Source organism: Stenotrophomonas sp. 05L413, assembly GCF_056397945.1.
Genome location: NZ_JBFTOL010000001.1, coordinates 568,433 through 624,133 on the forward strand (window position 1 = coordinate 568,433; position 55,701 = coordinate 624,133).

51 protein-coding genes and 1 tRNA gene (1 of these 52 running past the window's edge) are annotated in these 55,701 nt (G+C 68.3%); 27 read left to right on the forward strand and 25 right to left on the reverse strand.

All coding sequences use genetic code 11. From position 1 onward, the window contains the following. Window positions 1-45: 45 nt before the first annotated feature. Window positions 46-1,374, reverse strand: coding sequence for a dicarboxylate/amino acid:cation symporter (locus AC1DIQ_RS02575; RefSeq protein WP_152154182.1), 1,329 nt, complete (start codon window positions 1,372-1,374; stop codon window positions 46-48). Between the two features lie 149 nt (window positions 1,375-1,523). Here AC1DIQ_RS02575 and AC1DIQ_RS02580 point away from each other — a divergent pair, with 149 nt between their 5' ends. The 5 genes from AC1DIQ_RS02580 to AC1DIQ_RS02600 all read left to right on the forward strand — a co-directional run bounded on the left by AC1DIQ_RS02580 (window position 1,524) and on the right by AC1DIQ_RS02600 (window position 6,316). Then, window positions 1,524-3,236: an alkaline phosphatase gene (locus AC1DIQ_RS02580; protein WP_282264165.1), complete on the forward strand. Its 1,713-nt coding sequence runs from the start codon at window positions 1,524-1,526 to the stop codon at window positions 3,234-3,236. Next, window positions 3,236-3,796: a WG repeat-containing protein gene (locus AC1DIQ_RS02585; RefSeq protein WP_282264163.1), complete on the forward strand. Its 561-nt coding sequence runs from the start codon at window positions 3,236-3,238 to the stop codon at window positions 3,794-3,796. The genes AC1DIQ_RS02580 and AC1DIQ_RS02585 overlap by 1 nt, the downstream gene beginning before the upstream one ends. Window positions 3,797-3,861: 65 nt before the next feature. Next, the gene (gene tilS, locus AC1DIQ_RS02590) at window positions 3,862-5,151 is read left to right on the forward strand and encodes a tRNA lysidine(34) synthetase TilS (protein WP_461770145.1); all 1,290 of its coding nucleotides are present in this window, start codon (window positions 3,862-3,864) and stop codon (window positions 5,149-5,151) included. A gap of 36 nt (window positions 5,152-5,187) precedes the next feature. Beyond that, window positions 5,188-5,448, forward strand: coding sequence for an exodeoxyribonuclease VII small subunit (locus AC1DIQ_RS02595; protein ID WP_019182618.1), 261 nt, complete (start codon window positions 5,188-5,190; stop codon window positions 5,446-5,448). Then, window positions 5,438-6,316: a polyprenyl synthetase family protein gene (locus AC1DIQ_RS02600; RefSeq protein WP_461770146.1), complete on the forward strand. Its 879-nt coding sequence runs from the start codon at window positions 5,438-5,440 to the stop codon at window positions 6,314-6,316. Before AC1DIQ_RS02595 ends, AC1DIQ_RS02600 begins: the two co-directional genes overlap by 11 nt. Before the next feature lie 102 nt (window positions 6,317-6,418). Here AC1DIQ_RS02600 and AC1DIQ_RS02605 read toward each other — a convergent pair whose 3' ends face one another. Beyond that, a complete protein-coding gene (locus tag AC1DIQ_RS02605) occupies window positions 6,419-6,796 on the reverse strand; it encodes a DUF4870 domain-containing protein (RefSeq protein WP_121038561.1) in 378 nt (125 codons plus the stop codon). Between the two features lie 78 nt (window positions 6,797-6,874). Beyond that, window positions 6,875-8,242 (reverse strand): metalloprotease PmbA, encoded by a 1,368-nt coding sequence (pmbA, locus tag AC1DIQ_RS02610; protein ID WP_478049400.1) that lies wholly within the window; start codon window positions 8,240-8,242, stop codon window positions 6,875-6,877. 68 nt (window positions 8,243-8,310) lie between these two features. Between pmbA and yjgA the strand changes: the two genes are divergently transcribed. Further along, on the forward strand, window positions 8,311-8,919 hold the full coding sequence (gene yjgA / locus AC1DIQ_RS02615; protein ID WP_121038567.1) for a ribosome biogenesis factor YjgA: 609 nt from the start codon (window positions 8,311-8,313) through the stop codon (window positions 8,917-8,919). Window positions 8,920-8,997: 78 nt separating this feature from the next. Here yjgA and tldD read toward each other — a convergent pair whose 3' ends face one another. From tldD to AC1DIQ_RS02635, 4 genes are read right to left on the reverse strand one after another with little or no spacing between them, the layout of a single operon-like run. After that, complete coding sequence (gene tldD, locus AC1DIQ_RS02620; RefSeq protein ID WP_121038570.1) at window positions 8,998-10,443, reverse strand: metalloprotease TldD; 1,446 nt, start codon at window positions 10,441-10,443, stop codon at window positions 8,998-9,000. A 54-nt stretch (window positions 10,444-10,497) separates the two neighbouring features. After that, window positions 10,498-14,358: a YhdP family protein gene (locus AC1DIQ_RS02625; RefSeq protein ID WP_478049401.1), complete on the reverse strand. Its 3,861-nt coding sequence runs from the start codon at window positions 14,356-14,358 to the stop codon at window positions 10,498-10,500. A gap of 30 nt (window positions 14,359-14,388) precedes the next feature. Further along, window positions 14,389-15,876, reverse strand: a complete 1,488-nt coding sequence (gene rng, locus AC1DIQ_RS02630; protein WP_259259588.1) for a ribonuclease G — start codon at window positions 15,874-15,876, stop codon at window positions 14,389-14,391. Beyond that, the gene (locus tag AC1DIQ_RS02635) at window positions 15,869-16,450 is read right to left on the reverse strand and encodes a Maf-like protein (RefSeq protein WP_461770333.1); all 582 of its coding nucleotides are present in this window, start codon (window positions 16,448-16,450) and stop codon (window positions 15,869-15,871) included. Before AC1DIQ_RS02635 ends, rng begins: the two co-directional genes overlap by 8 nt. 130 nt (window positions 16,451-16,580) lie before the next feature. Here AC1DIQ_RS02635 and AC1DIQ_RS02640 point away from each other — a divergent pair, with 130 nt between their 5' ends. The 3 genes from AC1DIQ_RS02640 (at window position 16,581) to AC1DIQ_RS02650 (ending at window position 21,221) form a co-directional block, all read left to right on the forward strand. After that, on the forward strand, window positions 16,581-17,315 hold the full coding sequence (locus tag AC1DIQ_RS02640; protein WP_088434541.1) for an SIMPL domain-containing protein: 735 nt from the start codon (window positions 16,581-16,583) through the stop codon (window positions 17,313-17,315). Window positions 17,316-17,546: 231 nt separating this feature from the next. Continuing rightward, window positions 17,547-18,206 (forward strand): energy transducer TonB, encoded by a 660-nt coding sequence (locus AC1DIQ_RS02645; RefSeq protein ID WP_478049402.1) that lies wholly within the window; start codon window positions 17,547-17,549, stop codon window positions 18,204-18,206. A gap of 180 nt (window positions 18,207-18,386) precedes the next feature. After that, on the forward strand, window positions 18,387-21,221 hold the full coding sequence (locus AC1DIQ_RS02650; RefSeq protein WP_121038585.1) for a TonB-dependent receptor: 2,835 nt from the start codon (window positions 18,387-18,389) through the stop codon (window positions 21,219-21,221). A 124-nt stretch (window positions 21,222-21,345) separates the two neighbouring features. On the opposite strand, the gene AC1DIQ_RS02655 is transcribed toward AC1DIQ_RS02650, so the two are convergent. The 8 genes from AC1DIQ_RS02655 to AC1DIQ_RS02690 form a co-directional block, all read right to left on the reverse strand. Further along, window positions 21,346-21,422, reverse strand: a tRNA-Asn gene (locus AC1DIQ_RS02655). A gap of 57 nt (window positions 21,423-21,479) precedes the next feature. Further along, window positions 21,480-21,950 (reverse strand): 23S rRNA (pseudouridine(1915)-N(3))-methyltransferase RlmH, encoded by a 471-nt coding sequence (gene rlmH, locus AC1DIQ_RS02660; protein ID WP_088434465.1) that lies wholly within the window; start codon window positions 21,948-21,950, stop codon window positions 21,480-21,482. 84 nt (window positions 21,951-22,034) lie between these two features. Beyond that, on the reverse strand, window positions 22,035-22,466 hold the full coding sequence (gene rsfS / locus AC1DIQ_RS02665; protein ID WP_121038588.1) for a ribosome silencing factor: 432 nt from the start codon (window positions 22,464-22,466) through the stop codon (window positions 22,035-22,037). A 58-nt stretch (window positions 22,467-22,524) separates the two neighbouring features. After that, complete coding sequence (nadD, locus tag AC1DIQ_RS02670; RefSeq protein WP_152154202.1) at window positions 22,525-23,190, reverse strand: nicotinate-nucleotide adenylyltransferase; 666 nt, start codon at window positions 23,188-23,190, stop codon at window positions 22,525-22,527. 4 nt (window positions 23,191-23,194) lie between these two features. Next, entirely contained in the window at window positions 23,195-24,232 is a 1,038-nt protein-coding gene (gene holA / locus AC1DIQ_RS02675) for a DNA polymerase III subunit delta (protein WP_259259582.1), read from the reverse strand. 31 nt (window positions 24,233-24,263) lie between these two features. Next, window positions 24,264-24,869, reverse strand: a complete 606-nt coding sequence (locus tag AC1DIQ_RS02680; protein ID WP_478049403.1) for an LPS-assembly lipoprotein LptE — start codon at window positions 24,867-24,869, stop codon at window positions 24,264-24,266. 162 nt (window positions 24,870-25,031) lie between these two features. Further along, window positions 25,032-27,680: a leucine--tRNA ligase gene (gene leuS / locus AC1DIQ_RS02685; protein ID WP_478049404.1), complete on the reverse strand. Its 2,649-nt coding sequence runs from the start codon at window positions 27,678-27,680 to the stop codon at window positions 25,032-25,034. A 186-nt stretch (window positions 27,681-27,866) separates the two neighbouring features. After that, window positions 27,867-28,478 carry a DUF998 domain-containing protein gene (locus AC1DIQ_RS02690; protein ID WP_152154207.1) on the reverse strand — a complete coding sequence of 204 codons (612 nt, stop codon included), beginning with the start codon at window positions 28,476-28,478 and terminating at the stop codon, window positions 27,867-27,869. Window positions 28,479-28,606: 128 nt separating this feature from the next. Between AC1DIQ_RS02690 and trxA the strand changes: the two genes are divergently transcribed. The 5 genes from trxA to AC1DIQ_RS02715 all read left to right on the forward strand — a co-directional run bounded on the left by trxA (window position 28,607) and on the right by AC1DIQ_RS02715 (window position 34,287). Then, window positions 28,607-29,470, forward strand: coding sequence for a thioredoxin (gene trxA / locus AC1DIQ_RS02695; RefSeq protein ID WP_121038603.1), 864 nt, complete (start codon window positions 28,607-28,609; stop codon window positions 29,468-29,470). A 252-nt stretch (window positions 29,471-29,722) separates the two neighbouring features. Then, window positions 29,723-31,345, forward strand: coding sequence for a FecR family protein (locus AC1DIQ_RS02700; protein ID WP_152154221.1), 1,623 nt, complete (start codon window positions 29,723-29,725; stop codon window positions 31,343-31,345). Further along, the gene (locus tag AC1DIQ_RS02705) at window positions 31,342-32,973 is read left to right on the forward strand and encodes a CHASE2 domain-containing protein (RefSeq protein WP_478049405.1); all 1,632 of its coding nucleotides are present in this window, start codon (window positions 31,342-31,344) and stop codon (window positions 32,971-32,973) included. Before AC1DIQ_RS02700 ends, AC1DIQ_RS02705 begins: the two co-directional genes overlap by 4 nt. Window positions 32,974-33,042: 69 nt before the next feature. Then, the gene (locus AC1DIQ_RS02710; protein WP_121038612.1) at window positions 33,043-33,507 is read left to right on the forward strand and encodes a DUF4442 domain-containing protein; all 465 of its coding nucleotides are present in this window, start codon (window positions 33,043-33,045) and stop codon (window positions 33,505-33,507) included. A 51-nt stretch (window positions 33,508-33,558) separates the two neighbouring features. Next, on the forward strand, window positions 33,559-34,287 hold the full coding sequence (locus AC1DIQ_RS02715; protein ID WP_121038615.1) for a hypothetical protein: 729 nt from the start codon (window positions 33,559-33,561) through the stop codon (window positions 34,285-34,287). Between the two features lie 22 nt (window positions 34,288-34,309). Here AC1DIQ_RS02715 and AC1DIQ_RS02720 read toward each other — a convergent pair whose 3' ends face one another. Next, a complete protein-coding gene (locus tag AC1DIQ_RS02720; RefSeq protein WP_282261811.1) occupies window positions 34,310-35,581 on the reverse strand; it encodes a hypothetical protein in 1,272 nt (423 codons plus the stop codon). A gap of 99 nt (window positions 35,582-35,680) precedes the next feature. Between AC1DIQ_RS02720 and AC1DIQ_RS02725 the strand changes: the two genes are divergently transcribed. From AC1DIQ_RS02725 to rnfB, 8 genes are all read left to right on the forward strand, one after another. After that, the gene (locus AC1DIQ_RS02725; RefSeq protein WP_070425632.1) at window positions 35,681-36,358 is read left to right on the forward strand and encodes a DUF502 domain-containing protein; all 678 of its coding nucleotides are present in this window, start codon (window positions 35,681-35,683) and stop codon (window positions 36,356-36,358) included. A gap of 131 nt (window positions 36,359-36,489) precedes the next feature. Continuing rightward, window positions 36,490-38,406 (forward strand): DUF885 domain-containing protein, encoded by a 1,917-nt coding sequence (locus AC1DIQ_RS02730; RefSeq protein ID WP_152154213.1) that lies wholly within the window; start codon window positions 36,490-36,492, stop codon window positions 38,404-38,406. Between the two features lie 58 nt (window positions 38,407-38,464). Next, window positions 38,465-39,505, forward strand: a complete 1,041-nt coding sequence (locus tag AC1DIQ_RS02735; protein WP_428999848.1) for a serine hydrolase domain-containing protein — start codon at window positions 38,465-38,467, stop codon at window positions 39,503-39,505. Then, window positions 39,502-39,921, forward strand: a complete 420-nt coding sequence (gene gloA2, locus AC1DIQ_RS02740) for an SMU1112c/YaeR family gloxylase I-like metalloprotein (protein ID WP_121038627.1) — start codon at window positions 39,502-39,504, stop codon at window positions 39,919-39,921. The genes AC1DIQ_RS02735 and gloA2 overlap by 4 nt, the downstream gene beginning before the upstream one ends. A 101-nt stretch (window positions 39,922-40,022) precedes the next feature. Then, entirely contained in the window at window positions 40,023-40,466 is a 444-nt protein-coding gene (locus AC1DIQ_RS02745) for a DUF2147 domain-containing protein (RefSeq protein WP_121038630.1), read from the forward strand. A gap of 98 nt (window positions 40,467-40,564) precedes the next feature. Further along, on the forward strand, window positions 40,565-42,643 hold the full coding sequence (gene metG, locus AC1DIQ_RS02750; protein ID WP_121038634.1) for a methionine--tRNA ligase: 2,079 nt from the start codon (window positions 40,565-40,567) through the stop codon (window positions 42,641-42,643). 60 nt (window positions 42,644-42,703) lie between these two features. Beyond that, window positions 42,704-43,345, forward strand: a complete 642-nt coding sequence (locus AC1DIQ_RS02755) for an HAD family hydrolase (RefSeq protein WP_282263567.1) — start codon at window positions 42,704-42,706, stop codon at window positions 43,343-43,345. A 28-nt stretch (window positions 43,346-43,373) separates the two neighbouring features. After that, a complete protein-coding gene (gene rnfB / locus AC1DIQ_RS02760) occupies window positions 43,374-43,793 on the forward strand; it encodes an Rnf electron transport complex subunit RnfB (protein WP_121038641.1) in 420 nt (139 codons plus the stop codon). A gap of 97 nt (window positions 43,794-43,890) precedes the next feature. Here rnfB and AC1DIQ_RS02765 read toward each other — a convergent pair whose 3' ends face one another. After that, complete coding sequence (locus tag AC1DIQ_RS02765) at window positions 43,891-44,238, reverse strand: RidA family protein (RefSeq protein WP_121038644.1); 348 nt, start codon at window positions 44,236-44,238, stop codon at window positions 43,891-43,893. Between the two features lie 193 nt (window positions 44,239-44,431). On the opposite strand from AC1DIQ_RS02765, the gene mprF reads away from it, so the two are divergent. Beyond that, a complete protein-coding gene (gene mprF / locus AC1DIQ_RS02770; RefSeq protein WP_282263569.1) occupies window positions 44,432-46,996 on the forward strand; it encodes a bifunctional lysylphosphatidylglycerol flippase/synthetase MprF in 2,565 nt (854 codons plus the stop codon). Window positions 46,997-47,023: 27 nt separating this feature from the next. Here the strand turns inward: mprF and AC1DIQ_RS02775 are convergent, their stop codons facing one another. From AC1DIQ_RS02775 to AC1DIQ_RS02790, 4 genes are all read right to left on the reverse strand, one after another. Further along, a complete protein-coding gene (locus tag AC1DIQ_RS02775; RefSeq protein ID WP_478049406.1) occupies window positions 47,024-48,370 on the reverse strand; it encodes a virulence factor family protein in 1,347 nt (448 codons plus the stop codon). 78 nt (window positions 48,371-48,448) lie between these two features. Beyond that, on the reverse strand, window positions 48,449-49,096 hold the full coding sequence (locus tag AC1DIQ_RS02780) for a DUF998 domain-containing protein (protein ID WP_478049407.1): 648 nt from the start codon (window positions 49,094-49,096) through the stop codon (window positions 48,449-48,451). Between the two features lie 15 nt (window positions 49,097-49,111). After that, a complete protein-coding gene (locus tag AC1DIQ_RS02785; RefSeq protein WP_121038654.1) occupies window positions 49,112-49,291 on the reverse strand; it encodes an oxidoreductase-like domain-containing protein in 180 nt (59 codons plus the stop codon). Window positions 49,292-49,338: 47 nt separating this feature from the next. After that, window positions 49,339-49,944: an HD domain-containing protein gene (locus tag AC1DIQ_RS02790; RefSeq protein ID WP_121038657.1), complete on the reverse strand. Its 606-nt coding sequence runs from the start codon at window positions 49,942-49,944 to the stop codon at window positions 49,339-49,341. Between the two features lie 230 nt (window positions 49,945-50,174). Here AC1DIQ_RS02790 and AC1DIQ_RS02795 point away from each other — a divergent pair, with 230 nt between their 5' ends. Beyond that, window positions 50,175-51,311 (forward strand): tetratricopeptide repeat protein, encoded by a 1,137-nt coding sequence (locus tag AC1DIQ_RS02795; protein WP_152154458.1) that lies wholly within the window; start codon window positions 50,175-50,177, stop codon window positions 51,309-51,311. A 6-nt stretch (window positions 51,312-51,317) separates the two neighbouring features. Here the strand turns inward: AC1DIQ_RS02795 and AC1DIQ_RS02800 are convergent, their stop codons facing one another. After that, entirely contained in the window at window positions 51,318-51,653 is a 336-nt protein-coding gene (locus AC1DIQ_RS02800; protein ID WP_019183411.1) for a zinc ribbon domain-containing protein YjdM, read from the reverse strand. Between the two features lie 118 nt (window positions 51,654-51,771). Here AC1DIQ_RS02800 and AC1DIQ_RS02805 point away from each other — a divergent pair, with 118 nt between their 5' ends. From AC1DIQ_RS02805 to AC1DIQ_RS02815, 3 genes are all read left to right on the forward strand, one after another. Then, window positions 51,772-53,127 (forward strand): Hsp70 family protein, encoded by a 1,356-nt coding sequence (locus tag AC1DIQ_RS02805; protein WP_478049408.1) that lies wholly within the window; start codon window positions 51,772-51,774, stop codon window positions 53,125-53,127. Window positions 53,128-53,444: 317 nt separating this feature from the next. Continuing rightward, entirely contained in the window at window positions 53,445-53,744 is a 300-nt protein-coding gene (locus AC1DIQ_RS02810; protein ID WP_478049508.1) for a YkgJ family cysteine cluster protein, read from the forward strand. Window positions 53,745-53,755: 11 nt separating this feature from the next. Further along, a complete protein-coding gene (locus AC1DIQ_RS02815; RefSeq protein ID WP_019183415.1) occupies window positions 53,756-53,935 on the forward strand; it encodes a hypothetical protein in 180 nt (59 codons plus the stop codon). Window positions 53,936-53,980: 45 nt separating this feature from the next. On the opposite strand, the gene AC1DIQ_RS02820 is transcribed toward AC1DIQ_RS02815, so the two are convergent. The 3 genes in view from AC1DIQ_RS02820 to AC1DIQ_RS02830 are tightly spaced (at most 11 nt apart) and all read right to left on the reverse strand, a layout consistent with a single transcriptional unit that may run on beyond the window. Continuing rightward, window positions 53,981-54,862, reverse strand: coding sequence for a DUF4097 family beta strand repeat-containing protein (locus AC1DIQ_RS02820; RefSeq protein WP_121038667.1), 882 nt, complete (start codon window positions 54,860-54,862; stop codon window positions 53,981-53,983). A gap of 11 nt (window positions 54,863-54,873) precedes the next feature. Continuing rightward, on the reverse strand, window positions 54,874-55,422 hold the full coding sequence (locus AC1DIQ_RS02825) for a hypothetical protein (protein ID WP_152154460.1): 549 nt from the start codon (window positions 55,420-55,422) through the stop codon (window positions 54,874-54,876). Continuing rightward, window positions 55,419-55,701 carry the final stretch of an RNA polymerase sigma factor gene (locus AC1DIQ_RS02830; protein ID WP_121038673.1) on the reverse strand. It continues 302 nt past the right edge of the window, so 283 of the gene's 585 nt are visible here — the last part of the coding sequence; its start codon lies off the right edge, out of view; its stop codon occupies window positions 55,419-55,421. Before AC1DIQ_RS02830 ends, AC1DIQ_RS02825 begins: the two co-directional genes overlap by 4 nt.

Sequence of the window (55,701 nt, forward strand, 5' to 3'; positions counted from 1 at the left end):
AAGACCGGCTCTCGCCGGTCTGTGGGTGGTGCGTTGGTGCCTGCATCAGGACGTTCGTTCTTCGCCTTCATCCACGCCGAGGTTGGTGGATGGGTTGTCGTAGATCTCACGGTCGAGCAGACCGGTTTCCTTGGCGACGATCACCGGGACCAGCATCTGGCCGGTGACGTTGGTCATGGTGCGCATCATGTCCAGGATGCGGTCGATGGCGTAAAGGTAGCCGATGGTTTCCAGCGGAAGGTTGGCGGCGCTGAGGACGACGGTGGCCATGACCACGGCGGTGCCGGGGACGCCCGCGGTGCCGAAGCTGCCCAGGACCGAGGCGATCAGGACGACGATGTACTGCTCGGGGGTGAGCGGCACGCCGGTGTACTGGGCGATGAAGACGGCGCACAGGGCCGGATAGATCGCGCCGCAGCCGTCCATCTTGATGCTGGCGCCGAGGGGGACGGCGAAGGAAGCGTAGTCCTTGTTGACGCCGAGGTTGTGGGTGATCGAGCGCATCGCGGCGGGCATGGCGGCGAAGCTGGAGGAGCTGACGAAGGCGACCTGCATGCCGGGGGCGGCGCCGCGGAAGAACTTGAGCGGGTTCAGGCCGTGCATGAGCAGCAGGCTGCCGTAGACCACCACGATGTGCAGGGCGCAGGCGATGTACAGGGCGAGCACGAAGTTGCCGAGCGGCAGCAGTTTTTCGAAGCCGTAGCTGCCGACCAGGCCGGCGATCAGGCCGAAGGTGCCCAGCGGGGTGATCTCCAGCACGAAGCGGGTCACCTGGATCATGATCTCGCTCATCTGCCCGGTCAGCTTGCGTGCCTCGCTGACCTTGTCGCCGAGCTTGACCATGGCAAAACCGAGCAGGCCGGCGAAGAAGATCACCGGCAGGATCGAGCCGCGCCCGGCGGCCAGGACGGTTTCACCGGCGCTGTTGATGCGGGTGCCGATGCCGGTCAGCGCGTAGAACACGTTGGAGGGCACGACATCCATCAGCACCTTGATCACGCTGGGTACTTCGCGCGGGGTGTAGCCGTGGTCCATGCTCAGGCTGAGCGCGCCGCTGCCGGGCTGCATGACGGTGCCGACGCCAAGGCCCACGCACACCGCCAGGGCGGCGGTGATGATGAACCACAGGAAAGTGCGCCCGCCCAGCGCCGCCACGGACTTCTGACCGTGCAACGAGGAGATGGCGTTGATCACGGCGAAGAACACCAGCGGCACCGCGATCATCTTGATCAGGGTGACGTAGAGATCGCCCAGCGGGCCGAACCAGGTTTCGGCCGCCGGCCCGAGCAGCCAGCCGGCCAGTGCGCCGAGGACGAAGCCGCCGAGGACCCGTTGCCAGAAGGGGATCCGCAACCAGGCAGAGACCAGCTTCATGCGCGTTCCAGAGGTAATTTGACAGCTAGGCACCTTAGCCCAAGCGGGGCCGTGGAACGAGGCGTACACGGAAAATCAGCGTGTCATCGGCGTGCCTTGCGGCGTTCTGCATAATGAACGCCCGTTTCACATGTGAGATGCATTCATCCATGTCCCGTTTCACGCCTCTGGTGGCCGCCGTCACCACCCTGCTGCTCGGCGCCTGCGCCACTACCGCTCCCTCCTCCAGCGCTACTGCCGGCGCGGTCCAGGTCGATGTGCCGGCCATTGCCCACCCCGCCGGGGAGACCCCGCAGTGGTGGTACCGCAGCGGTGCGGCGCGCGCGGCCAGCACCGGTGCGATGGACGGCAAGGCCAAAAACGTCATCCTGTTCCTGGGTGACGGCATGAGCCTGACCACGGTGGCCGCGGCGCGCATCTTCGAGGGGCAGCGCAACGGGCATCCAGGCGAGGAGAACCTGCTGTCCTGGGAGCGCTTCCCGGCCACGGCGTTCAGCAAGACCTACAACACCGATTCGCAGACGCCGGATTCGGCCGGCACGATGACGGCAATCACCACCGGCGTGAAGACCCACATGGGCGCAATCGGGGTCAGCGCGGGCACCCGCAATGACTGCGCCGACAGCCTGAACAAGGGGCTGCTGACCTGGCTGCAACTGGCTGACAGCGCCGGCATGGCGACCGGCGTGGTCTCCACCGCGCGCCTGACCCATGCCACCCCGGCGGCGACCTACGCGCACTCGCCGGAGCGCAACTGGGAAAACGACACCGACGTGCCGGACGAGGCCAAGGCCGCCGGCTGCCGCGATATCGCCCAGCAGCTGTTGTCGACCTCGCGCTTCGGGCGCGGCCCGCTGGTCGCCCTCGGCGGTGGCCGTGGTGAATTCACCACCGTTGAAGAACGCGATCCGGAATACGACGACAAGGTCGGCCAGCGCCTGGACGGGCGCAGCCTGGTGACCGAGTGGCAGCACGCGCACCCGCAGGGTGCCTATGTGTGGAACGCCAAGCAGCTGCAGGCTGCCGCGAACGCACCGGCGATCCTGGGCCTGTTCGAGCCGGACCACATGCGCTACGAAGCCGAGCGCAAGGAGGATCCGGCCGGTGAGCCGAGCCTTGCCGAACTGACCCAGGCGGCGATCGCCAACCTGTCGCGCCACCAGGAAGGCTATGTGCTGATGGTGGAAGGCGCGCGCATCGATCACGCCAACCACAGCGGCAATGCCTACCGGGCACTGACCGATACCGTGGCACTGTCCGATGCGGTGCGCGCCGCCGTCGAGGCGACCTCGGATCAGGACACCCTGATCATCGTCACCGCCGACCATTCGCATACGCTGAACTTCGTCGGCTACCCGGCACGGGGCAACCCGATCCTGGGCAAGGTCAAGGACAAGGGTGGCGAAGACGGCGCCGGCAAGCTGGACCTGGCCCGCGATGGCCTGGGCCTGCCCTACACCACGCTGACCTACGCCAACGGCCCGGGCTACACCGGTGCCACCAACCAGCAGCCGGTCGGCCCGAAGCGCTACCCGCACAACCCGAGCAGCTTCGATCCGAGCACCGGCCGGCCGGACCTGACCGCGGTGGATACCGAGCATCCCGATTACATGCAGGAAGCGCTGGTGCCCGCCAAGAGCGAATCGCATGGCGGTGAAGACGTCGGCATCTGGGCACGTGGCCCGGGCAGCAAGGCGGTGCGCGGCACGATGGAGCAGAACGCGATCTACCACATGATCGTGCAGGCCACGCCGCGCCTGCGCCTGCGCCTGTGCGAGGCCGGCACCTGCGACGCCAAGGGCGTGCCGGTCGAGCTGCCCAAGCCGACCGCGTTCGAGCGCCAGGCCGGCGATAGCAAGTAATGCGTGGGCTTCGTCACAGCGCAACGAACAGGGGCCGCCTCGCGCGGCCCCTGCTGCTGGCAGCCAGCCTGCTCGCCTCCGGCATGGCCTGGGGCGCCGGCACCGGGTGCACCGCCTTCACCGAGGAAGACGGCCTGCAGCCTTTGGCCGGGTGCCAGTGGCTCAACGGCCGTCTTGCGCTTGAGACCAACGCGTTGGCGTCGTTGTCCTACGATCAGGACGGGCTGGCCGCGGTCCACGCCGGCGGCGGATTCCACTATGTCCGTGCCGATGGCCGGCAGTTGCCGGTGATCACCTTCGACAACGGCCCGGACTACGTCGTGGACGGGTTGGTGCGCGGCCGCGTCGGCGCGCGCATCGGCTACTTCGATACCCAGCTGCGCCAGGCGTTCCCGGCCACCTTCGATTTCGGCTGGGCGTTCGATGACGGGGTGGCCCGCGTCTGCCAAGGCTGCCGACCCGGCACGCCGGACGATCATGGCCACATCGCGATGGTCGGTGGCACCTGGTATCGCATCGATCGGCAGGGGCGTCCTGCGATGGATGCCGGCACGCCATGACGGCCCTGCGTGGCAACGTCGCTGCGCAGCGCCGATACTGCCGGTCTGCCTGAGATCGCGCCCCCATGACAGCCCCGCTTCCCCATCCCCCGTCCGTCGCCCATCCCGTGCTGGTGGGCTTCAGCGGTGGGCTGGATTCCACCGTCCTGCTGCACTGGCTGGCCACCTCGCCGGCGCAGCGCACCGCGGGCCTGCGCGCCGTACATATCCATCATGGCCTGCAGGAGCAGGCCGATGCCTGGACCGTGCACTGCACGCAGGTGTGCGCGCGCTGGAATATCCCGCTGCGGCTGCTCCGTGTCCAGGTGCAACGCAACCAGGGGCAAGGGCCGGAAGCTGCCGCGCGGCATGCACGCCGTGAGGCGTTCGCCTCGCAGCTGCTGCCCGGCGAACAGTTGGCGCTTGCCCACCATCGCGACGACCAGGCCGAAACCTTCCTGCTGCGGGCGCTGCGTGGCTCCGGGGTGGATGGATTGGCGTCCATGCAGGTCACCAGCGCATTTGGCGCCGGCACCGTGTGGCGGCCGTTGCTGGAGGTTCCGCGCAGCACCCTGCGTGCGCATGCCCAGGCCGAGGGCCTGGACTGGATCGAAGACCCCAGCAACGCCAGTGACGATGCCGACCGCAATTTCCTGCGCCTGCAGGTACTGCCGCAGCTTCGTCAGCGCTGGGCGCAGGCCGATGCCGCCTTCGCGCGCAGCGCGGCGTTGTGCGCGCAGTCCCAGCATCTGCTCGACAATGCCGACCGCGACGCACTGGAACGCTGCAGCGTCGGCCCCGGTGTGATCGACTGCGCGCGGCTGATGCGCCAGCCGGTGGAACGACGTGCACGCCTGCTGCGGCATTGGGTACGTGGCAGTGGCCTGCCACCGCTGCCTGCCGCCGGGGTCGAGGCGGTCGAACGCGAGCTGCTCCCGGCCGCGCACCATGCCGATGCGCAGTTTGCCTGGCAGGGTGCGCGCATCCGCCGTTGGCGCGGGCAGTTGCACTTGCTGTCGGCCAGCCTCGCACTGCCGGCCGACTGGAGCGTGCACTGGGATGGCCGCGCGCCGCTGGCCCTGCCCGATGGGGGCGCGCTGCGGCTGCTCGGCACGGACGCCGGGTTCGACAGCCCCGTGCAGATCCGCGCGCGCCGCGGCGGCGAGCGCATCCAGCTGCCCGGGCGCACACATTCCCATGCGCTCAAGGATCTGCTGCAACAGCAGGGCCTGCCGCCGTGGCAGCGCCGTCAGCTGCCGCTGCTGTTTGATGAAGACACGCTGCTGGCCGCGGGCGACCGCGTGATCGGTGCGGCCCTGCAGCCGTGGTTGCAGGCCCATCATGCGCAGTTGCAGTGGACCCCGGGCGCGGCGTGAATTGACCCCGCCGGGCCAGCAGCCCACACTTGGCGCATGGCAAAGAAGTCCCCCAATGAAACCTCCCCGGTCGCCCACTTCGAGCAGTCGCTGGAAGAACTGGAGCAACTGGTGGAGAAGATGGAAACCGGCGAAATGAGCCTGGAACAATCGCTCAGCGCCTACGAACGTGGCGTCGGGCTGTACCGCCAGTGCCAGCAGGCGCTGGAACAGGCCGAACTGCGCGTGCGCCTGCTCAGCGATCCGGCCCAACCCGACACCGCCGTGCCGTTCGACCCGCCCAGCCATGACGGTTGAGGCCACGTTCGCGCGGTGGCGCGACCGTATCGAAAGCCAGCTCGACGCCAGCCTGCCTTCCCCGTCCGATGCCCCCCGAGGGCTGCATCAGGCGATGCGTTATGCGGTGCTCGGGGGTGGCAAGCGCATGCGGCCGTTGCTGGTCTATGCCGGCGGCCGGGTCTTCAGCGCCGACGAAAACGCACTGGATGCGCCTGCGATGGCGGTGGAGCTGATCCATGCGTATTCGCTGGTGCACGACGATCTGCCGGCGATGGACGATGACGCCCTGCGGCGCGGCCGCCCGACCACGCATATCGCCTTCGATGAAGCCACCGCGATCCTCGCCGGCGATGCCCTGCAGACACGCGCGTTCAGCCTGATCGCCGACGCGGCGTTGCCAGCGCAGCTGCGCGTGGAGTGCCTGCAGACCCTGGCGCACGCCTCCGGCGCGGCCGGCATGTGCGGCGGCCAGGCCTTGGATATCGACGCTACTGGCCATCAGCAGCCGTTGCAGGCTCTGGAACGCATGCATGCGCTCAAGACCGGTGCGCTGATCCGGGCCGCGGTGCGCATGGGCGCGCTGTGTGGGCAGGCGCCCGCGGCTGATCTGGCGACGCTGGATACGGTGGCCTCCGCGCTGGGCCTGGCCTTCCAGGTACGCGATGACATCCTCGATGTCGAAGCCAGTTCCGAACAGCTCGGCAAGACCGCCGGCAAGGACGAAGCGCAGGCCAAATCGACCTTCCCGGCGCTGCTGGGCATGGACGGTGCCAAGGCGCATCTGCGCACGTTGAGCGAGCAGATGTTCGACGGTCTGGCCGGCTATGGTGAGTCGGCCGATGCACTGCGTGCGCTGGCCAAGCTGGCGGTTGAGCGGGATCACTGAGCGATCGCGCAGGCCGCCACGCATGGCGTGGCCCTACAACGCCAGGACACAAAAAAACGCCCGGGATTCCCGGGCGTTTTTCGTTCCAGCGCTGCGGATCGATTACTTGATCAGGCGCAGCGTGAACGGATAACGGTAGGCTTCACCGTTGTTGGCCTTGACCGCCGCCAGGATGCACAGCACCAGGTTGGCGATCCATACCAGGGTCAGCAGCAGGCCGCCGATCAACACGACCAGCAGGATGGTGGAGATGACGTAGGCGATCAAGACGGTGATCTGGAAGTTCAGCGCTTCCTTGGCCTGGTCGGTCACGAAGCCCTTCTGCGGGTCATCCTTGTTCACCAGCCAGATGATCAGCGCACCGATGAAGCCGGTGAAAATACCCAGCAGGTGGGCTACCAGCGACAGCGTACGCTGGTCGGCCGGTGCAGCGCCGGCCGGCGGCGGCGGCGGGGTGGTGACGTTATCGAAATCGCTCACGTGAAACTCCTTGTTCGAGGTAATGGGTAGTGCACGCGGCAGGCTCCCCGCCTGCCAGGGCAGCCTCCATAGAATACGTCAATCGTTACCAGCAACGGTCATTCGTCCTACAAGGATCGACCCGGTGTGCACGTGCGAGCGCGGGTCGATGTCGGTGCCCACCGCTTCGATGCTGGCGAACATGTTCTTGAGGTTGCCGGCGATGGTGATGCCGTCCACCGGGTAGCTGATCTCGCCGTTCTCCACGCGGAAGCCGCCGGCACCACGCGAGTAGTCGCCGGTGATGCTGTTGACGCCCTGTCCCATCAGTTCGGTGACCAGCAGGCCATTGCCCATCTGCCGGGCAATGGAGACCAGATCACCCGCGTTGGCGGTGACCTTGAGGTTATGTACGCCACCGGCGTTGGCGGTGGTCGGCAGGCCGAGCTTGCGTGCCGAATAGCTGCCCAGGATGTAGCGCTCCAGCACGCCATCGCGGATCAGCGCTGAATTGCGGGTGGCCACGCCATCGCCATCGAAGGCGGCCGAGCGCAGCCCACGGCGCAGCAGCGGCAGCTCTTCGATGCCGAACCAGTCCGGGAACAGGCGCGTGCCGACGCTGTCGAGCAGGAAGCTGGCACGGCGGTACAGCGCGCCACCGGAGACGGCACCGAGCAGATGGCCGATCAGCGAGCGGGCCACCTCCGGCGAATAGAGCACCGGCATCTGCGCCGTGGTCATCGAGCGCGGCTCCAGCCGGGCCACGGTACGCGCGGCGGCTCGGCGGCCGATCGACGCCGCATCGTCCAGGTCTTCGCGGGCCAGCGCGCTGCTGTACCAACCGTCGCGCTGCATGCCATCGCCCTGCCCGGCGATCAGCGCGCAGCCGATCGAATGGTGGCTGCTGCGCTCGCGGCCGATGAAACCATGCGAGTTGGCGTACACCGACAGGCTCTGCGCGGTCGCCGCCGAGGCACCATCGGAATTGCTGATGCGGGTATCGGCCTCACGGCCGGCCGCTTCGCAGGCCAGGGCCAGATCCAGCGCCGCATCGGCGCTGAGTTCCCAGGGGTGCCAGCCGTCCAGGTCCGGGAATTCACGGGCCATCAGCGCCGCCTCGGCCAGGCCGGCGGCCTCGTCGTCCTCGGTGTGGCGGGCGATCGCGCAGGCCTGGGCCACGGTCGACTCCAGGCTGCTCTCACGCAGGTCGGCGGTGCTGGCGCTGCCCTTGCGCTGGCCGACGTAGACGGTCACGGCGATGCCGCGGTCACGGGTGGACTCGACCGTTTCGACCTCGCCCAGGCGCACGTTCACATCCAGGCCGCGCTCATCGCTGCAGCTGACCTCGGCCTGGGTGGCGCCCAGGGCCTTGGCCCGCTCCAGCAGGCGCTGGGAGATGTCGGCCAGCTGCTCCAGGCGCTGCAGGCTGTCGTCGGCCGGGGAGACTTCAGGGGAGATCACGTTCAATGCTTTATCCTGTACAGGTGAGTGCCCGGCGCGACGCCGGCACAGTTTACGGATGTGGAAATAAGACGATGCGCGGACGCGACGAAGAAACCGGTGAATTCCTTGATATCAGCCGCAGCCAGAACCGCCGGGCTGCGCTGGACGTGCTGGCCCTGGGCGAAAAGCTGGTCTCGCTGACCCCGGCCCAGCTGGCGCGCCTGCCGGTGCCCGAAGATCTGCTGCCGCACATCGCCGAGGCCAAGCGCATCACCGCGCATATCGCCCACAAGCGCCAGCTGGCGTTCCTGGCCAAGCACATGCGCCGCGAAGACGACGCCGTGCTGGATGCGATCCGCGATGCGCTGGATGCCAACAGCGAGACCTCGCGCCGTGAAGTGGCGACCATGCACCGCGTGGAAGACTGGCGCGAACGCCTGCTCAAGGACGGCGACAAGGCGCTGGGCGCGTTGCTGGACGAATACCCGCATGCCGACCGCCAGCAGCTGCGTACGCTGGTCCGCAACGCCCAGGCCGAAAAGGCCAAGAACAAGCCGCCGCGCGCCTACCGCGAGATCTTCCAGCTGCTGCGTGCGCTGCTGCTGCCGGCCGCGCTCGGCCTGGAAGGCGTGAACGCTGGCTCCGAAGACGCGCTGGACGACGCGGTCGACACCGACAGCGACGAGAACGCCGAGGACTGAGTCCCGGCGCTCACGCGGCGGCGCCAGCACCCCGCTGGCGGCCGCGTGATCAGGCAGCGCAGGCGAATGCATCCCGGCTCAGGCCTGGGTGCCGCCCACGGTGATGCCATCGATCAGCAGGGACGGCTGGCCCACGCCGACCGGCACACTCTGGCCATCCTTGCCGCAGATGCCCACGCCCTCGTCCAGGGCCAGATCGTTGCCGATCATGCGCACTTTCTGCATGGTTTCCGGCCCGTTGCCGATCAGGGTGGCGCCCTTCACCGGCGCGGTGATTTTTCCGTCTTCGATCAGGTAGGCCTCGGTGGCCGAGAACACGTACTTGCCACTGGTGATGTCGACCTGGCCACCACCGAAGTTGACGGCGTACAGGCCACGCTTGACCGAGCGGATCATTTCTTCCGGATCGTGCTGGCCGGCGCGCATGTAGGTGTTGGTCATGCGCGGCATGGTCATGTGCGCGAATGATTCACGGCGGCCGTTGCCGGTCGGGGCCACGCCCATCAGGCGCGCATTGAGCGAATCCTGCATGTAGCCGACCAGGATGCCGTCCTCGATCAGCGTGGTGCATTGGGTCGGGTGGCCCTCGTCATCGATGTTCAGCGAGCCGCGGCGCCCGTCCAGGGTGCCGTCGTCAACGATGGTCACGCCCGGCGCGGCCACGCGCTCGCCGATCCGGCCGGCGTAGACGCTGGTGCCCTTGCGGTTGAAGTCGCCTTCCAGGCCGTGGCCGACCGCTTCGTGCAGCAGCACGCCGGGCCAGCCCGGGCCCAGCACCACGGTCATTACCCCGGCCGGGGCCGGAACCGCCTCCAGGTTCACCAGCGCCTGGCGCAGCGCCTCGCGGGCAAAACCTTCCGGGCGCCCATCGGCGAACAGGTCTTCATAGCTGTAACGGCCGCCGCCACCGGAGTAGCCCGACTCGCGACGCCCATGCTGCTCGACGATGACCTGTACGTTCAAGCGCACCAGCGGGCGGATATCCGCGGCGAGCACGCCATCGCTGCGCGCGATCAGGACCGTATCCACGCCGCCGGAAAGGCTGACCATCACCTGCTGCACGCGCGGGTCGGCGGCGCGCAGATAGCGGTCCAGCCGCTTGAGCATCTCCACCTTGGCCTCGTTGCCCATGCCGTCGATGGGGTCCAGCGCCGGGTACAGCGCGCGGCCACTGCCACGCACCAGCGAGCGGGCCGACTGTGCCCCGCCCTCGCGGGAGATGGCGCGGGCCGAGTTGGCCGCGGCCAGCAGCGCGTCGCTGTGAATGTCATCGGAGTAGGCGAAGCCGGTCTTCTCGCCGGCGATGGCGCGTACGCCCACGCCCTGCTCGATCGAATGCGCCCCGTCCTTGACGATGCCGTCCTCCACGCTCCAGCTCTCGCGGCGCGCGTGCTGGAAATAGAGATCCCCGAAATCGATGCCCGGGCCCAACAGGGTGCCGAACGTGCGTTCCAGACCGTTCGCATCCAGCCCGGCGGGCAGCAGCAGACGGTCGGTGGCCAGCGAAAGTGCGTTGTTGTTCATGCTCTTTGATCTGTGGGCGCCGGGCGCAATCGCAACCCGGGCGCGGGAAAGGGGTCAGCGCGCCGGCGGTACGGCCGGGGCCGGCTTGGGCGCTGCGTCGCGGTCGATCACATCGACCTTGGGTTCGGCCCAGGGGCCGGTCACGCGGTACGTCTTGGCGCCGATCTCGCCCAGCGGCTTGGACAGCACCGCGTTGGCCGCTGCACCGACCGCCGCCCCCACCGGCCCGCCGGCGACCGCGCCGACCACGGTCAGCAGGTTGCCGGCGCGCGGGTTGACGTCGATGGTCTGATCGAAGCGTTGCTGGCGCAGGTCGGTCTGGCCGCGGATGGTGATGTTCGCCGCCGGGCCTTCGATCAGCACCTTGTCGGTCGTGGCCATGCCATCGGCGAACGCCACGCGGCCTTCGACCTGGTTGAAGGCGAAGCCCTTGGAGAAGAAATCGCGGAAATCGAACATCAACCGGCGCGGCAGCTGGGTCACGCTGAGCAGGCCGAGCACGCGCCCGGCACCGGGTTCGAGTTCCAGCAACTGGCCGTTGCGGGCCTGCACGTCGAGCTGGCCCTGCAGCGCGCCGAGCTGGAAGTCGGACGGGCCGCCCTGCCAGCCGGCGCTCATGCTCAGCTGGCCCTGGCCGCCACGCAGCTGGCCGCCGTAATCCAGGTTCTGCATCAGTCCCCCCAGGTCCTCGCTCTTGACCTGCACGTTGAACTGGCTGCGTGCGGCCTCGCCCATGCCCATCCAGCGGCCATTGACGTCGATCTCCTGCTTGGGTGCGCGGAACTGCAGCTGGTCCACGCTCAGGCCGTTGGCCATCGGCCGCGTGCGCAATACCGCCTGGCCGAGCTTGGCCTTGCCGAACTGGAGGTCATCGATATCCAGCGACAGCGGCGGGATTTTGGCCGGATTGGTGTCATTGGCACTGGCCTGGACCCGCGCCGGCAGGGCCACGTCCGGTGGCAGCAGGATCGGAGCGCCATCGCTGGGCGCCTTGACCGGCGTCGGCAGCGATTGCCAGTGCACCCGGCTGAGCTTGCCGACGATGGTGCCGCCCTCGGCATTGGGCACGCTCAGGCCGCCCGCCAGCGAGGGACCGTCCAGGCGCACGTCCACGCTGCTGCTGGTCGGCCGCAGTTGCAGCCGGGTCTGTGGGAACACGCCACCGGCAAGCAGCAGCTGGCCGACCTGCACGTCCACCTGCCGCAGCGGCATCGGGTCCTTGCCGTCGCCGCCATCCGGCGAGCGGGCCAAGGCGATCCACTCCAGCGCATCCAGCGAGCCGCTGCGCCCGTTCACCACCAGCCCACTGGCCGGCGGATCACGATCCACGCGGTCGCTGCCGAGGGTGACCTGCACGCCGGTCTGGTTGTCATGCGTGCGCGCGGCCAAGGCCAGGCGCTGGCCGAAGGCGACATCCACACGGCCGCTGCCCATCGGCAGCTGTGCGGTGACGTCCGTCGCCAACGGCGTGGCGGCAGGCTTGTCCAGCGGCGCGGGCAGTTCCAGCGTGGTGCCGACCAGATCCGAATGCAGCTTGAGCACCGTCGGCGGCTCGACCTTGCTGCCGGCCGCGACCTTGGGCAGGGTCACCCCGATGGTCCAGCGTGAGGTGCCCTGGATGTAAGGTTTGAGCCAGTTCAATTCCGGCGCGCGGTCCAGCAGCGCGCTGGCCGCCAGCGAGGCGGTCAGTTCGGACTCGAAGGCCTGCTGCGGGTCACGCACGAACTCACCGGCGCGCAGGCTGAGCAGCCCGTCCTGGCCCTGGTGGCGCACGGCCAGGTGCTCTGCATCGAAGCCGCCATGGCCATAGCGGGCCGTGCCGCGCATGTTCTCGAAGACCAGGTCGAAACGCTTCTCGGTGAGGGTCGCGCCATTGAGATCGACCGTGCCCTGCAGGTGACCGCCGCCGTCGTCGTGATGCAGTGGCTGCAGCAGGTCGAAGGTGACCGCGGCCGGCCCCTTCGCAGTGAGATTGTCCAGCGTCTCGCCATAGGTGGCCTGCAACGGACTCTGCTTGAGCATGGCCAGCAGTGCACCGGCATCGCTGCGGCTGGTGGCCTTGACGTACAGATCGGTCTCGCCGAAATCGGGAATGCCGGCATCGAAGTGGTCCACCGCCACCCCGGCCAGGTCGCCCTTGCCATGCAGTTCGAAGCCCGGGCCGATGAAGGCGATATCGGCATCGACCTTGTTCATCGCCGGCCAGTCGTGCTGGAAGCGGATGCTGCCGGCGTCGATGTGGCCGGTCGCCTCGAAGCGGCCGTTGTTCTTGTCGAACGGCCAGTCTTCCAGATCGCCGGTCACCAGGCCCACGCCGCCACGCACCTGGCCGGAGACCAGGGCGGCATCCAGCCAATCGGTGGCGGTCTTGCTCATCTTGGAATGGATCCAGAAACGCTTGGCCGCCGTCATCGGCACATCGTCGATCCTGGCCGCCAGTTCCAGCCAGGGGCGCGTGCCGTTGTTCTGGAACCAGATGCCGCCGCGCACATCGGCGGCGTAATCGGTGCCCTGCACGCGCAGCGCCGGGGTGCCGATCCGCCAGCCGCCGGCCTCGTCGCGCCAGCCCACCAACCGGCCGGCCAGGCGCACGTCGTGGCGCTCGCCAAAGCCGCTGGGCCAATCGAAATGCATCACCTGCTGCGGCTGCAGATCCAGGGTGAAGCCATCGGCATCGCCGTTGAAGCGCCCGCCCACACCGCTGAGCCCGGGCGAATGCCCGACCGCCGCGAAGCGGATGTCTTCCAGATCCCCGTCGACCGAGAGCGGGCCGCCCTGCTCGCCTGCCACCCGTACGCGGGTCATGCGCACCTGCGGTGCGGCCTCGTGCAGCCACTCGCGCAGGCCGGGATCGATCCGGTCGGTCAGCGCCAGCCCCCGCAACAGCGCGGTGGCATCGATGTTGTCGCCGGCCAGCGCGAAGTGCTGCCCGCCGGCCAGCAGCAGCCCATCCAGTTGCTGGGTGCTGCCTTCCATGCCGATCCGCAACCGCGGCGCATCGGCGCGCCAGCCACCCTGCACCCAGCGCCAGCGTGCGCGCAGTTCCAGCGTGTCCAACGCGAGCTGCGGGTGGGTGCCGTCCGCCAGCTTCACGCCGCGCACCTGTACGTTCTGAAGGTCCGCATCGGTGGTGACCATCACCACCCGGTGATCGCGCAGGTCCACCCACGCATTGAACTCACCGGTACCCTGCTGCAGGCCGATGCCGCCGAACTGCAGCAGCGAGGACCACGCGCGGAAGTCGGCCGGGTCGGCCGAGAACCAGGCCTGACCATCGCCGCGCTTGCGCTCGAATTCCAGCACCGCCGTCAGCGGCTGTGCGGACGGGTCGGCCCACGCACGCGCCCCAACCCGCAGGCGCTGGCCATTGACGCGCAGGCGCAGGTCGATCCGCGGCAGATCGGCCTTCACGCCCAAGGACGGTGCATCGACGCTCAAGCTCCCACCGATCACCTGCAGCTCGCCCAAGCGGCGCAGTGTTTCCAGCGGGTCGCCCGCACTGGACTGCGGCAGGCCCTGGACAGACCAGCGGCCATCGTCCGCACGCTGCAGTACCAGCGCCACGCCACGCAGCCTCAGTTCGGTCAGCGAGTGGCCCGGCAACAGACCGGCATACATGGACACCAGCACTTCAGCCTCGCCGATGCGCAGGCCCTGCCCTTCACCGATGCGCAGCCCTTTGAGCTGCAGCAGCGGGCCGCGCCGGGTCCAGGCGGTCTCCAGCGCATCGAAGCGCACCGGCTGGCCCGCGCGCGCGCTCAACCAGGCCGCCACCCTGTCCGGATGACGCTCAGCCAGCGGCAGCAGCTGGCTGGCAGTGCCGACCAGCAGGGCCACGCCCACGAGCAGGATCGCCACCGCATACACAGCATGGCGGCGGATCCGGCGCAGGCGCAGGCGCAGCGGTGTGCTCATCGGAACGTGGGACTGCCGGACCGGCCGCGATCAGAGCAGCACGACATCGAACTGCTCCTGCAGGTACTGCTCATCCGCCTGGAAGCGGATGCTCTTGCCGAGGAACTCCTCCAGTTCGGCCACCGCCGTGGATTCCTCGTCGGTGATGCGCGCGACCACCTTGGAGGAGGCGATCACCAGCAGGCGCGCCGCATCGAACTGACGCACCGCGCGGGTGATCTCGCGGAAGATCTCGTAGGTGACGGTTTCGGCGGTCTTGATCGAGCCACGGCCACTGCACTCCGGGCACGGCTCGGAGAGCTGGCGCTCCAGGCTTTCCACGGTGCGCTTGCGGGTCATCTCGACCAGGCCCAGCGGCGAGAAATCGTAGACGGTGGTCTTGGCGTGGTCGCGGGCCAGCGCCTTCTCCAACGTGCGCAGTACCTGGCGGCGGTGCTCGGCATCGTCCATGTCGATGAAGTCGATGATGATGATGCCGCCCAGGTTGCGCAGCCGCAGCTGGCGCGCCACCGCCTGCGCGGCCTCCAGATTGGTGCGGAACACGGTCTCTTCGAGGTTGCGCTGGCCCAGGAACGAACCGGTGTTCACATCGATCGTGGTCATCGCCTCGGTCTGGTCGATCACCAGATAGCCGCCCGACTTCAGCGGGACCTGCTTGTCCAGCGCGCGGCCGATCTCGTCCTCGACCCCGAACATGTCGAAGATCGGGCGATCACCGCTGTACAGCTCCAGCTTCTCGGCCAGCACCGGCATGTACTTGGCCACGAACGCCTGCAACTGGTTGAAGGTCTCCTTGGAATCGACCTTGACCTTGTCCACGTCCTTGCGGATCAGATCGCGCACCGAGCGCAGCGGCAGGCTCAGGTCTTCATAGATCACGCTGAGCGGGGCCGCATCGCGGCCACGGCGCTCCACCACGTTCCAGACCCGCGACAGGTAGGCCACGTCTTCGGCGATCGCCTCGGCCGGCTGGCCTTCGGCATTGGTGCGCACGATGTAGCCGTAGCCCCCGTGCTGGGCCGACAGTTCGGTCACCAGGGTCTTCAGGCGGGCGCGCTCGGCCTCGTCCTCGATCCGGGCCGACACGCCCACCACCTTGGACTGCGGCAGCAGCACCATGTAACGCGAGGGAATGCTGATCTGGGTGGTCAGGCGGGCGCCCTTGGTCCCGATCGGGTCCTTGACCACCTGCACCACGATGTCCTGGCCGTCGCGCAGCAGCTCGACGATCGGCACCGAGGACGGCGGCGGCAACGTGGTGCCTTCGGTATCCGGGCTGGCCACCGGGGCCGGGCGGATCACATCGTTGGCGTGCAGGAACGCGGCGCGCTCCAGCCCGACCTCGACGAAGGCCGCCTGCATGCCCGGCATCACCCGCTGCACCTTGCCCTTGTAGATGTTGCCGACCACGCCGCGGCGCCAGCCACGTTCAATGTGCAGTTCCTGCAGCATGCCGTTTTCGATGACGGCGACGCGGGTTTCCCGCGGGGTGACATTGACCAGGATTTCTTCAGACATGGGCGACTCCCTTCAGTTCGAACGTCTGCAGCAACTGCTCGGTCTGTTGCAGGGGCAAACCCATCACACCCGAATAGCTTCCCGCCAGATGGCGGATATATCGTTCAGCGCCCCCCTGGATCGCATAGGCACCGGCTTTGTCCATCGGCTCGCCGCTGGCCACGTAGGCCGCGATCCGATCTTCATCGATCGCCGCGAACGTCACCTCCGAGACCACCAGCACGCCCTGTTCCCGGCCGGCAGCGACCAGTGCCACGGCGGTCATCACCTGGTGGGTGCGCCCGGCCAACGCGCGCAGCATCGCGCAGGCGTCAGCAGCATCCACCGGTTTACCGAACACGCGCCCGTCGAGCACGACCTCGGTGTCCGAGCCCAGCACCACCGCCTCGGGGTCATGCGCGACAAGCGCCAACCCGGCGCGCGCCTTGTCGGCGGCGACCCGCTGCACGTAATCGGCGGCGGACTCGTCGGGCGCGCGGACTTCGGGCACGTGAAGCTCAAGCGCCTGGAACGGTCGTTCCAGGCGCGCAAGCAGTTCGTTTCGTCGGGGGGATCGAGAGGCAAGATAAAGCATCGAGGAAGCATAACCTGAGCCTACTGTCTGAATCGCGAGCAACACGCTTGAATCGTGATCAACCCCCTCAAACCTCACGACGCGTTCATCGCCCCGACACCAACCTCAACGTCTTCACAAGGAGATGTACATGCGCCGCCCGTCCCTGTCCCCGTTGCTGCTCGCCCTGTCCCTTGCCCTGGGAGCTTCGATGACCGCCCACGCCCAGTCCCAGCCCACCATCGCCGTGCCGGCCGACGGCACCCTGCTCAACATCTCGGCCAATGCCGAGGCCAGGCGCGTGCCGGACGTGGCCACGCTCTCGGCCGGCGTGGTGACCCAGGCCGTGGACGGCAACACCGCCATGCGCCAGAACGCCGAGCAGATGACCAAGGTGCTCGCCGCGATCAAGGCCGCCGGCATCGCCGAGCGTGATGTGCAGACCAGCGGCGTCAACCTGAGCCCGCAGTATCGCTATGCCGACAACGAGGCACCGAAGATCACCGGGTACCAGGCCAGCAACACGGTCAGCCTGAAAGTGCGCGACATCGCCAAGCTCGGCAAAGTACTCGACGCACTGGCCGCCCAGGGCGCCAACCAGATCAACGGCCCGCAGTTCGAGATCGACCAGCCCGAACCGGTCTATGACGAGGCCCGCCTGGCCGCGCTGAAGAAAGCCCAGGCCCGTGCGGAGACCTACGCCAAGTCGCTGGGCCTGCGCGTGCGCCGGATCGTGAGCATCTCCGAGAGCGGCGGCGGCAACTTCCGCCCGGTGATGATGCGTGCGGCGGCGGCGCCGATGGCAGCCGACGTGTCCACCCCGGTCTCGCCGGGCGAATCGACCGTGTCGGTCAACCTGGACGTGGTGTTCGACTTGGGCCGGTAACACGTCAGAAGAGAGCGGACCAGCGGCCCGCTCCTGCCTGGCATGACGGCGCCTGCGGGCGCCGTCATGCTGTCTGCGGCTGGATCCTGACTGCCAGCCAACTCGCCACCCTGCCCCTGACTTCCGGCCCGTGCCGGGCTCGGGTATTGCTGTCAGTGCGCGGCCCCGCCTGACCCCACGCGCCGCGCAGGCACGTTGATGTTCCCGCACATCTGGCAAGGAGAGTGGAGCATGGTCCGTACCCCGTCCCCGGTTGTCCCGCTGCCCATCGAAGCGTCCCGCGTGCTCGGGTGGAGCACCGCCATCGCGGTCCATGCGCTGGCCATGATGCTGTTGTTGATTCCTGCCGCACAGCCGCTGATCACGGCCCCGCGCGAGCGCATGCGGGTGAGCTGGGTGCTGCCTCCGCCGCCGCAGCCGGAGATCATCCGTCACCCTCCAGCGGACCCGCAGCGGCTCCCCCCGACCGTGCCCGTGACCACGCAACGCGCGCCGGCACCGCTGCCGACACCCACCGCCACCCTCGACGAGGCGCCCGCGGTGGCACCGATGCCCGCCAGCGAGACCGCCGCACCGGCGCTGGAACCGGCCCCCGCCGCGCCCTCGCCCGCCGCCGGAGCCCAACTGCAGTACCGCAGCGCGCCACCCCCGCCCTATCCCGTCGCGGCGATCCGCCTTGGCCAGGAGGGGACGGTCCTGCTGCGCATCCGGGTGGGCACCGATGGCAACCCCGTCGCGGTCAGCATCGAAAAGAGCAGCGGCTCTCGTGCTCTGGACCAGGCAGCGCGTCAGCAGGTAATGCGTCATTGGCGCTTCGTGCCCGCGACCGTCAATGGGCAGGTGGTCCAAGCCGATGGCCTGGTGCCGGTGGAGTTTTCGTTGCCGCACTGATGGGCTGGGGAGCGCCCCGTCGGGGCTCTCCCCATTCACACAAGGCCCTCACACGATCTTTCGCGAATTAAGCAATTTTTCACACTTGCGTCACCTGCCGGAAACCTAGATTGGCGCCGTCGCCAGTGATTTCGATGACGACCCTCACACATGTAGGTTTTCCCAGTCAGGAGAGAAGCTGTGAAACACCCGATCCAACGCCGCGACGACAGCCGCCGCAATACCCTGGCCCATTCCATTTCCACGATCCTGACCAGCGGCGCGCTGCTGCTGGTGGGCGCCATGGCGTCGTCCTCCGCGTTCGCGCAGGAGCAGGCGACCAACCTTGACCGGATCACGGTGACCGGCTCGAACATCCCCCGCACCAATACCGAGACTCCCTCCCCCGTCCAGGTGGTCACCCGCCAGGAGATTGACCGCACCGGCAAGACCACGGTCGCCGAGTACCTGCAGACCCTGACCGCGGATGGGTCCGGCTCCATTCCCAAGACCTTCGGCAACGGCTTTGCCGGCGGTGGCGCGGGCATCTCGCTGCGCGGCCTGGGCGCCGGCTCCACGCTGGTGCTGTTGAACGGCCGCCGCATGGCGACCTACGGCCTGGCCGATGACGGCCAGAAAGTCTTCACCGATCTGAGCACGATTCCGCTGGATGCGGTCGAGCGCATCGAAGTCCTCAAGGACGGCGCTTCTGCGATCTACGGTTCCGATGCCATCGCCGGCGTGGTCAACATCATCCTGCGCAGCGACTTCAACGGCGCCATCCTGCGCGCCTCCTACGGCCTGTCCGGTGACAGCGACGGCGATGCCAAGAAGGCCACCCTGACCGCCGGTACCGGCGACCTGGCCACCGATGGCTGGAATGCGTTCTTCAGTCTGGACGTGGGCAAGACCGACGCGATCAAGATCAGCGACCGCAAGAACCGCAAGTGGATCGGCACCGGCGATATCCGCCCGTGGGGCTACGGCAACAACGCCCAGTTCCTGGGTGGCGCCGCGCTGTCCGGCGGTACCCGTGGCGGTGTGGGTCCGACCGGTTCGGTCTTCGACGATCGCGCCGTGACCGCTGACAATCCGGCCTTCCTCGTTGCGCTCCCAGGCTGTGCGGGCCTTACCACCATTCCTGGCCAGAACGACGTCACCGCACAGCAGCAGGGCTGCCTGTGGGATCCGAACCAGCTGTACCGTGACCTGACCCCGGAAGAGAAGTACGTCAACGTGTTCGGTCGGGCCAGCTTCGCCTTCGGCGAGGGCGGTGAGATCTACACCGAAATCGGATACTCCAAGAAGGAAACCACCTTCAGCAACACGCCCTCCGGCGTGTCCGGCGGCTGGGGCTATCCCGGCGGCCCGGTCAACGCCAACAGCGGCGATGGCGCCACCGTGCTCGGCCCTACCCATCCGGACAATCCCATCCCCGGCCAGGCCTCGCGCCTGCGCTACTCGGCCTGGGATGTCGGCCCGCGCGTGACGGAGAACACCAACGAGTTCAACCGCTTCCTGGTGGGCGTGAAGGGCAACTGGGGTGAGTGGAGCTACGACACCGCCTACCTGCATTCGGGGACGGATCTGGTCAACAAGCGCACCGGCTTCCTGCGCTACAGCGCCGTGCAGTGCGCGCTTGGGAACCCGGCCTGCCCAGGCGGGGTGTGGCGCATCGGCGACAACGCCGGGCTCAATTCGCAGGCGCTGTATGACTACATTTCGCCTGACATCAGCGCACGCGCCAAGTCCAGCCTGGACATGTTCGACTTCACCGTGTCGCGCAGCCTGATGGACCTCAAAGGTGGCCCGCTTGGCCTGGCGCTGGGTACCGAATGGCGCAAGACCAGCAACAGCCTGACCCCGCAGACCTATACCGACCAGGGCGACATCATCGGCCTGGGTTACTCGGCCTATGACGGCACGCAGAACGTTTACGCCGGTTACGTCGAACTGTCCGCCCCGGTACTGGAGCAGTTGGAACTGTCCGGCGCGGTGCGCTATGACAAGTATGAAAGCGGCGAGGGCAAGGCGACGCCGAAGGTCGGCATCAAGTGGACCCCGGCCGACTGGATCGCGGTCCGCGGCAGCTATGCCGAAGGCTTCCGCGCGCCGAATCCGGCCGAGAACGGCGACGGTGGCCTGGCCGCGTTCTCCAACGCTGCCGATCCCGTGCGCTGCCCCGGCGGCAACCCGGCCCCGGGCGCGACCGATGACGATTGCGGCGCACTGCCGGTCGCCATCATCACCCGCCCGAACCAGGACCTGAAGCCGGAGGAATCCAAGAGTTATTCAGTCGGCCTGGTGCTGCAGCCGACCTCAAGCACCTCGATGACGGTCGACGCGTGGCAGATCAAGCGCACCAACGAAATCGCCCAGGGCAGTACTGCCGAAGCGATTGCCGCAGGCAACGTGCTGCGTGACAACAACCTGCTCAATGGTGTTCCCGGCACCGGCAGCATCCTGGCGGTCAATACGCAGTACATCAACGCTGCATCGACCCGCGTCCGCGGTATCGATACCGACATCCGCCAAACCTTCGACATCGGTCCGGGCCAGCTGGAGATGGACCTGCAGTGGAGCCATGTGCTCAAGTTCGAGCGTACCGATGCCGACGTGACCGTCGACTATGCCGGCACGCACGGCAACTGCGACGTCACCAACTGCATCGGCACCCCGAAGGATCGCATCAACTTCGGCACCACCTGGAAGCAGGGCCCGTGGAGCGTCAGCGGCGTGGCCAACTACATCTCCAAGATGGAGAACACCGACTTCCGCGGTCCGGACGGCTCGTATCAGTTCGCCTATGCCGACGGCACCGACGTCACCAAGATCTCTTCGTTCACCACCTTCGACCTGTCCGGTCGCTGGAACATCACCGAGGCCTTCGAGTTGAACGCATCGGTGCAGAACCTGTTCGACCGCATCGCTCCGCTGGATCCGACCACCTACGGTGGCGTGAACTACAACCCGCTGCACTTCAGCGGCGCGATCGGCCGTTACTTCACCGTCGGTGCCAAGTACACCTTCGAATGAGGTAAGCGCACTTGGGGAACAAGGAGCCCGGGCATTGCCCGGGCTTTTTGTTTGGATCGCGGCACGCGAGTAAATCGCGGACAAGAAAAAGCCCCGCATCGCTGCGAGGCTTTTCTTCAAATCTTGGCGCCCGAAGTTGGACTCGAACCAACGACCCCCTGATTAACAGTCAAGTGCTCTAACCGGCTGAGCTATTCGGGCGGGGTGCGCATTGTAGCCCGTTTTTCGCGAGATGTAACCCGTCTGGCGACAACTATTTCACGCGCGGTGATACGGATGGTTGGCCAGCATCGCCGCGGCGCGGTACAGCTGCTCGGCCACTACCAGGCGCACCAGCATGTGCGGCAGCGTCAGCGGGCCGATCGACCATTTCTCATCAGCCATTGCCGACACTTCCGCCGAATGCCCCTCCGGCCCGCCGATCAGGAAGGCCAGGTCCCTGCCCTGGCCGCGCCAATGCTCCAGGCGCTGCGCCAGCTGCTCGGAACTGAGCGGGCGTCCCGGTACATCAAGCGCGACCACATAGGCATTTTTTGGCAACGCGGCGATCACCCGCTTGCCTTCGTCATCGGTCGCGCGGCGCGCATCGCGGCCCTTGCCGCGCAGGCCGGGTTCGATCTCGACCAGCTCGAACGGCAACCAGTGCGAGAGCCGCTTCTGGTACTCGGCAAAGCCCTGCGCCACCCAGGATGGGGCGCGCTCGCCGGTGGCGATCAGCTTGGCTTTCATGTCTGTCCTCCGCAGCCACCACAGGCGGCGCCGCAAAAGACAACGGCGCCATCGGCGCCGTTGTCGTGACCGGGCACGCTGCGATCAGCGCGCGTCGTAGTCGTCGTCCGCATCGTCGAGCAGTTCGATCGGCGGCTGGTCGCCCACGGTCCACAGCCGCTCGAGCGCGTAGAACTCACGCACGCGCGGCAGCATCACGTGAACGATCACATCGCCCAGGTCGACCAGCACCCACTCGGCTTCGCGCTCGCCTTCCACACCCAGCGGCATCACGCCCAGCTTCTTGGCGAACTTCACCACTTCGTCGGCGATCGACTTGACGTGACGGCTGGAGGTGCCCGAGGCGATCACCATGTAATCGGCGACGCTGGAGCGGCCGATGACGTCGATCTCAACGAGATCCTTGGCCTTCAGTTCTTCGGTGGCCCCGCGCACGCACTCGAGCAGCTGCAGAACGGAGGGCGCCGGATTGGGCAGTTGGACCTTGATGGTCTGGGGCTGGGCTTGGTTGCTCAAAGCGGGTCAACTCGATAAATGTGGGGCCGATTATACGGGGCGGCGGGCCCGCGCGTATTCACGACGGTGTCGCGCCGTACAGGCGGTGGTCGATGATGTAGCCCGCCACCGCCTCAGGCAGCAGTTGCCGCCAGGGCCCGGCGGCGGCGATCTGCGCGCGCACCGCGGTGGCCGATTCCTCGCGCAACGGCGCCTGCAAGCGCATCAGGCGCCCGGCCGGCGCGCTGAACAGCTCACGCTCGTGGCTGGCCCAGCGCCCTTCCAGGGCCTGCGCCAGCACCGGGTCGCAGGCGGCGGCCAGGGGACTGCCGGGGCGGTCGGCGACGATGAAATGGGCCAGCTCGAACAGCGCTTCCCATTCGTGCCAGCTGGGCAGGGCCAACAGGCTGTCGGCACCGACCAGCCAGGCGATCGGCTGGCGCGGGCCCAGCTCGGCGCGCAGCTCGCGCAGCGTATCGACGGTGTAGGACGGCACACCGGGCTGGCGCTCGGCCCGGTCCAGCTCGCGCCGGTCCAGCAGCAGGCCGGGCTCATCGCCGATGGCCAGGGCCAGCATGGCCAGGCGCTGTGCGGCATCAGCGCCGGGGGCGGCACGGTGCGGTGGATCGGCGGCCGGCAGCAGGCGTACGGCTACCTGCAGCTGGTCGCGGGCGGCGCGGGCAATGGCCAGATGGCCCAGATGGACGGGATCGAAGGTCCCGCCGTAATAGATGCGCAGCCCCATGGGCTCAGGCCCGGGCGAGCAGGCGCACAGCGCGAGCTTCGGAGACGGCGATCAGCAGCCGCTCCAGCGCCAGCCAGGCGTCGCCATCGGCGCGCCCCTTGGCGATGCGGTCCACCAGCCCGGCTTCGGCCACGAAGCGCTCCCAGCGCTTGACCTCGGGATGGCGCTGCAGCGCGCGCTTGAACGGCGCCTGCCGCGATTCCCAGATGCCGCGGCTCTTCATTTCCGCAGCCAGGTTGCCACCGCGCGCCTGCACCCGCGCCAGACCGGCGGTGGAGAGCAACTCGCGGATCACGATCGGCGTCAGCGCCGCCACCGCTTCACCTTCGGCACGCAGGCCGGCGATCATGCGCAGCACGGCCGCAGGCTGACCCGAGAAGGTCGCCTCGACCAGACGGAACACGTCATAACGGGCGGCATCGGCCACCAGCGATTCCATCGTGTCCACATCCAGGGTCTGGCCATCGGCCAGCAGCGCCAGCTTGTCGATTTCCTGGGCGGCGGCGAGCAGGTTGCCTTCCACCCGTTCGGCCAGGCGCTGCACCGCCTGCGGGTCGGCGCGCAGGCCCTTGCCACGCAGCCGGCGCTCGATCCACTCGGTGAGTTCATGCGGCTTGATCGCCCAGGCCACCGAGATCACCCCGGCGCGGCCAACGGCATCGGCCCACTTGGTCTGGTGGGCCTTGCTCCATTCGTTGCAGGTGATCAGCAGGATCACGTCCGGTGCCGGGTTGGCACAGAACTGGCTGATCACCTCGGCGCCTTCCTTGCCCGGCTTGCCGCTGGGCAGGCGCAGTTCCACCAGGCGTCGGGCACTGAACAGGCTGGGCGCATTGAAGCTGGCATCGAGCTGGTGCCAGTCGAAGTCACGGCCATCGGCATCGAAGACTTCGCGCTCGTTGACGCCATCGGCGCGCGCCCGCGCACGCACCGCATCGGCGGCTTCCAGCACGCGCAGGGTCTCAGGCCCGGCGATCAGGTAGACCGGGGCCAACGGCTGGCTGGCCGGTTGGCTGGCAAGCTGTTCGGGGCGCAGTTCCATCCGGGCAGGCCGATCCGTGGGCGGACCGGGCTCAGCGCCCCTGCGGGACGACGGCGGGGACCGCCGGCGTCGGGGTCGGGGTGGTAGTGGGCGTCACGGCCGGAGTCGTGCCGGACTTGGCCGGGGCACGGCCATGCTCCAGTTCCGCGCGGACCACGCTGTCGATACGCCGCATGATCGAGGCGGACATCTCACGGCGCAGTTCGTCGGCGAGGATTTCGCGTTCGGTGGTGGTACCGGTGGCGTCGGTAGGCGGCGACACGTAGTCGCGCGAGAGTTCGATCACCTGCTGCGGCACCAGCTCGCTGCCGTCTTCGCGGCGGAAGATGAAGATCACCGCATAGCGCAGGCTGTACTCCTGGGCACGGCCCTGGGCATCGATCGCGATCGGCAGATCGCCCCAGCGCTCGGACAATACCTGCAGCTGCGAGGCCGGGCCGGTGCTGTCCGGATCCGCCAACTGCGCACCGGAGGCCTGCAGGCCACGGCGGAGCAACTTGACCAGCTCACTGTAAGGCGCGGTGGAGACCACCTGCACCGCGGCCGTATCGGCCGGCAGCATCAATTTGTTGCGCAGATGGAAGCCGCACCCGGCAAGGGTTGCGGTCAGGACAAGGGCAAGCAGGAATCGGGTCATGGATACAGTCTGTAGGAGCGCGGCGGTCGCGGCAACAAGCAGTGATCCTGCCGGATGCCGCGTGAACAGGACTTGATACCGGACGGTCTGCAGGATCTGCCTGCAACCGGCCCTTGGAGATCGGTACCACCGGAGGCGCAGGCCCCCGGTGGCACGACGGGATCAGCCCTGCGGGGCCGCCACGATGTTCACGATCTTGCCCGGCACGATGATGATCTTGCGCACGGTCAGCCCTTCCAGGAACTTGGCCGCATTCGGCTCGGCCAGGCCCAGTGCTTCGATCTGATCACGCGGCGCATCGGCAGCGACGTCGATGGTGCCGCGCAGTTTGCCGTTGACCTGCACCGCCAGGGTCACCGCATCGCGCACCAGCGCCGCCGGATCGGCGTCCGGGAACGCCTGGTCTTCCAGCAGTTCCTCGGCGTGGCCCAGCACCTGCCACAGCGCATGGCTGGCATGCGGCGTGATCGGGTTGAGCAGCAGCACGGTGGCGCGCAGTGCTTCCTGGCGCACCGCACGGCCCTGCTCGCTGACGTCATCGAACTTGGCCAGCGCGTTCATCAACTCCATCACCGCGGCGATCGCGGTGTTGAAGCTGTGGCGGCGGCCGTAGTCGTCGCCGACCTTGCCGATGGTTTCATGGGTCTTGCGGCGCAGCGCCTTCTGCTCGGCATTCAGCGCGGCCACGACCAGCGCCGGGGCGGCGCCATCAGCGGCATGCCTCTGCACCTGGGCCCACAAGCGGCGCAGGAAACGGGCCATGCCATCCACGCCGGCTTCGTTCCACTCCAGCGACTGTTCCGGTGGCGCGGCGAACATCGAGAACAGGCGCACGGTGTCGGCGCCGTACTTGCCCACCATCACCTGCGGGTCCACGCCGTTGTTCTTGGACTTGGACATCTTCTCGGTGCCGCCGATCACCACCGGCTGGCCGTCGGCGATCAGGGTCGCCCCGACGATGCGGCCGCGCTCGTCACGCTGCACATCCACATCGGCCGGGTTGATCCAGTCCTTGGAGCCGTCCGGGTTCGGGCGGTAGTAGGTTTCGGCGATCACCATGCCCTGGCACAGCAGATTCTGCGCCGGCTCGTTGCTGTCCACCATGCGCGCATCACGCAGCAGCTTGTGGAAGAAACGGAAGTACATCAGGTGCAGGATCGCGTGCTCGATGCCACCGATGTACTGATCCACCGGCAGCCAGTAGTTGCCCCGCTTGTCCACCGCATCGCGGGCACCCGGCGAGGTGTAACGCGCGTAGTACCAGCTCGACTCCATGAAGGTATCGAAGGTGTCGGTCTCGCGCTCGGCCGCGCCGCCGCAGTCCGGGCAGGTGGTCTTGCGCCATTCCGGATCGGCCTTGATCGGCGAGCCGGTGCCGACGAAGTTGACGTTCTCCGGCAGGACCACCGGCAGCTGCTCTTCCGGTACCGGCAAGGCGCCGCACTTCGGGCAGTAGATCACCGGGATCGGGCAGCCCCAGTAGCGCTGGCGGCTCACGCCCCAGTCGCGCAGACGATAGTTCACGCGGCGCTGGCCCTGGGCCTTGCGCTCGAAACGCTCGGCCAGTGCCTCGAAGGCGCCCTGGAAGTCCAGCCCATCGAACTCTTCGGAGTTGACCAGCTCGGTCTCGCGGGTCTTGTCGCCGTACCAGTCCTGCCAGCGCGTGGCGTCGTACGCGCTTTCTTCCTTGCGCAGCGACTTCAACGCGATGACCTGGCGGATCGGCAGGCCGTACTTGTTGGCAAATTCGTTATCGCGCTGATCATGGCCGGGGACGGCCATCACCGCGCCGGTGCCGTAACCCATCAGCACGAAGTTGGCGACCCACACCGGCACCTGGGCGCCGGTGACCGGATGGATGGCGCGCAGGCCGGTATCCATGCCGCGCTTTTCCTGGGTTTCCAGCTCAGCCTCAGACACGCCGCCCTGCTTCATCTCGGCCAGCAGCGCGGCCAGCGCCGGGTTGGACTTGGCCGCGTGCTGGGCCAGCGGATGTTCGCCGGCGATGGACACGAAGGTCACGCCCATCACGGTGTCCGGCCGGGTGGTGAACACGCGCAGCGGGTCCAGCGTGCTGCCGTCGGCGTCACGCACATCGAACTGGATCTCCAGCCCTTCCGAGCGGCCGATCCAGTTGCGCTGCATGGTCTTGACCGAGTCGGGCCAGCCCGGCAGTTCGTCCAGGCCGTCCAGCAGTTCCTGGGCGTAATCGGTGATGCGCAGGAACCACTGCGGGATCTCGCGCTTTTCCACCAGCGCACCGGAACGCCAGCCGCGGCCGTCGATGACCTGCTCGTTGGCCAGCACGGTCTGATCGATCGGGTCCCAGTTCACCACCGCGTTGCGGCGGTAGGCCAGGCCCTTGCGCATCAGGCGGGTGAACATGCGCTGCTCGTGCACGTAGTACTCGGGCGTGCAGGTGGCGAACTCGCGCGACCAATCGATCGCATAGCCCATGGCCTTGAACTGGCCACGCATGTGCTCGATGTTGGCGTAGGTCCACTTGGCCGGCGCGGTCTTGTTCTTGATCGCCGCGTTCTCGGCCGGCAGGCCGAAAGCATCCCAGCCCATCGGCTGCAGCACGTTGTGGCCGGTCATCCGCTTGTAGCGGCTGATCACGTCACCGATGGTGTAGTTGCGCACGTGGCCCATGTGCAGCGCACCGGACGGATACGGCAGCATCGAGAGGCAGTAGAACTTCGGCTTCTCCGAAGTCTCGGTGACCTCGAAGGCACGGGTGGCATCCCAGTACTGCTGGGCGGCGGATTCAACCTGCTGCGGATCGTAAACGTTGGGTTCGACGCTGGTCATAAAAACGCTAGTGCGGCGGCAAAGCGGCACAGGGTACCGCAGTGCGGCAAAGGGCTCCAATCGACGTGGCCCACCGTCGCGGCCAAACCTGTCATCTCATTGAATTGACTGGGGATTGGCCAAACACCTCCGCCCTCGCCGCGCGCCACGGCGCGTGCCGGGGCGCAGCAACGGCGGCGGCTGTGCTCAGGTGCGCCGCGTGGAGGGCGCCAACGGCAGCACCGCCACCAGCCAGACCAGCCAGACCCCGAAGGCCACGCGCTGGGCCATCGGGGCCGGCAGCAGGGCCTGCAGCGCGAACGCGGCAAGCAGCACCCCCACCCCGCAGGCCAGGTGCAGGCCGCCCACGGCGCGCCACGCCGGCAGCCGCAGCGCGCCGATCCCGGACATCATCGCGCCCGGCACGAAGGCCAGCACCCACACCATCCAGGCACTGGCGTGGTACTGGCTGGCCGGGTTGTCCAGATCACGGGTATCCAGCGGCAGCACGCCCATCGCGGTGAAGCCGACGCCGGCCAGCATCAGCAACTGCGCACCCACCCGCATCGACCACGGCGCGGTGCGCGGCACCCGCAGCAGCAGGCGCAGCGCAACGAGGCTGGCGAGCAGGCCGGGCAGCGCGAAACCGAGCATGTTGAACGCCTGCGCATGCGGCACGTCCATCGCCCCGAGCAGCGCGACCGGATGGCCGACCGGATCGAACAGCGGCAGCGCCGCGCCGAAGCCCAGCACCGCGCCCACGAACAACACCGCGGCGGCAATGCCCAGGCCACCTTCCCAACGTTGGATTCCCTGCATGCGGCTCACCCGGCTGCGTCTGAAGGCCTGCATTGTCGCTGTTCCAAGCGGAATCCGCCCGGTGGGGTTGCGTCCGGCCGCGGGCGGCACCATACACTTCCTCTCCAGTTTCCCGTTGATTTGAAACCATGAGCGATCTGCCCCACGTCTTTGACGCCACCACCGAGACCTTCGAGACCGAGGTCCTGCAGAAATCCCTGCAGACCCCCGTGCTGGTCGATTTCTGGGCCACCTGGTGCGGCCCCTGCAAGACCCTGGGCCCGATGCTGGAAAAGCTGGCCGGCGACTATCACGGCGCCTTCGAGCTGGCCAAGGTCGATGTCGACAAGGAACAGCAGATCGCCGCGGCCTTCCAGATCCGCTCGGTGCCGACCGTGTTCCTGGTCAAGGGCGGTCAGATCGTGGACGGTTTCCCCGGTGCGGTGCCGGAAGGCCAGCTGCGCGAGTTCCTGACCCAGCACGGCGTGGTCCCGCTTGAAGCGGCCCCGGACGAGGCAGAAACCGTCGAAGCGCCGCCGCTCGACCCGCAGGCCCAGGTCGATGTACTGCGCGCGGCGATTGCCGCCGAGCCGGACAAGGAAGAGCTCAAGCTCGATCTGGCCCTGGCCCTGCTGCAGACCGGCGCCACCGCCGAGGCCACCGCCCTGATCGACGCGCTGCCGGCCAACCTCTCCACCGATGACCGCGCCGTGCGCGCCCGCGCCCGTCTGGAATTCGCCAGCGCCCTGCAGGAAGCCCCTGCTCCGGAGGTGCTGGAGGCGCGCATTGCGGCCAATGGCGACGATCTGCAGGCGCGCCACCTGCGCGGCGTGCAGTTGCTGCTGTCCGGGCAGGATGCTGCCGCGCTGGAGCAATTCCTGGACATGCTGCGCCGCGACCGCAGCTACGACGACGGTCGCCCGCGCAAGCTGCTGATCGATGCCTTCAAAGTGATCGAGGATGAAGACCTGGTCGGCCAGTACCGCCGCCGGATGGCCTCGCTGCTGTTCTGATCGGCCACGGCCAGCGCCTTTCGGGGGCGCTGGCCCAACGAAGCCGCCTATCCAGACCGGCAACTTCGATGTGTGACGTGAATCACGTTCAGAAACCCTGCACGACTCCCGGGCAATAATGCCGCCGCGGCCCACTGGAGGCTGCGATCCATCGGGGAGGATGAGGTCTGGGCCATGGCGGCCTACTTGGCTGCGCCCCGCCTTGCAGGGCCGTGAATGACCGTGAGATTGACCCGATTCCTCCGTTTCCCGATGGCCGCCCGCCTGTTGGTGCTGGCCGCCATGATGCTGTCTGCCGCGCCGGTCCTGGCGCAGGACTGGACCTACCGGGTCCGCCCCGGCGACACGATCTGGGACCTCAGTGCCCGCTACCTGAAGCCGTCCATCGCCTGGGAGCAACTGCAGTCGCACAACGGCATCGCCGATCCCTACCGCCTGCCGCCCGGCAGCCAGCTGCGTTTCCCCGTCGCCTGGCTGCAGGTGCAGCCCGCCCCGGCGCGGGTACTGGCCGTGCGTGGCCCGGTGCAGAGCCAGGCCGACGGCCAGCCCCATCGCGAGGTGATCGAAGGCGACCTGCTGCGGATCGGGCAGGAACTGGTCACCGGCGAGGATGCCAGCGTCACCGTGGTGTTTGCCGATGATTCGCGGCTGCAGCTGCGCGAGCGTTCGCGCCTGCGCTTCGACCAGCTCTCCCGCTACGGCCGCACCGGCATGGTCGATACCCGCCTGCGCCTGGAACAGGGGCGCGCCAGCAACCGGGTGACCCCGGCCAACGGCCCCGCCTCGCGCTACATCATCGATGCGCCGACGGCGACCAGCAGCGTGCGTGGCACCGTCTTCCGGGTCAGCGCCGGCCAGGACGGCCGCGGCGCGGCCACCGAAGTGCTGGAAGGCCGCGTGCAGGTCGGCAACCCCCGCGGCCAGCGCCTGGTCAGCCGCGGCCAGGCCACCCGCAGCCCCTCGCTCGACGCACGCCCGGCCGGCGTGGAGGCGCTGCTGCCCGCACCGGTGCTGTCGAGCGAACCGCAGCGGCTGGCCACCCTGCCCGCGGCGCTGGCCTGGCAGCCGGTAACAGATGCCGCCGGGTACCGGGTGGAGGTCGTCCGCGCCGACCAGCCGGAGGTCCTGCTGTTCGCGCGCGATACCGACGCCACCACACTCACCCTGCCCGATCTGCCGCCGGGCGAGCTGCGTCTGCTGGTCCGCGCGGTCAGCGCCGAGCAGGTGGAAGGACTGGATGCCGAGCAGGATTTCCAGGTGCGTGACCAGCCGGTCGCGCCGCTGACCGTGCGGCCGCTGCATGGCCAGACCATCAACAGCGCGCGGCCGCGCTTCGAATGGACCCGGGTGGCCGAGGCCGAGCGCACGGTGCTGCAGATCGCCCGCGATCCGCTGTTCCTCCCTCTCCTGCTCGAACAGGACACCCGCGCCACCCACCTGCGTCCCGTCCTGGACCTCCCCCCGGGCGAGTATGTCTGGCGCGTGGCGTCGGTGGATCGCAACGGCGACCGCGGGCGTTTCGGGCAGCCGCTGCCGCTGACCATCACCGACGAACCGGTCGACCCGGCGCTGCAGCCGCCGGAGGCCGCCAAAGGCCAACTGACGCTGCGCTGGCAGGCCGGCGAACCCGGTCAGCGCTATCGCGTGCAGTTGGACCGTCGTGGCGACTTCCGTGCCCCGCTGCTCGATCAGGAACTGGACCAGCCGGAGGTCTCGATCAAGCGCCCGTGGCACGGCACGCTGCACGTGCGCGTGCAGTACATCGATGAGGACGGTTACGCCGGTCCGTTCTCGCCGGCCCAGCAGATCGCCCTGCCGTGCCGGACCTGTTACGCCACCGGGGGCGGTGCGCTGTTGTTGTTGCTGCTGCTGTGACGCCCCTGCACCTGCCCTGGCCGCAACGCATCGCGCTGGCCGCACTGGTCGGCGCCCTGGCGGTCGCGGCCAGTCACTGGCAGTGGTTCTGGAAACAGGATGAGGTGGTCTACGACGCCTACGTCGGTGGCTGGGAATACACGCCCGACGCGCGCCTGCTGATCGTGGCCATCGACGACAACAGCCTGCAGCAGCTGGGCCAGTGGCCGTGGCCGCGCGGTACCCACGCGCGCCTGCTCGACCGGCTGACCGACGCCCGCGCCGCGCGCGTCGTGCTGGATCTGATGCTGTCCGAACCGGACCGCCAGGACAGTACCCAGGATGCCGAACTGGCGGCGGCGATCCGGCGCAACGGGCATGTGGTGCTGCCGGTGCTGGCCGCGCCCGCCAGTGGCCCGCGCATGGCCGAAGAACTGCTGCCGATTCCGCTGATCGCCGCCAATGCGGCCAGCCTGGGTCACAGCGACATCGAAGTCGACGGCGATGGCGTCGCCCGCGGCCTGTACCTCACGGCCGGTATCGGCTCACCGCACTGGCCGGCCCTTGGCTTGGCGCTGGCGGACACCCACGGCCCGCTGCCCGGGCTGCACGATGATCAGCCGGACCTGGTGTCGCCGTACCAGTGGCGCCGCGACCACTACGTACGCGTGCGCTACGCCGGTCCGCCCGAACGCTTCCCGCAGGTCTCCTACGCCGATGTGCTCAACGGCGAGGTCGATCCGGCGCTGCTGCGCGGCCGCCTGGTGCTGGTCGGCATGACGGCAAGCGGGATCGCGCCGCGCCTGCTGACCCCAACCACCCGCGAGCGCTGGATGAGTGGCAGCGAGTACCAGGCCAACGTCGCTTCGATGCTGCTCGCCGACAAGGTGATCAATCCCCTACCGCCAGCGTGGCAGAGCGCCCTCAGCGGGCTGCTGGTGGCCCTGTGCTGCCTGTTGTTGACCCTGCCGCGGGCGTGGCTGAGCGGCGTGCTCGCCCTGCCGTTGACGTTGCTGGCGAGCTTCGTGCTGCTGCGCGCCGGCAACCTGTGGTTCGCACCGGCCGCCGCCTTGATCGGCATGCTGGCGGTGATCCTGGCCTGGACGCTGTGGCGGGTCAGCGCCTGGCGCCGCCAGGCCAACAGCGATGCACTCACCGGGCTGGGCAACCGGCTGCGCTTCGAGCAGACCCTGCAGGCCGAGCACGATGCCGGCCGCCGCAGCGGACGGCCGCTGAGCCTGGTGCTGATCGACGTGGATCACTTCAAGCGCCACAACGACGATTTCGGTCATCAGGCCGGCGACACCGTGCTGCGCCGGATCGCGCAGGAGATCCGGGCGCACGCGCGCCGGCCCCGCGACATGGCCGCGCGCTTTGGCGGCGACGAGTTCGCGCTGATCCTGCCCGACACCACGCCGGAAGGCGCAGTACAGGTGGTGCAGGATCTGGTCGCACGGGCGCAGGCGCTGGAAATCCCCGCCGGCCACGGCACGACCACGCACATCACGGTAACCGTCGGCGTGTTCACCCGGGTGCCGACGCCCGGCACCGAGCCGCGGCACTTCTTCGAAGGCGCCGACGCCGCGCTGTACCGGGCCAGGGGAGCCGGACGGAATGGGTATGCGGTCGATGACGGCGGGCCGGGCTGACCCCCCAAGGCACCCATACGCAGGCGAATGGTAGACTCCGGTCACCCTCAGCACCGAGATGCGATCCGAATGAAGGCCTCCGTCTTCCGCCTTGGCCTCAACCTGTGGCCGCCGTTCCTGTTCACGGGCATCCACGTGACCACGGTCAGCCCGGACTACCGCCATGTACGCGTCGAACTGCGCATGCGCCCGTGGAACCGCAACTACGTGGGCACCCACTTCGGTGGCAGCCTGTTCGCGATGACCGATCCGTTCTGGATGCTCACCGTGATGCAGAACCTGGGGCGCGATTACTACGTCTGGGACCGCGCGGGGGAGATCGAATTCCTCAAGCCGGGCCGCGGGACGGTGGTTGCCGAGTTCCGGCTGGACGAGGCGCTGCTGGATCAACTGCGTGCGGCCACTGCCAGCGGGGAAAAGTACCTGCACTGGTTCAGCAATGACATTGTCGATGCGAAAGGCGAAGTGATCGCCCGCGTGCGCAAGCAGGTCTACCTGCGCCTCAAGCCCGAGGCGCGCCAGCGCGCGGGATGAGTCATCGCGCGCTTGCTATGCTCGCGCGCCCGCTTCACCCCACGGACGACCATGCGCCTGCCCCTGCTCGCTGCCCTGCTGCTCACTGCCCTGCCCGCGTTCGCGCAGGAACTGCGGATCCCACCGGTCGACTATCCGGTATTGCCCGCCCACGCCACCCGGGCCGAAGGTTTCGTGCCGTCAGGATGGCGCATCGAGCAGCAGCTTCGCGGCGATCTCAACGGCGACAAGCGCGATGATCTCGTTCTGGTGCTGCGCCAGCAGGACCCGCGCAACATCGTCGAACACGATGGCTTCGGCATCAGCCCGCTGGACAGCAATCCACGCATCCTCGCCATCGCCTGGGGCACGCCGGCCGGCTACACGCTCGCTGCGCAGAACCACACATTGATCACCCGCCACGAGGCCCCGAACCTGTCCGATGTGTTCGACGACGGCGACGGCGTATCGATCGTGGGCGGCACGCTGCGCACCACGCTGTTCTTCTTCTCCAACGCCGGCAGCTGGTCGACCGGCTCGGCCAGCTACACCTTCCGCTGGCAGAACGGTGCCTTCGCGTTGATCGGCTATGACCGCAACACGATGATGCGCAACTCCGGGCAGACCGAAAGCCTGAGCATCAATTACTCGACCCGCCGCGTGCGCCATGCCGCGGGCAGCATCGAATCGGACCAGGACAGCGTGCGCTGGGAGACCCTCGCCTCGCCACGCCGCTGGACGCTGGAGACGGTAGGCGATGGCAGCGACTTCGACCCCTTCGGTCCGGCGCAGGATCGGTAAGCACTGCGTCGCCGCACGCCTCTTATCGTGCGGGCGCGCGCATCGGCACCTGCACTGTCGGCCCGGCCTCGTCCATCTCCACACGCCGATCGACCTGCAGCCACTGGCCATCGTCGCTGAGTACCGGTGCGCGCGTGGGCGAACGCAGCGCCTCGGGCAAGCGCTTCAGCGTCTGCGATGATGCCGTGGGCTGCTGCCGCAGCCAGCGCTGCGCGGCGACCAGGCGCAGCATCGCGGCGGCATCCTGCGGGCGGCCGGCATACTGCCGCATGTCCGGCCCGCCGATGTTGGCCACGGCACAGCCCAGCGGATTGGCGATGCAGGCAAAGCGATCCTGCGCGGGCCCGGGAATGGGCGTGGGCGCGTCGCGCGCTGCTACCAGTTCTGCACTGGCGGCGCACGCCCACGCATAGCGGGGCGCCATGCGCGCCAGAGTGCGCGGCACATCCAGCAACAGGCGATGGTCGTCAGGGTTCCCAGTGGACGGCCGCACGCCCGCCCGGGCCAACGCGAACTCACCGCGCATCGCCGTGCACAGGCTCTGCTCGCCGGCCGTCATCGGCGCCAGTGCCGCCGCGCAGACCGCAGGCAGTGCAGCGTCGGCGGGCAGTTCAACCAGCATGTCCGCCAGCAGCCGCGCGTTGCTCTCCACCATCGCCGCGCCGACCATGCTGGTGATCAGCGTATCGCCCTGCCCCGTCATCGCCCGACCACTGAGGATGTCCGCGCAGGCACCGGCAAGTGCGGTGCCACTGTCGCCCCGTACATGCGCCAGCGCGTGGGCTGACAGCGGATCAAGCAGCGGCTGAAAGACGGGCAGCGGCGCCATCGGGTCCGTGCCGAATGGCTCGAACGGGGAGACGAAGTGACCGTAGCCGGCCAGCGCGGCCACGCGCTGGTGAAGCGCATCGTGGCCGGCATGCGTGGCGGCGAACCCCTCGGGGTCCGCACGCACCGCTGCAAGACAGCCGACACCCCGGCGGCCACAACGCGCCAGCGCCGACAGCGGGACCGCGGGGAACCGCCCTTCCGCGCTGGACGCTAGCGGCCGCTGGCCAGGCGTGCCGTTGCGCCAGCGCTCGACATCCTGTGCGATCAGGGTCTCGCGCCCGCGGGCATCCAAGCCGTCGTAGCGCAGGGTCCACAACGCGGTGAAGCCGTTCTCACCAGGCCTGGGCAGCGGCGCCTGCAGCAGCCGCATCGCCTCACGCTGCTCGGCCGGCAGCGGCCAGAAGCGCGAAGCCGCCCAGAGCCCCGCCACGGCCAGCACCAGGCTCAGGATCGAGATGCCCACCCATTTCAGTCCATTCCTCACCACAGCATTCTCCCCAGACCCCGCGTCCTGCGGGGATGGGCAGCGTAAACCGGGCATCGCCGCCGCTACAATGCGCAGATGTCGCCCGAAGCCCCCCAACTCGTTCCGCGTCCCTCCCTGCAGCGCCTGTTCCTGACCGGCCTGCTGACCCTGCTGCCGATCTGGCTGACCTGGGTGGTGGTCAAATTCGTGTTCGTGCTGCTTTCGGGCATTTCCAGCCCGCTGGTGGTGCCGCTCTCCGAGCAGATCGCCGCCTCGTTCCCGCATTACCTGGGCTGGATCAAGGTCGAGTGGATGCAGGACATCATCGCCCTGGCCGCCACGCTGCTGGTGATTCTCTCGGTGGGCGTACTCAGCCGCCGCGTGATCGGCCAGCGCCTGCTGCGCTGGTTCGGTGCGGTGATCAAGCGCATCCCGTTGGCCAGCATCATCTACGACAGCGCCAAGAAACTGCTGGACATGCTGCAGACCGAACCGGGCAGCACGCAGCGTGTGGTGCTGATCGACTTCCCGCATCGCGACATGAAGTCGGTCGGCCTGGTGACGCGGGTGATGAAGGAAGAAGGCAGCGGCCGCGAGCTGGCCGCCGTATACGTACCCACCACCCCCAATCCGACCTCGGGCTATCTGGAAATCGTGCCGGTTGAGCTGCTCACGCCCACCGACTGGACCGTGGACCAGGCGATGAGCTTCATCATCTCCGGCGGCGCGGTCGCCCCGGAAACCATGCCGTTCACCCGCGCCGGCGATCGTTGAGCATCGCGGCAGCAGCATGCTGCCGCAGCTGACTGGCCGCCGTACATGACAAACCTGACCGGGGGCCGATGCTGGCCGTACGCAGGCGAATCGGGCAAGCTCCCGTGTCTGTGCGTTTACGGAAACAGCCGATGCCCCACCCCGCCCGCGCCCTGGCGCTTGCCATTGCCGTACTGATGGCCTTCAGCGCTGCCGCTCCGGCCGAAGCTGCCAAGAAGAAGGCCACCCGGCCCGCAGCGGCCCAGTCCCGGCCCGCTGCCAAGCCCAAGGCCAAGCCGCGTGCACGCCCAGCCGCCGCCCCTGCCCGCCAGCCGCTGGTGCGCCAGCAGACCAAGGCCGCGCAGCTGGACCGGATCTACGATGAGTACTGGGATGCCTCGATGCGGCTCAATCCGCTGCAGGCCACCTTCCAGGGCGACAGCCGCCACAACGATCAGCTGCCCAACATTCTTTCCGCCGCCTACCGGCAGCAGTCGCATGACTTCACCGTGGAGTGGCTGGGCAAGGTCGAGAAGATCGGGCCGGACGGCCTGACCGGCCAGGACCTGCTCAGCTACGAAATCTTCGTGCGCGACGCGCGCATGTCGCTGGCCGCCGAGCAGTTCCCCGGCTGGATGCTGCCGGTGAGCCAGTACTACAACCTCGGCAGCATCATGGCCATTCTCGGCTCCGGCTCCGGTGCGCAGCCGTTCAACACGGTGCAGGATTACGATGGCTGGTCGCGCCGCTCGCTGGGCATTCCGGCCCTGTTCGAGCAGGCCATCGCCAACATGCGCCAAGGCATGGCCGCCGGTGTGGTGCAACCGCGTGACCTGATGGAAAAAGTACTGCCGCAGCTGGATGCGGTGATCAAGCCGACCGCGGAAGAGAGCATCTTCTGGGGGCCGGTGCGCAATCTGCCCGACGATTTCCCGGCGGCCGACAAGGCGCGCATCACGGCCGAATACAAGCGCATGATCGAGTTCCGCATCATGCCGTCCTATCGCGCCCTGCGCGGCTTCATCGCCACCGAGTACCTGCCGGCCGCGCGCAGCACCGATGGCCTGGCCGGCCTGCCCGGCGGCAAGGCCTGGTATGCGCAGACCATCGTGCAGAGCACCGCCTCCACGCTGACGCCCGAACAGATCCATGCCCTGGCCGAACAACGCGTGGCCACACTGCAGGCGCAGATCGCCACGATCATGAAAGACAACAAGATCCGTGGCTCGCAGCAGAAACTGCTGCGCACCATGCGCACCGACCGCGATTTCCAGTACGCCAACGCCGATGCGCTGCTCAACCGCTACAAGCAGCTGCAGAGCCAGGTCAACGCGCGCCTGCCGACGCTGCTCGGCACGCTGCCCAAGGCCCCGATGGAGATCCGCGCGGTCGAGCCCGAACGCGCGGCCACCGCCGGGGCGGTGAGCTACCAGCAACCATTGCCGGACGGGATGCGCCCGGGCGTGCTGTACATCAACACCGGCGATCTGCCGAGCCGCCGCCGCTGGTCCGCACCGATGCAGTTCCTGCATGAGGGCATTCCCGGCCATCACGTGCAGCTGGGCCTGCAACAGGAGCTGGACAAGCTGCCACGCTTCCGTCGTCTGGGCGGCGATATCGCCTTCGTGGAGGGCTGGGGCCTGTATGCCGAATCGCTGGGTGAGCAACTGGGCGTCTATCAGGATCCCTACGAGCGGATCGGCTATCTGCAGGCCGCGCTGACCCGTGCCGCGCGCATGTCCGCCGATACCGGCGTGCACGCGCAGGGCTGGAGCAAGCGCCAGGCCGTGGACTATCTGGTCAAGACCGCGGACATGAGCGCCAGCGATGCCACCGCGGAAGTGGAGCGCTTCATGGCCCTGCCCGGGCAGACCCTGGCCAATGGCCTGGGCGAGCTGAAGATGATGGAGCTGCGCGACAAGGCCAAGGCCTCACTGGGGGCACGTTTCGACGCGCGTCGCTTCCATGAGGAAGTGCTGCGCGACGGCTCGATGCCGCTGGATATTCTGGACGCCAAGATCGCCCGCTGGATCGCCAGCCAGAGTGGCGCGGCCACGCCCGCGCCCTGAACCCTGAAGGAAACCGAGCATGCACATCGTCGGGCATCTGCGTGTGTGGATCAGCGCGATGTGCATCGCCGGCAGCGGCACCGTCATCGCAGCGCCGGTGCTGACGCCACCGGATCCGGGCATCGATGCGCTGATGCAGCGCTACGACGGCCAGGTCCCCGGCGCGGCGGTACTGGTGCTGCACGACGGCCAGCCGGTGTTCCGGCGCGGCTACGGGCTGGCGGTGCTGGAAGATCGCACCGCGGTGACCGCGCAGACCAATTTCCGCCTGGCCTCGGTCAGCAAGCAGTTCACCGCCGCGGCGATCCTGCTGCTGGCCGAGGATGGTGCGCTGGGCCTGGATGACCCACTCAAGCGCTGGCTGCCCTCGTTGCCGGCGGCCGCCGATGCCATCACCCTGCGCCAGCTGCTCAGCCACACCAGCGGCCTGATCGATTACGAAGACCTGATGGCCACCGACGCGTCCGCGCAGGTGCGTGACCCGGATGTGCTGCACCTGCTGGAAGGCCAGGATCGGACGTACTTTGCACCGGGCACAGCCTACCGTTACAGCAACAGCGGCTACGCGCTGCTGGCGCTGGTGGTCGGCAAGGCCTCCGGCACCGATTTCGCCAGCTTCCTGCGCCAGCGGATTTTCCTGCCGCTGGGCATGCGCGACAGCGTGGCGCATCAGGACGGCGTGGACGATATCGCGCGCCGCGCCTATGGATACAGCGAGCGCGACGGGCGCTGGCAGCGCACCGATCAAAGCCCGACCAGCGCAGTGCTCGGCGATGGTGGCGTGTATTCCTCGCTGGATGACCTGGCGCGCTGGGATGCGGCGCTGTATGACCAGCGCCTGTTGAAGGCGACATCGTTGAAGCAGATGTTCTCCCCTGCCACCCCCACCGCCGAGACGGACGTGCCGTTCTACGGTTTCGGCTGGCGGCTCAACGGTGGCGCGCAGTGGCACAGCGGCGAGAGCATCGGCTTCCGCAACGTGATCCTGCGCTATCCGGCGCAGCGCCTCACCGTGATCGTCCTCAGCAACCGCAATGCCCCCGAACCCTATCCGCTGGCGCTGCAGATCGCCCGGCGCTGGCTGGATACTCTGCAATGAACGCTTCTGACACTTCCCCACTGATCGGCATCCACCACGTGGCCCTGATCTGCGCCGATTACGCCCGCTCCAGAGACTTCTACACCCGGGTGCTCGGCCTGCAGGTGATCGCCGAAAACCACCGCGCGGCGCGCGACTCCTGGAAGCTCGATCTGGCTCTGCCCGATGGCAGCCAGCTGGAGCTGTTCTCGTTCCCGGGCGCGCCCACACGGCCCAGCCGCCCCGAGGCGCAGGGCCTGCGCCACCTGGCCTTCCGCGTGCACACGCTGGAGCCCATGATCGCCCGCCTGACCGCGGCCGGGGTGGCCTGCGAACCGATCCGGGTGGACGAGTACACCGGCCGCCGCTTCACCTTCTTCGCCGACCCGGACGACCTGCCGCTGGAGCTGTACGAGATCCCGGCCGACGCGGGCTGAAGCGTGCACCCGGCACGTTCCGTACCGGAGCGAATGGGTATACAGTCGGCCCTGTACCGGCCACCTGCGCCGGCGTTCACGGACATCCCTGGGAGGGGAACATGCGCAAGACCTTCAAGACCCTGTTGCTGGCGCTGCCGCTGATGATGGCCGCGATGTCGGCCAGCGCCGCCGACGGCGCCGTCGGCCGCTGGAAGACCATCGACGACAAGACCGGCAAGGTGAAGTCGATCGTGGAGATCACCCAGGCCACCAACGGCACCCTGACCGGCAAGGTCGTGGACATCCTGCACTCGGACAAGGGCCCGAATCCGGTCTGCGACGGCTGCGAAGGCGCCAACAAGAACAAGCCGGTCAAGGGCATGACCATCCTGTGGAACCTCAAGGCCGACGGCACCAACGCCTGGTCCGGCGGCACCATCCTGGATCCGGGCAACGGCAAGACCTACAAGTCCAAGATGAAGCTGCAGACCGGCGGCGCCAAGCTGGACGTGTCCGGCTGCGTGGCCTTCATCTGCCGCGCCCAGACCTGGGTGCGCGAGTAAGCCCGGCGCTGCTGTTGAGCCCCCGTAACCCGGCTTCGGCCGGGTTACTGCGTTTTGGCGTGCGATAATCCCCGGTTCCCCTGGCAACAGCGCTCATCATGACCCGCACCGCTCTCGTCACCACCGCCCTGCCCTACGCCAACGGCCCGCTGCACCTGGGCCACCTGGTCGGCTACATCCAGGCTGACATCTGGGTGCGCGCGCGTCGAATGAGCGGCGGCAAGACCTGGTTCGTCTGCGCCGATGACACCCACGGCACCCCGATCATGCTCGCGGCCGAAAAGGCCGGCGTGACCCCGGAGGCCTTCATCGCCAACATCCAGGCCAGCCATGAGCGCGATTTCGCCGCGTTCGGCGTGGCGTTCGATCATTACGACTCGACCAACTCGGCGGCCAACAAGGCACTGACCGAAGCCTTCTACCTCAAGCTCGAGGCCGAAGGCCACATCGCGCGCCGCTCCGTGGCCCAGTTCTACGACCCGGCCAAGGGCATGTTCCTGCCCGACCGCTACATCAAGGGCATCTGCCCGAACTGTGGCACGCCGGATCAGTACGGTGACAACTGCGAGGTCTGCGGCGCCACCTACAGCCCGACCGACCTGAAGGACCCCAAATCGGTGATCTCCGGCGCCACGCCGGAAATCCGCGATTCGGAGCATTTCTTCTTCGAGGTCGGCCGCTTCGAAGGTTTCCTGCGCGAGTGGCTGGCCGGCGACGTCGCCCTGCCGGGCGTGAAGGCCAAGCTGGGTGAGTGGCTCAATGCCGAAGGTGGCCTGCGCGCGTGGGACATCTCGCGCGATGCGCCGTACTTCGGCTTCCAGATTCCCGGCCACCCGGGCAAGTACTTCTACGTGTGGCTGGATGCGCCGATCGGCTATCTCTCCAGCTTCCAGGCGCTGTGCGCGAAGACCGGCGAAGATTTCGACGCCCACCTGCGCGCGGGCACCAGCACCGAGCTGCACCACTTCATCGGCAAGGACATCGTGAACTTCCACGGCCTGTTCTGGCCGGCGGTGCTGCACGGCACCGGCCACCGCGCGCCGACCCGCCTGCACGTCAACGGCTACCTGACCGTGGATGGCGCCAAGATGTCCAAGTCGCGCGGCACCTTCGTGATGGCCCGCACCTTCCTGGATGCCGGGCTGGAACCGGAAGCGCTGCGCTATTACTTCGCGGCCAAGTCCTCCGGCGGCGTGGACGATCTCGACCTGAACCTGGGTGACTTCATCGCGCGCGTCAACGCGGATCTGGTCGGCAAGTTCGTCAACCTGGCCAGCCGCTGCGCCGGCTTCATCAGCAAGCGCTTCGAGGGCCGCCTGGCCGCCGCGCTGCCCGATGCCGCCCAGTACGACCGTTTCGTCGCCGCGCTGGCGCCGATCCGCGAGGCGTACGAGCGCAACGATCCGGCCAGCGCACTGCGCCAGACCATGGCGCTGGCCGACGAAGCCAACCGCTATATCGACGATGAAAAGCCGTGGGTGATCGCCAAGCAGGACGGCGCCGACGCGCAGCTGCAATCGGTCTGCACCCAGGGCCTGAACCTGTTCCGCGTGCTGGTCACCGCGCTCAAACCGGTGCTGCCGGCCACCGCCGCGCAGGCCGAGGCCTTCCTGGCCGCGCCCGTGCAGGCCTGGACCGACATCGCCACCCCGCTGACCGCGCATACCATCGCGGTATACGCGCCCCTGTTCACCCGTATCGACCCGAAAAAAATCGACGCCATGACCGACGCTTCCAAGGACACCCTGCAGGCCGCCACCCCGGCCCCCGCCGCCCCGGCCAAACCGGCCAAGCCCGCTGCCGCACCGGCACCGGTTGCTGCGGCCGATGGCGAGGCCGCACCGGCCTACATCGGCATCGACGACTTCGCCAAGCTGGATCTGCGCATCGGCAAGGTGCTGGTCTGCGAGTTCGTGGAAGGGTCGGACAAGCTGCTGCGCTTCGAACTCGACGCCGGTGAGCTGGGCAAGCGCCAGATCTTCTCCGGCATCCGCGCCAGCTACGGCGAGCCGGAGCAGCTGGTCGGCCGCAGCGTGGTCTTCATCGCCAACCTGGCCCCGCGCAAGATGCGCTTCGGCCTGAGCGAAGGCATGATCCTGTCGGCCGGTTTCGACGGCGGCGCGCTGGCCCTGCTGGACGCCGACAGCGCCGCGTTGCCGGGCATGCCGGTCCGCTGATCGCTGCGGCAGGGCGGCCACCGGGTCGCCCTGCCACGCTCTTCTGCCTGGAGGTGTGGGTTGGAACTGGCGCTGTTCGATTTCGACCACACGGTCACCACCTGCGATACCTACGGGCGGTTCCTGCGCCGCGTGGCCACGCCCGAGCAGCTGGCACAGGCCTGGTGGAACGTCGGCCCGTGGTTGCTGGCCTATCGACTGAAGCTGATCTCGGCGCAACGCCTGCGCGCCCGTGTCACCCGCCTGACCTTTACCGACCGCCATCTGGAGGACATCACCGCACAGGCCGCCGGCTACGCGCGCGATGTACTGCCCGGCGTGATGCGGCCGGAGATGCTCGAGCAGATCCACTGGCACCTCAAGCAACACCACACCGTGGTGATCGTGTCCGGCTCGCTGGACCTCTACCTGCGCCCGTGGTGCGAGGCGATGGGGTTGCAACTGATCTGCAACCGGCTGGACAGCCACGACGGACGCCTCACCGGGCGCTACGCCGAGGGCGACTGCGCGCCGCACAAGGTGGAGCACATCCGCCGGCGTTACGACCTCGCGCGCTACCTGCGTATCCACGCGTACGGCGACAGCCGCGAAGACCGTCCGATGCTGGCACTCGCCCACGAGCGCTGGTATCGCGGCAAGCCCATGAAGCCGCGTCGGGATCCACCGGCGGGCACACCAACTGCCCGGGACAGCCGGGCCTGATGCCCCACCGCGCAGCCACCGCCACGCCATGAGCCTCCCCATCGACACCCTCACCGAACGCCTCGACCGGCTGTTGCCGCAGACCCAATGCGGGCAATGCGGTTATGACGGCTGCCGTCCGTATGCCGAGGCGATGGCACGCGGCGAGGCGGGCACCGATCACTGCCCGCCGGGCGGTGATGCCGGTGCGCGTGCCTTGGCGAATGTCCTGGGCGTGGCGGCGGTGCCGTTCGACCGCACGCGCGGTGCACACAAGGCACCGCAGGTCGCGGTGGTGATCGAAGCCGACTGCATCGGCTGCACCAAGTGCATCCAGGCCTGCCCGGTGGATGCCATCGTCGGCGGCGCCAAGTACATGCACACCGTCATCGCCGATCTGTGCACGGGCTGCGAGTTGTGCATCCCGCCGTGCCCAGTGGACTGCATCGACCTGGTCAGCGCGCCCTGATCCTTGCGTCGGCCGCTATGCGCCTTGCGGCGGCGGCAGGGTCTGGGCGCACGGCGATGCGTCGATCACCATGGCGCCCAGCGGGTGCGCGGTGCGCTTACGGCAATGCCGCCGTCACCACGATCTCCACTTTCCAGCTCGCATCCGCCAGCTTGGCTTCCACCGTCGCGCGGGCCGGGGTCATGCCGGCCACCACCCACTCATCCCACGCGGCATTCATGCCGGCGAAATCATTGATATCGGCCAGGAAGATTTCCGCGCGCAGGATGTGCTGCTTGTCACTGGCCACCAGCGCCAGCAGCTTGTCGATCTCTTCCAGCACCTGGCGGGTCTGGCCGGTGATGTCCTGGCTGGTGTCTTCGGGGATCTGCCCGGACAGATAGGCGACCTTGTTGTGCACGGTCATTTCGGACATGCGCGGACCAACGTCGAAACGTTCCAACATGGCGATTACTCCTCTGGATGGAACCGCATTGTCACCGATGCGGCGCGCGCCTGCCGGGCCCGGTGCGCAAAGCAGCCACAGCCCGCACACCGCGCCCGCTTGGCAAGCGTCGGCATCAGGCGCACGATTTGCCGGTCAGGCGGCCACGCCTGTGTTGACTCTTTCATCGCCCACCCCGGAGCACGCTGTACCGATGACCGACACCGCCCCTGCTCCCACCCCGGCCCGCGCCCCCTGGCGCCGCGCCGCGACCGTCGTCATCCCGCTGGTGATCCTGGCCTTGGCCCTGCGTGGGCTGGCCAACGAATTCGATGAGCATGGCTACCGCGCGATCCGCGAGGCGTTCCGGCATCTGGGCGCCGGCCAGATCGCGCTGACCGTGCTGCTTGGCCTGGCCAGCTATGCCTGCCTGATCGGTTTCGATGCGATCGGTCTGCGCCGCAGCGGCAAGCGCCTGCATCCGGCGCGGGTCGGCATCACCGCGTTCCTGGCGCATACGCTGGGGCAGACCCTGGGCTTTGCGGCCCTCACCGGCGGTGCCGTGCGCCTGCGTGGCTATGGCCGTGCCGGGCTGAGCCTGGGCGAGATCGGCCAGGTGGTGTTGATGAGCACACTGGGCTTCGTATTCGGTGCGTGGCTGCTGCTGGCGTTGGCCTTCCTGCTTGAACCCGGCGCGGCGGCGCTGGCGCTGCCGATCCCGGTGCAGGCGGTGCGGGTCATTGGCGTTCTCGGCCTGCTGGCCTATGCCGGCACGGTGCTGCTGGTCGGGCGTGAAGGCCGCAGTTTCCAGATCCGCGGGCATGCCTTGTGGCTGCCCGACCGCCGCACGATGCTCGGTGTCACTGCGCTGAGCGTGGTCGAACTGGTGCTGGCCAGTGCGGCGTTCTATGTGCTGCTGCCGATGGATACGCCAACCGGCCTGCCCGGTTTCGTCGGGCTGTATCTGGTCGCGGTGCTGGCGGGCCTGATCTCCAGCGTGCCAGCCGGCCTGGGCGTGTTCGAGTGGAGCCTGCTCAAGCTGTTGCCGCAGGTGGCGCCCGCTGCGGTGCTGGCGGCGGCGCTGATCTACCGCGTGACCTATTACGTGCTGCCGCTGCTGCTGGCTACGGTGCTGGCGGTTGCGCCGGCGCTGCGCCGCCCGCTGCGTGCCGGTGCTGGTGCGACCCGGGTCGGCTGGACCGCGCTGCGCCCGTGGCTGCCGCAGATCATCGCGCTGGCGGTGTTCAGCGTCGGCGCAGCACTGGTGATCGACGGCACCCTGCCGACGCCGCGCCGGCACCTGATCTCCGCCTCGCTGCCGATCCTGGAAACCTCGCACCTGCTGGGCAGTCTGGCCGGTGTCGCGCTGCTGCTGATCGGCCAGGGCCTGCAGCGGCGCAGCCACGCCGCGTGGATGCTCGCGCTCGGCATCTGTGTGCTCTCGCCCTTGCCGATCTGGCTGCGCGGTGGGCAGGTGCTGATCGCGCTGTCGGCGCTGCTGGTGGCTGCCGCGCTGTGGGCCTCGCGCCGCGAGTTCTATCGCCAGGGCGCATTGCTGGACGAGGCCTGGTCATGGCCGTGGATCCGCAACCTCGGGCTGGTGCTGGTCGCGGTGATCTGGCTGCTGTTCTTCGTCTACAGCCACGTGGAATACCAGAACGAGCTGTGGTGGCAGTTCGCGCTGCAGGGCAACGCGCCACGCGCGCTGCGTGCCTTGTTGCTGGTAGCGATCGCGCTCACCATCTTCGGCCTGGCACGGTTGCTGCACAGCACGCGCAGTCCGTTGCCGGCGGCCGATGCCTCCACGCTGGACGCGCTCGCCCCGATCCTGGCAGCAGCCGAAGACACCCAGGCGTGCCTGGTGCTCACCGCGGACAAGGCGGTGCTGCGTGATGAGGCGCAGCGGGGCTTCGTGATGATGCAGCGCTACGGCGGCTCGTTGATCGCGATGGGCGATCCGGTCGGCCCGCCCGACGTGGTGCGTGCGCTGATCTGGCGCTTCCGTGAGGAAGCTGATCGGCTCGGCCTGCGCCCGGTGTTCTACCAGGTCGGTGAGGCGCACTGGCAGACGTATCTCGACCTCGGCCTGACCCTGGTCAAGCTTGGCGAAGAGGCGATGGTGCCGCTGCAGGCGTTCACGTTGGAAGGCCGCGATCGCGCGGATCTGCGCCAGGCCTGGAACCGCGGCAAGCGCGGTGGCTTGAGCTTCCGGGTGGCGCCGCCCGAGGAAGTACCGGGATTGCTGCCGGCATTGTCGGTGGTCTCCCAGCAGTGGCTGGATGACAAGGCCGGCGATGAGAAGGGCTTTTCGCTGGGCAGTTTCGATCCGGCCTACCTGTCACGCTTTCCGGTCGCGCTGGTCGAAGCCGAAGGCCGCATCGTGGCCTTCGCCAATCTGTGGCAGGCACCGGCCGGCAATGAGCTGTCGGTCGACCTGATGCGGCATGTCGATGATGCGCCCAAGGGCACCATGGATTTCCTGTTCATCGAGCTGTTCCTATGGGGCCGCGAGCAGGGTTTCCATCGGTTCTCGCTGGGCATGGCACCGCTGTCCGGGCTGGCCCAGCATCGCCTGGCCGGGCGCTGGAACCGCTTCGCCAACGTAGTCGCGCGGCATGGCGAACGCTTCTACGGCTTCAGCGGCCTGCGCCGTTTCAAGTCGAAGTTCGCCCCGGTCTGGCGCGCACGTTATCTGGCCGCGCCGGGCGGTGTGCACCTGCCCGCCGCCCTGCTTGATGCGACACGGCTGATCTCACTGGACCCGCGCCGGCACGATTGAGTCTGTGCCGGCAGAGACCGCAGGCGCTCAGCGTGCCGGCAGATGCTGGACGATGGTATCGGCGAGGCGGTCGTAATCGCCCTTGAAGTGATGGTCGCCGGGGAGCTTGATGACCTGCGCATTGCCACCGGCCGGAAGCGACGGGCACAGCGCGTCGCCATCGTCTTCGCCGAAGACGCACAACGTTTTGCCGGCAGGCAGCTTGGCCACCTCCGGCGCGATCGGCAGGCCATCGCCACCGCCGCCGAGCCAGTTGCTGACATGGAACTCATAGTCGGCAGTCTTGCCCACCGAGAGCAGCGCGATCATCGAGACCGATTCCCGGGTAGCCGGTGACAGCTGATTGATTGCCGCCGGCAGCACATCGGCGCCCTGCGAGAAACCCACCAGCACCACGTTGCGGCGCTGCCACTGGCGGCTGTAGTGGGTGGCGATGCGCTCCAGATCGCGGGCGAAGCCCTCAGGCGTGCGTGCGGTCCAGAAGTAACGCAGCGAATCCACCCCGACCACCGGCACCCCGGCCTCGCTCAGCGACGCGGCCACTTCCTTGTCCAGCCCGGCCCAGCCGCCATCGCCGGAGACGAAGATGGCGAAGGTGTCGCCCGGCTTGCTCGATGGAACGTCCACCACCGGCAGGCCCTTGAGGTCATCCGGCGGCGGCGCCAGGCTGACGCCCTTCTGCGCGCCGATCACCTTGGCCGCGGCCAGCAGGCCGGGCAACGCGTCGCCCCGCGCGGTGCGCTCGAACTGGCGCCCCATGCCGACCTTGCGCACGAATGCGGCCGACTCGCCGGCCGGGCAATGCACATCGCCGGCAGCGTTCAACCACGGAAAATTCAGTTCCGCCGGCTGCAGGCGGCCGTGGCTGCTGCCGGCGCCGCAGACCTTGCGCTCGCGCACGCCCGACGGGCAGAAGCCGGTGGTAAGCAGTCCAGCGAATACCTGGGTATCGGCCTCTGCGGCCACCGCGTACGCCAGCGCCGCGCCCTCGCCATCGCCGCCGATCAGCGGCAGGTGGTAGCCCGGCACGTGCAGATAGGCCTGGAACCAGCGCGAGAAATTCTCCACATCGCCGGCACCGAACGCGCAATCACCGCTCTTCTCGCGGGCCAGCACCTGGCGCAGATGCGCGACATCGACCTGGGCAACCAGCGCGCCTTCGGCACGCAGCGCATCGATACGCTGCTGGCTGTCGGGGTGGCTGGCAGTGCCGTCGAACCACACCACCACCCGCTGCGGGTGACCGTCCGGGAGGTACACCGGCACGTTCTCGAAACGACCGTGACTGAGCTGCGGCGGCGGCGCGGCCAGCGCCTGTCCGGACATCCCCGCCAGCACCACACCCAGCATCATCCCCCAACCGGCTCGCCGCATCGTCGCGCATCCCATGACTAGTGTGCCAACGATACGCCCCTGCTCCGCCAAGGGCATGTACAGACCGTGGCCGGACGCTCAGCGCGCGTCGCGGCGCGCCTGCCGCCACAGCTGCCAGGCCACCGAGACCAGCCACACGAGCACCACGGCGATCACCAGCTTCTGCCCGGCGCCGCGCGGCGGGCCGCGCCACAGCACGTGCAGCCACAGCAGCACGAAGCACAGCCAGGCCCACCACCAGGCCGGCCCGGCCCAGCCGCGCCAGCGCGGATCGGCACGTAGATACCAGCTCTGCAGCAGCATCGCCACACTCACGCACAGGAACGCGGTATTGGCCGACAGCCCGTGCACCAGCGGTGCCAGCAGCGGCGCGCGCTCGGGCAGCCAGCTGTCGCCGATCGCCACGCCCATCAGGCCCAGCGCGGCTACCCAGAACAGCAGGGGGGCCGCTGCACTGCGTCGCGGCGAGCGATTGTTGGCATGCAGGGAGACGGCCAGCAGCATGATCGCCAGCGCCAGCAGGCAGTAAGCGGTGCGCAATGCCAGCCCCCACGGGCCATGCAGGTACAGGCTCAGGGTGGCCTGCACCCAGTCCAGGTCATCGCGTGCCCATTGCGTCCACAGCGCGGTAGCGATGAACAGCCCCAGGGCCATCAGCGTGGTCAGGGCGGCACGTCCGTGATGCTGCGCGGGCCAGCGGGAAGGGCATGGCAGGGGACGCGACATCTCCAGCTCCTGGGGTCAGTCGGTGGACTCGGGGTGACGCTCCTTCCAGGCGGCCAGCGCGGCGCGGTAGCGCTGCAGCTCATCGCTGTACAGATCCAGCACGCACAGCGGGCAGCCGCTGCCGCAGCACTCGTTGGGGCCGGGCTCTTCCGGCGGCTGCGGACGCGGATCGGGATCTGGAACGGACACGGACATGGCCACACACGTAGGGAAAACAGCGCGCACAGTGTAGCGGGCGTGGTTCAGCGCTCAACCCGCCGGCGCAGATTGTCGCGCGCGGCCGCATCCAGCCGCTGGTGGAAGAAGTCGCTCAGGAAGATCCGCGGTTGCGCCAGCACCTGCTTGAGAAAGCGCCGGCGGTTGAGCCGGAACAGGAAGCCCGGCACGTGCCCGGCGTACTCCTCGGCGATGCCGCGGTCGTACGCATCGAACACCGCCGCCGGCGCCCCCAGAATGGCCATGTCGCAATCCAGGAACAGCGCCGCCTCCGGGTCGACGTCGCCGGGCGCGAGCTTGCTGTGGCGGGCGGTCAGTTCGATCAGCTCGACCACCCGCGTCGCATCGATCCCGGCCTCCGGCAGCCACCGTGCGATGGCCTGGCGTGCCATGTCGGCCGAGCGCGCTTCGTTGTCGCCCCGGCCCGCGTCGTAGATGGCGTCGTGATAGAGCGCGGCCAGGTGCACCTCACGCGGCCGGACCCAGCCCGGACCGGCCTCGGCAACCGTGCGGCAGTGCTGCAGGACGGCCTGGACGTGCGACCAGTTGTGATACGCCCGCGGCGGCAGGGCGTAGGCGGTTTCCAGCGCGGCAAGCTGCCCGGCGGGCAGCGGAATCGGTTCGACGTGCATGCACGCATGATTGGCCGTCGCAGCGACGCTGGCAAGCCGGGCGGTGCTTTTTTGACCACCTTCACAGAACCGTTGCCGCGCAGTGGGTGCGTCCGGTTATCCACATGTTTGTCGACCGCTGATCCACATCCCCTGTGGATGGCGCGATCGGCCGATGAACGGCATGCCGGCGCCCGACGACCCGCCTAGACTGGCGTGGACGGACCCCAACGCCTCGCGAGGTGACGGCGATGACCGCATGCAGACTCTTCCTGATCGCGTGGATGGCCGTGGCCGCCACGCCGGTCTGGGCGGCCGACACGGCGCCGCCGGCCGCAGCTGAGCCAAGCGCCACCGCACTGCCCACGCCGGCGCAGATCCTTGAGGTGCCCGCCCCGCTGCTCGCCCTGCTGCACGAACGGGTCATCGATCCGGGCTACGCGCGCGAGCGCCGCCTGCAGCGGCTGGTCGAGATGATCTTCGACGAACACGGGCTGCACCTGGCCTACGACCCCGACGCGACCCATACGATCGGTGAAACGTGGCAGACGCGGCGCGCCAACTGCCTCTCGTTCACCCTGCTGTTCGTCACCCTGGCCAACCTCGCCGGCATCGATGCGCATGTCCAGGAAGTGGCGCAGGTGGTGAGCTGGTACCAGGCCTCCGGGGTGATCTACAGCGTGGGCCACGTCAACGCGGGCATCGTGCTGGACGGGCGCAGCGGCACGGTCGATCTGGACCACAGCGTGCTGTATGACCGCCTCGGCCCGCAGCGCATCAACCGGCAACGCACGCTGGCGCATTTCTACAACAACCGCGGGGCCGACCGCATGGCCGCCGGCGATACCGGGGGCGCGCGCGCCTACTTCCGCGCCGCGCTGGGCATGGCGCCGGACTTCGTGGCCGCCTGGAACAACCTGGGCGTTCTGGATGCGCGCATGGGCAGGCTGGACCAGGCCCGCAGGGACTATGGAACCGCCCTGCGCCTGCAACCGCGGCATGGCGCCAGCCTGAGCAATGCCAGCACGCTGTACCGGCGCACGGGCGACACCCGGCAGGCCGGCCTGCTGGCCAGCCGGCTGGCGCGCGTACAGCGCGACGATCCCTTCGCCCAGTACATGTTCGGCGCCCAGGCCGAGCAGCGCCGGGACTACGCCGCGGCGGTGCGTTTCTACCGCCGGGCCGTCCGCCTCTACGAGACCGCCCATCCCTTCCACTTCGCGCTGGCCCGGAGTTACTTCCTGGCCGGCGATGCGCGCCGGGCCTCGATCGAAATGCAGCGCGCACGGGATCTGGCCGGCGAAAACGGCGACGCCCTCAGATCCCGCTACCAGGCCAAGCTGGACAGCCTGCAGCGCTGGCGCCAGCGCGGCACCAACGCCAACTGAGCCGGCTCAGGCCTTCTTGAGGAAGCAGGTCTTCAGGACCAGGCCCTTGATCTTTTCCGAGTTGCCTTCGATGTGCTCGGCATCGTCCTCGACCAGGCGGATATTGCGGATCACGGTGCCCTGCTTGAGCGGGATCGAGGAGCCCTTCACCTTCAGGTCCTTGATCACGGTCACGGTGTCGCCGGCGGCCAGCACGTTGCCGTTGCTGTCGCGTACCACCAGGGCCTCGCCGCCACCGTCACCGGCCGCCCACTCGTGGCCGCAATCCGCGCAGATGAACAGCGCGCCATCGGCATAGGTGTTTTCCAGGGTGCACTGCGGGCAGGCGGGAATGGCGGACATCGACAGCTCTTCGGTTACGAAACGGCCGTTAGTGTAACCGCCCGTTACCGGCTGCCCTTGCGTCGGCGGTCCCGTTGCCGCAAAGTGCGCGCCCCCTGACCACCGGCCCGGCCCCCGCATGAAACTCGGCATCGACTTTGGCACCAGCAACTCCGCCGCCGCCGTGGTGATCGACGGCAAGGTCGTGCCGATCCAGTTCGGCCAGGCCGAACAGTTCCGCACCACGGTGTATTTCCCCGAGGTGATGCGCGACCCGAACGACTTCGAACTGACCCCGGCGCTGGAACACGATCTGGCCCGGCTGGTCGACGCGGCCGCGCGCGATGCCCGCGCCGCCGGCCAGGAGCGTACCCCCGATGCACTGCGCCGCGAGGCCCTGCGCGTGGTGCGCCGGCAGTGGATGGAAGAGCAGATGCGCGCCCCGCTCAGCTCCACCACCCTGCTGCAGAACGCGGTCTACGGCGATGACGCGCTGGAGGCCTACTTCGAAGAGAACGAAGGCAACCTGGTGCAGAGCCCCAAGTCGATGCTCGGCTACAACCTGCACCCCCGTGCGCGCCAGACCATCGCCGGCATCGCCACGCACATCCTCGAGCACATCCGCCTGACCGCCTCGCGCCAGCTGGACACGCCGATCCGCACCGCCACGCTGGGCCGCCCGGTCCAGTTCCGCAGCTCGATCGGCGAGGCCGGCAACGCGCAGGCGCTGGAGATCCTGCACGGTGCGGCGATCGCAGCCGGCTTCGACAGCATCGATTTCCTCGAAGAGCCGGCGGCCGCCGCGATGCATTACCACGCCGAGAGCCCGCAGGAGCATGACGCGGTGGTGGTGGATATCGGCGGTGGTACCACCGATGTCGCCCATGCGCGCGTGGGCGGCGGCCAGGCCCCGACCATCCACCGCGCCTGGGGTATCGCCCGTGGCGGTACCGATATCGATCTGGCGCTGAGTCTGGGCGGCTACATGCCGTTGTTCGGCCGCGGCATCACCCGCGTGCCGGCGCACCACTATGTGGAAGCGGCGATGGTGCAGGACATGACCCGCCAGCGTGATTTCCGCCAGCACACCTACCGTGATGTGGACGCGCCGTTCGGCCCGCGCCTGACCGCCCTGCAGGACACCGGCAATACCGCGCGCCTGTATCGTGAAGTCGAGCGCTGCAAGATCGCCCTCAGCAGCGTGGCCAGCCACGAGAGCGCGCTGGACTTCATCGAGCGCGGCCTGCAGATGCAGATCGATGCCTCGCGGCTGGAGACCGCCGCCGGCGGGTATCTGGGCGAGCTGACCGCCCTGCTGGAGCAGGTGCGCAGCGACATCGGCCACGACCCGGCGGCGGTGTTCCTGACCGGCGGCATGTCGCGCGCCGGCTACCTGCAGCAGGCCGTGGCCAACGCCTTCCCGAGCTCGACCCTGGTCCGCGGGAATCCGTCCTTCGGTGTGGTGCACGGGCTGGCATTGGCCGCCGCCAACTGATCCACCGGCAGCGCCAGGCCTTGCCCCGCAAGGCCTGAAGAGGCGTGAACGGCCTTATTAACAAAACGTTACGCCGAAAGCGCTATCATCTTTCGGCTTCAAAGCGCAATGCGCTTGACGCAACAAGCACCATCTTCCGGGCCTCCCAGGCCACCGTCCTCTTCGATGCTGCCACCGTCCGGACCTGTCCGCGGTGCCGGGATCGCTCATCGCTGTGATCCGGCTCGTTCACAGCCTGCTGCACCCCGAGCCGCCAAGAGACACTCAGATTGGGCGAACGCCTGGCTGCACTTCTTACATCGTCCGAGCCCGACCCCATCGATTGCCGTCGTTGCGACGCGGTGTGCTGTCGGCTCACCGTCACCGTCATGCCTGACGACAACGTGCCCGGTTACCTGCTGGACACCGATGCGCGTGGCGGCACGGTGATGGCACGCAACGAAGAAGGCTGGTGCGCTGCGATCGACCCGTATCACCTGCGCTGCACGATCTACTCGCAGCGACCCGCGATCTGCCGTCAGTTCGACATGGGCGGCGATGATTGCCGCCTCGTGCGGCAGGACTACCGTCGACAACAGCATGATCTGTCGACGTTTTCTTCCACGCTTCATCCATAGCAGGAGCATCCATGGCTCGTACGCCAAAGACCTCCCCCAAGGCAAGCAACACCGTTCGCGTCGACCGCAAGCAAGGGTCCAACTCCGCCGTCAGCAGCCAGAGCATCGCTGCGGATCTGGCTGCCTTCCGTAAAGGTGGCGGCAAGATCGAAGTGCTGGGCAATACCCTGGCGCTGAAGAAAGCCGGCTGACGTTGCTGCCGACCGCACCGGCATTGGCCGGTGCGGTGGCCGCACTCAGCGGCCCAGGCTGACCCGCACGCTCCCGGAATGGGAGTTGATCGAAATATCCCCATCGCCCGACCCCAGACGCGCATCCAGGCTGCTGCCCGGGCCATAACGCGGCTTTTCCACCTGCCCGGCGTCGGACTGGATGCCACCGCTGAACGTCTTGACGTTCAACTGCGCCGAGACAGTGGCCGGCAGCTTCAGCGCGACCGAACCGCTGACCGTCTGCATCGTCACCTTGCCGCCCGGCGCCATGCCGGTCGCGCTCACGTCCAGGCTGCCCGAGACGGTTTCCACCGCCAGCCGCTGGATCCGCCCGGCATTGACGTTGACCCGGCCGGAAACCGATTCGGCCGCCACTTCCCCTGACGCCCCACCGCCGGCCAGCAACTGGCCACTGACCGTGCGCGCATCCAGGCGTGCGGTCTGCAGCTGCGAGCGGATGCCACCACTGACCGTGTTCAACGTGGTCTCGCCACTGCGCCCGGCCGCGGTGATGCTGCCGCTGACACTGTTGGCCTGCAGGCGGCGCACGTCGATGTCGGCGACGTCGATGTCGGCGCTGATGGTGCCCAGCTGCACTTCCACCGAACGCGGCACGCGCAGCTCCAGGGTCGCCCCGCCGTTGCTGCGGCCACGCGGGTACTCCACTTCCCAGCGCACCCGGTTGCTGCTCTTGTCCTGCTTGAGGGTGAGCCCATCGGCCATCGAACCGGTCAGCGCCACGTCGCTGCGGTCCCAGCCGCGCACGGTCACTTTGCCGGCGATGTTGCTGATCTCCACGCGGCCGCCGGCCCCCAGTGGGTGGCGCTCATTGACGTTGGTGGCGGCCTGGGCAACCAGCGGCAGGCACAGGGCCAGGGCGGCGATCAGGGACAGAGGAATGCGCATGGGGTTCTCCTTCAAGTGGGCAGGCCGGCGGACAGCACCGCCTGCTGGGTGAGTTCCAGCCGCAGCGCGTAGGTACGCTGCAGTTGCCCGAGCAGATAGCGCGAGCGGGGATTTTCAGCGATGGCCGCACGGATGTTGTCCGCGCTGGCGTCGAGTTCATGCAGGGCCGGGCGCCACTCATCGGTGAGATCGGCACTGGGCAGAGCTGCAATGGCCTGCTGGTATTCACCGGCCATCGCATCGGCCTGGCGCTGCAGCAGCGATGGTGCCGGCGTGTGCGGGACCGGCGTCGGCACCACCATCAGCAGCGCCAGCGCGGCGGCCAGGCCGAGCCCGATGCGCAGCGGCCAGCGTTGCCGCCGGCGGCGTGTCGGCAGCGTTGCCACCGCAACCGCCGGGGCCGGGGCCGGGGCCTGGGCCTGGGCCTGGCCTGGCAGCTGCGCGGCAATGCCCTGCCACACCCGTGCCGGCGGGACGCGCTCGGTTGGCAGGGCGCGCAGGCGTGCACTCAGCTCGTCGTGAGCGGACAGTTCGTCGTGATCGGAATCATGGGGGGTCATGCGGTTTCTCCTAGGCGTGCACGCAGCAGGCCGCGCGCACGGTGCAGCTGTGCTTTGGAACTGCCGACGGCCATCTGCAGCTGGTCGGCGATTTCCTGGTGTTTCCACCCTTCGATGTCATGCAGGACCAGGACCGCGCGGGCCCGTGGCGGCAGTGTTTCCAACGCGCGCTCCAGGTCCATCGAGGTGCCGGCGCAGCGGTCCTGGGCGGGCAGCATGGCCAGCGACTCCCAGCCCTCCTCACCGGCATCGCGCGCATCGCCGGTGGCGTTGGCGCGC

What these genes read in the sequence shown, in the direction of transcription:
- AC1DIQ_RS02690 (WP_152154207.1), bottom strand. Translation starts at nt 28,478, where the DNA reads ATGCAGGGAATCCAACGTTGGGAAGGTGGCCTGGGCATTGCCGCCGCG.
- AC1DIQ_RS02710 (WP_121038612.1), top strand. Translation starts at nt 33,043, where the DNA reads ATGAAGGCCTCCGTCTTCCGCCTTGGCCTCAACCTGTGGCCGCCGTTC.
- AC1DIQ_RS02580 (WP_282264165.1), top strand. Translation starts at nt 1,524, where the DNA reads ATGTCCCGTTTCACGCCTCTGGTGGCCGCCGTCACCACCCTGCTGCTC.
- AC1DIQ_RS02820 (WP_121038667.1), bottom strand. Translation starts at nt 54,862, where the DNA reads ATGCGCATTCCTCTGTCCCTGATCGCCGCCCTGGCCCTGTGCCTGCCG.
- AC1DIQ_RS02775 (WP_478049406.1), bottom strand. Translation starts at nt 48,370, where the DNA reads ATGCGGCGAGCCGGTTGGGGGATGATGCTGGGTGTGGTGCTGGCGGGG.
- rlmH (WP_088434465.1), bottom strand. Translation starts at nt 21,950, where the DNA reads ATGAAAGCCAAGCTGATCGCCACCGGCGAGCGCGCCCCATCCTGGGTG.
- AC1DIQ_RS02790 (WP_121038657.1), bottom strand. Translation starts at nt 49,944, where the DNA reads ATGCACGTCGAACCGATTCCGCTGCCCGCCGGGCAGCTTGCCGCGCTG.
- AC1DIQ_RS02700 (WP_152154221.1), top strand. Translation starts at nt 29,723, where the DNA reads ATGGCCGCCCGCCTGTTGGTGCTGGCCGCCATGATGCTGTCTGCCGCG.
- nadD (WP_152154202.1), bottom strand. Translation starts at nt 23,190, where the DNA reads ATGGGGCTGCGCATCTATTACGGCGGGACCTTCGATCCCGTCCATCTG.
- AC1DIQ_RS02730 (WP_152154213.1), top strand. Translation starts at nt 36,490, where the DNA reads ATGCCCCACCCCGCCCGCGCCCTGGCGCTTGCCATTGCCGTACTGATG.
- AC1DIQ_RS02735 (WP_428999848.1), top strand. Translation starts at nt 38,465, where the DNA reads ATGTGCATCGCCGGCAGCGGCACCGTCATCGCAGCGCCGGTGCTGACG.
- AC1DIQ_RS02595 (WP_019182618.1), top strand. Translation starts at nt 5,188, where the DNA reads ATGGCAAAGAAGTCCCCCAATGAAACCTCCCCGGTCGCCCACTTCGAG.
- AC1DIQ_RS02640 (WP_088434541.1), top strand. Translation starts at nt 16,581, where the DNA reads ATGCGCCGCCCGTCCCTGTCCCCGTTGCTGCTCGCCCTGTCCCTTGCC.
- AC1DIQ_RS02600 (WP_461770146.1), top strand. Translation starts at nt 5,438, where the DNA reads ATGACGGTTGAGGCCACGTTCGCGCGGTGGCGCGACCGTATCGAAAGC.
- yjgA (WP_121038567.1), top strand. Translation starts at nt 8,311, where the DNA reads ATGCGCGGACGCGACGAAGAAACCGGTGAATTCCTTGATATCAGCCGC.
- AC1DIQ_RS02725 (WP_070425632.1), top strand. Translation starts at nt 35,681, where the DNA reads ATGTCGCCCGAAGCCCCCCAACTCGTTCCGCGTCCCTCCCTGCAGCGC.
- tilS (WP_461770145.1), top strand. Translation starts at nt 3,862, where the DNA reads ATGACAGCCCCGCTTCCCCATCCCCCGTCCGTCGCCCATCCCGTGCTG.
- holA (WP_259259582.1), bottom strand. Translation starts at nt 24,232, where the DNA reads ATGGAACTGCGCCCCGAACAGCTTGCCAGCCAACCGGCCAGCCAGCCG.
- leuS (WP_478049404.1), bottom strand. Translation starts at nt 27,680, where the DNA reads ATGACCAGCGTCGAACCCAACGTTTACGATCCGCAGCAGGTTGAATCC.
- mprF (WP_282263569.1), top strand. Translation starts at nt 44,432, where the DNA reads ATGACCGACACCGCCCCTGCTCCCACCCCGGCCCGCGCCCCCTGGCGC.
- AC1DIQ_RS02585 (WP_282264163.1), top strand. Translation starts at nt 3,236, where the DNA reads ATGCGTGGGCTTCGTCACAGCGCAACGAACAGGGGCCGCCTCGCGCGG.
- gloA2 (WP_121038627.1), top strand. Translation starts at nt 39,502, where the DNA reads ATGAACGCTTCTGACACTTCCCCACTGATCGGCATCCACCACGTGGCC.
- AC1DIQ_RS02825 (WP_152154460.1), bottom strand. Translation starts at nt 55,422, where the DNA reads ATGACCCCCCATGATTCCGATCACGACGAACTGTCCGCTCACGACGAG.
- AC1DIQ_RS02625 (WP_478049401.1), bottom strand. Translation starts at nt 14,358, where the DNA reads ATGAGCACACCGCTGCGCCTGCGCCTGCGCCGGATCCGCCGCCATGCT.
- AC1DIQ_RS02745 (WP_121038630.1), top strand. Translation starts at nt 40,023, where the DNA reads ATGCGCAAGACCTTCAAGACCCTGTTGCTGGCGCTGCCGCTGATGATG.
- AC1DIQ_RS02800 (WP_019183411.1), bottom strand. Translation starts at nt 51,653, where the DNA reads ATGTCCGCCATTCCCGCCTGCCCGCAGTGCACCCTGGAAAACACCTAT.
- AC1DIQ_RS02785 (WP_121038654.1), bottom strand. Translation starts at nt 49,291, where the DNA reads ATGTCCGTGTCCGTTCCAGATCCCGATCCGCGTCCGCAGCCGCCGGAA.
- trxA (WP_121038603.1), top strand. Translation starts at nt 28,607, where the DNA reads ATGAGCGATCTGCCCCACGTCTTTGACGCCACCACCGAGACCTTCGAG.
- metG (WP_121038634.1), top strand. Translation starts at nt 40,565, where the DNA reads ATGACCCGCACCGCTCTCGTCACCACCGCCCTGCCCTACGCCAACGGC.
- AC1DIQ_RS02795 (WP_152154458.1), top strand. Translation starts at nt 50,175, where the DNA reads ATGACCGCATGCAGACTCTTCCTGATCGCGTGGATGGCCGTGGCCGCC.
- rnfB (WP_121038641.1), top strand. Translation starts at nt 43,374, where the DNA reads ATGAGCCTCCCCATCGACACCCTCACCGAACGCCTCGACCGGCTGTTG.
- tldD (WP_121038570.1), bottom strand. Translation starts at nt 10,443, where the DNA reads ATGAACAACAACGCACTTTCGCTGGCCACCGACCGTCTGCTGCTGCCC.
- AC1DIQ_RS02715 (WP_121038615.1), top strand. Translation starts at nt 33,559, where the DNA reads ATGCGCCTGCCCCTGCTCGCTGCCCTGCTGCTCACTGCCCTGCCCGCG.
- AC1DIQ_RS02645 (WP_478049402.1), top strand. Translation starts at nt 17,547, where the DNA reads ATGGTCCGTACCCCGTCCCCGGTTGTCCCGCTGCCCATCGAAGCGTCC.
- AC1DIQ_RS02635 (WP_461770333.1), bottom strand. Translation starts at nt 16,450, where the DNA reads ATGCTTTATCTTGCCTCTCGATCCCCCCGACGAAACGAACTGCTTGCG.
- AC1DIQ_RS02765 (WP_121038644.1), bottom strand. Translation starts at nt 44,238, where the DNA reads ATGTTGGAACGTTTCGACGTTGGTCCGCGCATGTCCGAAATGACCGTG.
- AC1DIQ_RS02815 (WP_019183415.1), top strand. Translation starts at nt 53,756, where the DNA reads ATGGCTCGTACGCCAAAGACCTCCCCCAAGGCAAGCAACACCGTTCGC.
- AC1DIQ_RS02805 (WP_478049408.1), top strand. Translation starts at nt 51,772, where the DNA reads ATGAAACTCGGCATCGACTTTGGCACCAGCAACTCCGCCGCCGCCGTG.
- AC1DIQ_RS02780 (WP_478049407.1), bottom strand. Translation starts at nt 49,096, where the DNA reads ATGTCGCGTCCCCTGCCATGCCCTTCCCGCTGGCCCGCGCAGCATCAC.
- AC1DIQ_RS02575 (WP_152154182.1), bottom strand. Translation starts at nt 1,374, where the DNA reads ATGAAGCTGGTCTCTGCCTGGTTGCGGATCCCCTTCTGGCAACGGGTC.
- AC1DIQ_RS02680 (WP_478049403.1), bottom strand. Translation starts at nt 24,869, where the DNA reads ATGACCCGATTCCTGCTTGCCCTTGTCCTGACCGCAACCCTTGCCGGG.
- rng (WP_259259588.1), bottom strand. Translation starts at nt 15,876, where the DNA reads ATGTCTGAAGAAATCCTGGTCAATGTCACCCCGCGGGAAACCCGCGTC.